Origin of the sequence: Streptomyces galbus, from assembly GCF_005280195.1 — a bacterium.
Classification (GTDB): Bacteria; Actinomycetota; Actinomycetes; order Streptomycetales; family Streptomycetaceae; genus Streptomyces; species Streptomyces galbus.
In genome coordinates, this window is the sequence record NZ_SZPR01000013.1 from 1 (window position 1) to 56,236 (window position 56,236).

General features: G+C 74.2%; 51 protein-coding genes, 1 pseudogene and 1 riboswitch (1 of these 53 cut by a window edge). Of the genes and pseudogenes, 27 read left to right on the forward strand and 25 right to left on the reverse strand.

What is annotated here, in order from left to right:
• Window positions 1-194 precede the first annotated feature (194 nt).
• The 3 genes from E4U92_RS16350 to E4U92_RS16360 all read left to right on the forward strand — a co-directional run bounded on the left by E4U92_RS16350 (window position 195) and on the right by E4U92_RS16360 (window position 3,070).
• Window positions 195-890 carry an SDR family NAD(P)-dependent oxidoreductase gene (locus tag E4U92_RS16350; protein WP_137301152.1) on the forward strand — a complete coding sequence of 232 codons (696 nt, stop codon included), beginning with the start codon at window positions 195-197 and terminating at the stop codon, window positions 888-890.
• On the forward strand, window positions 887-2,056 hold the full coding sequence (locus E4U92_RS16355) for an S-adenosylmethionine:tRNA ribosyltransferase-isomerase (protein ID WP_137301153.1): 1,170 nt from the start codon (window positions 887-889) through the stop codon (window positions 2,054-2,056). The genes E4U92_RS16350 and E4U92_RS16355 overlap by 4 nt, the downstream gene beginning before the upstream one ends.
• 279 nt (window positions 2,057-2,335) lie before the next feature.
• Window positions 2,336-3,070 (forward strand): transglycosylase SLT domain-containing protein, encoded by a 735-nt coding sequence (locus tag E4U92_RS16360; RefSeq protein WP_137301154.1) that lies wholly within the window; start codon window positions 2,336-2,338, stop codon window positions 3,068-3,070.
• An 88-nt stretch (window positions 3,071-3,158) separates the two neighbouring features.
• Here the strand turns inward: E4U92_RS16360 and E4U92_RS16365 are convergent, their stop codons facing one another.
• Window positions 3,159-5,690, reverse strand: a complete 2,532-nt coding sequence (locus E4U92_RS16365; RefSeq protein WP_174863900.1) for an FHA domain-containing protein — start codon at window positions 5,688-5,690, stop codon at window positions 3,159-3,161.
• A 257-nt stretch (window positions 5,691-5,947) separates the two neighbouring features.
• On the opposite strand from E4U92_RS16365, the gene E4U92_RS16370 reads away from it, so the two are divergent.
• Both E4U92_RS16370 and serB read left to right on the forward strand, forming a co-directional pair.
• Entirely contained in the window at window positions 5,948-7,729 is a 1,782-nt protein-coding gene (locus E4U92_RS16370; protein ID WP_137301156.1) for a streptophobe family protein, read from the forward strand.
• A 139-nt stretch (window positions 7,730-7,868) separates the two neighbouring features.
• Window positions 7,869-9,083 carry a phosphoserine phosphatase SerB gene (serB, locus tag E4U92_RS16375; protein ID WP_137301157.1) on the forward strand — a complete coding sequence of 405 codons (1,215 nt, stop codon included), beginning with the start codon at window positions 7,869-7,871 and terminating at the stop codon, window positions 9,081-9,083.
• 93 nt (window positions 9,084-9,176) lie between these two features.
• Here serB and E4U92_RS16380 read toward each other — a convergent pair whose 3' ends face one another.
• The 4 genes from E4U92_RS16380 to E4U92_RS16395 all read right to left on the reverse strand — a co-directional run bounded on the left by E4U92_RS16380 (window position 9,177) and on the right by E4U92_RS16395 (window position 11,648).
• Window positions 9,177-9,695, reverse strand: coding sequence for a SixA phosphatase family protein (locus E4U92_RS16380; RefSeq protein ID WP_137301158.1), 519 nt, complete (start codon window positions 9,693-9,695; stop codon window positions 9,177-9,179).
• A 72-nt stretch (window positions 9,696-9,767) separates the two neighbouring features.
• Entirely contained in the window at window positions 9,768-9,974 is a 207-nt protein-coding gene (locus tag E4U92_RS16385) for a hypothetical protein (RefSeq protein ID WP_137301159.1), read from the reverse strand.
• Window positions 9,975-10,153: 179 nt separating this feature from the next.
• Window positions 10,154-10,270: an SGM_5486 family transporter-associated protein gene (locus E4U92_RS37040; RefSeq protein WP_107055787.1), complete on the reverse strand. Its 117-nt coding sequence runs from the start codon at window positions 10,268-10,270 to the stop codon at window positions 10,154-10,156.
• Between the two features lie 4 nt (window positions 10,271-10,274).
• Complete coding sequence (locus E4U92_RS16395; protein WP_137301160.1) at window positions 10,275-11,648, reverse strand: CynX/NimT family MFS transporter; 1,374 nt, start codon at window positions 11,646-11,648, stop codon at window positions 10,275-10,277.
• Window positions 11,649-11,738: 90 nt separating this feature from the next.
• On the opposite strand from E4U92_RS16395, the gene E4U92_RS16400 reads away from it, so the two are divergent.
• Window positions 11,739-12,425 (forward strand): FadR/GntR family transcriptional regulator, encoded by a 687-nt coding sequence (locus E4U92_RS16400; protein WP_137301161.1) that lies wholly within the window; start codon window positions 11,739-11,741, stop codon window positions 12,423-12,425.
• A gap of 31 nt (window positions 12,426-12,456) precedes the next feature.
• Here E4U92_RS16400 and E4U92_RS16405 read toward each other — a convergent pair whose 3' ends face one another.
• The 3 genes from E4U92_RS16405 to fabG all read right to left on the reverse strand — a co-directional run bounded on the left by E4U92_RS16405 (window position 12,457) and on the right by fabG (window position 14,439).
• Complete coding sequence (locus E4U92_RS16405) at window positions 12,457-12,792, reverse strand: hypothetical protein (protein WP_137301162.1); 336 nt, start codon at window positions 12,790-12,792, stop codon at window positions 12,457-12,459.
• Window positions 12,793-12,961: 169 nt separating this feature from the next.
• Complete coding sequence (gene fabI, locus E4U92_RS16410; RefSeq protein WP_137301163.1) at window positions 12,962-13,729, reverse strand: enoyl-ACP reductase FabI; 768 nt, start codon at window positions 13,727-13,729, stop codon at window positions 12,962-12,964.
• Window positions 13,730-13,734: 5 nt separating this feature from the next.
• Entirely contained in the window at window positions 13,735-14,439 is a 705-nt protein-coding gene (gene fabG, locus E4U92_RS16415; RefSeq protein ID WP_137301164.1) for a 3-oxoacyl-[acyl-carrier-protein] reductase, read from the reverse strand.
• A gap of 281 nt (window positions 14,440-14,720) precedes the next feature.
• On the opposite strand from fabG, the gene E4U92_RS16420 reads away from it, so the two are divergent.
• The 3 genes from E4U92_RS16420 to tyrS all read left to right on the forward strand — a co-directional run bounded on the left by E4U92_RS16420 (window position 14,721) and on the right by tyrS (window position 18,975).
• Entirely contained in the window at window positions 14,721-16,250 is a 1,530-nt protein-coding gene (locus E4U92_RS16420) for a TldD/PmbA family protein (protein ID WP_373311464.1), read from the forward strand.
• A complete protein-coding gene (locus tag E4U92_RS16425) occupies window positions 16,247-17,641 on the forward strand; it encodes a metallopeptidase TldD-related protein (protein WP_137301166.1) in 1,395 nt (464 codons plus the stop codon). Before E4U92_RS16420 ends, E4U92_RS16425 begins: the two co-directional genes overlap by 4 nt.
• A gap of 65 nt (window positions 17,642-17,706) precedes the next feature.
• Window positions 17,707-18,975 (forward strand): tyrosine--tRNA ligase, encoded by a 1,269-nt coding sequence (gene tyrS / locus E4U92_RS16430; RefSeq protein WP_137301167.1) that lies wholly within the window; start codon window positions 17,707-17,709, stop codon window positions 18,973-18,975.
• Between the two features lie 87 nt (window positions 18,976-19,062).
• On the opposite strand, the gene E4U92_RS16435 is transcribed toward tyrS, so the two are convergent.
• On the reverse strand, window positions 19,063-19,344 hold the full coding sequence (locus tag E4U92_RS16435; protein ID WP_137301168.1) for a GlsB/YeaQ/YmgE family stress response membrane protein: 282 nt from the start codon (window positions 19,342-19,344) through the stop codon (window positions 19,063-19,065).
• Between the two features lie 198 nt (window positions 19,345-19,542).
• On the opposite strand from E4U92_RS16435, the gene E4U92_RS16440 reads away from it, so the two are divergent.
• Both E4U92_RS16440 and E4U92_RS16445 read left to right on the forward strand, forming a co-directional pair.
• Window positions 19,543-19,947 carry a DUF3099 domain-containing protein gene (locus E4U92_RS16440; protein WP_137301169.1) on the forward strand — a complete coding sequence of 135 codons (405 nt, stop codon included), beginning with the start codon at window positions 19,543-19,545 and terminating at the stop codon, window positions 19,945-19,947.
• A 249-nt stretch (window positions 19,948-20,196) separates the two neighbouring features.
• Entirely contained in the window at window positions 20,197-20,415 is a 219-nt protein-coding gene (locus E4U92_RS16445; RefSeq protein WP_137301170.1) for a hypothetical protein, read from the forward strand.
• Between the two features lie 3 nt (window positions 20,416-20,418).
• On the opposite strand, the gene moaA is transcribed toward E4U92_RS16445, so the two are convergent.
• From moaA to E4U92_RS16460, 3 genes are all read right to left on the reverse strand, one after another.
• Window positions 20,419-21,408: a GTP 3',8-cyclase MoaA gene (gene moaA, locus E4U92_RS16450; protein ID WP_137301171.1), complete on the reverse strand. Its 990-nt coding sequence runs from the start codon at window positions 21,406-21,408 to the stop codon at window positions 20,419-20,421.
• Between the two features lie 154 nt (window positions 21,409-21,562).
• Entirely contained in the window at window positions 21,563-23,191 is a 1,629-nt protein-coding gene (locus E4U92_RS16455; RefSeq protein WP_137301172.1) for a solute symporter family protein, read from the reverse strand.
• Window positions 23,188-23,544 (reverse strand): DUF485 domain-containing protein, encoded by a 357-nt coding sequence (locus tag E4U92_RS16460; RefSeq protein WP_137301173.1) that lies wholly within the window; start codon window positions 23,542-23,544, stop codon window positions 23,188-23,190. Before E4U92_RS16460 ends, E4U92_RS16455 begins: the two co-directional genes overlap by 4 nt.
• 259 nt (window positions 23,545-23,803) lie before the next feature.
• On the opposite strand from E4U92_RS16460, the gene E4U92_RS16465 reads away from it, so the two are divergent.
• Both E4U92_RS16465 and E4U92_RS16470 read left to right on the forward strand, forming a co-directional pair.
• Window positions 23,804-25,339, forward strand: coding sequence for a S8 family peptidase (locus E4U92_RS16465; protein WP_137301174.1), 1,536 nt, complete (start codon window positions 23,804-23,806; stop codon window positions 25,337-25,339).
• Window positions 25,340-25,430: 91 nt separating this feature from the next.
• Window positions 25,431-26,849: a CoA transferase gene (locus E4U92_RS16470; protein WP_137301175.1), complete on the forward strand. Its 1,419-nt coding sequence runs from the start codon at window positions 25,431-25,433 to the stop codon at window positions 26,847-26,849.
• Between the two features lie 66 nt (window positions 26,850-26,915).
• Here E4U92_RS16470 and E4U92_RS36345 read toward each other — a convergent pair whose 3' ends face one another.
• Together E4U92_RS36345 and E4U92_RS36350 are read right to left on the reverse strand one after the other, a co-directional pair.
• Window positions 26,916-27,959, reverse strand: coding sequence for a zinc-dependent alcohol dehydrogenase family protein (locus tag E4U92_RS36345; RefSeq protein WP_168725138.1), 1,044 nt, complete (start codon window positions 27,957-27,959; stop codon window positions 26,916-26,918).
• Window positions 27,960-28,173: 214 nt separating this feature from the next.
• A pseudogene (locus E4U92_RS36350) lies at window positions 28,174-28,871 on the reverse strand (VIT1/CCC1 transporter family protein).
• 160 nt (window positions 28,872-29,031) lie between these two features.
• On the opposite strand from E4U92_RS36350, the gene E4U92_RS16480 reads away from it, so the two are divergent.
• The 6 genes from E4U92_RS16480 to E4U92_RS16505 all read left to right on the forward strand — a co-directional run bounded on the left by E4U92_RS16480 (window position 29,032) and on the right by E4U92_RS16505 (window position 35,359).
• Entirely contained in the window at window positions 29,032-30,441 is a 1,410-nt protein-coding gene (locus E4U92_RS16480; protein WP_137301177.1) for an NAD(P)/FAD-dependent oxidoreductase, read from the forward strand.
• 122 nt (window positions 30,442-30,563) lie between these two features.
• On the forward strand, window positions 30,564-31,574 hold the full coding sequence (locus E4U92_RS16485) for a DEDDh family exonuclease (RefSeq protein WP_137301178.1): 1,011 nt from the start codon (window positions 30,564-30,566) through the stop codon (window positions 31,572-31,574).
• 86 nt (window positions 31,575-31,660) lie between these two features.
• A complete protein-coding gene (locus E4U92_RS16490; protein WP_079083979.1) occupies window positions 31,661-31,894 on the forward strand; it encodes a hypothetical protein in 234 nt (77 codons plus the stop codon).
• Between the two features lie 47 nt (window positions 31,895-31,941).
• Window positions 31,942-32,733, forward strand: a complete 792-nt coding sequence (locus E4U92_RS16495) for an SURF1 family cytochrome oxidase biogenesis protein (protein WP_137301179.1) — start codon at window positions 31,942-31,944, stop codon at window positions 32,731-32,733.
• Between the two features lie 78 nt (window positions 32,734-32,811).
• Entirely contained in the window at window positions 32,812-34,599 is a 1,788-nt protein-coding gene (locus E4U92_RS16500) for a glycoside hydrolase family 15 protein (RefSeq protein ID WP_137301180.1), read from the forward strand.
• A gap of 4 nt (window positions 34,600-34,603) precedes the next feature.
• A complete protein-coding gene (locus E4U92_RS16505; RefSeq protein ID WP_137301181.1) occupies window positions 34,604-35,359 on the forward strand; it encodes an SDR family oxidoreductase in 756 nt (251 codons plus the stop codon).
• Window positions 35,360-35,385: 26 nt separating this feature from the next.
• Here E4U92_RS16505 and amaP read toward each other — a convergent pair whose 3' ends face one another.
• The 5 genes from amaP to E4U92_RS16530 are packed head-to-tail and all read right to left on the reverse strand — an operon-like array spanning window position 35,386 to window position 37,791.
• On the reverse strand, window positions 35,386-35,964 hold the full coding sequence (amaP, locus tag E4U92_RS16510; RefSeq protein WP_137301182.1) for an alkaline shock response membrane anchor protein AmaP: 579 nt from the start codon (window positions 35,962-35,964) through the stop codon (window positions 35,386-35,388).
• 5 nt (window positions 35,965-35,969) lie between these two features.
• On the reverse strand, window positions 35,970-36,668 hold the full coding sequence (locus tag E4U92_RS16515; protein WP_137301183.1) for a DUF6286 domain-containing protein: 699 nt from the start codon (window positions 36,666-36,668) through the stop codon (window positions 35,970-35,972).
• A complete protein-coding gene (locus E4U92_RS16520; RefSeq protein ID WP_137301184.1) occupies window positions 36,665-37,072 on the reverse strand; it encodes an Asp23/Gls24 family envelope stress response protein in 408 nt (135 codons plus the stop codon). The genes E4U92_RS16515 and E4U92_RS16520 overlap by 4 nt, the downstream gene beginning before the upstream one ends.
• A gap of 4 nt (window positions 37,073-37,076) precedes the next feature.
• Window positions 37,077-37,262 carry a hypothetical protein gene (locus E4U92_RS16525; RefSeq protein ID WP_137301185.1) on the reverse strand — a complete coding sequence of 62 codons (186 nt, stop codon included), beginning with the start codon at window positions 37,260-37,262 and terminating at the stop codon, window positions 37,077-37,079.
• Window positions 37,263-37,305: 43 nt separating this feature from the next.
• Window positions 37,306-37,791, reverse strand: coding sequence for an Asp23/Gls24 family envelope stress response protein (locus E4U92_RS16530; protein WP_174863902.1), 486 nt, complete (start codon window positions 37,789-37,791; stop codon window positions 37,306-37,308).
• Window positions 37,792-37,878: 87 nt separating this feature from the next.
• On the opposite strand from E4U92_RS16530, the gene E4U92_RS16535 reads away from it, so the two are divergent.
• Window positions 37,879-38,667, forward strand: coding sequence for a nucleopolyhedrovirus P10 family protein (locus E4U92_RS16535; protein ID WP_137301186.1), 789 nt, complete (start codon window positions 37,879-37,881; stop codon window positions 38,665-38,667).
• A gap of 48 nt (window positions 38,668-38,715) precedes the next feature.
• Here E4U92_RS16535 and E4U92_RS16540 read toward each other — a convergent pair whose 3' ends face one another.
• From E4U92_RS16540 to E4U92_RS16550, 3 genes are all read right to left on the reverse strand, one after another.
• On the reverse strand, window positions 38,716-39,507 hold the full coding sequence (locus E4U92_RS16540; RefSeq protein ID WP_137301187.1) for an enoyl-CoA hydratase/isomerase family protein: 792 nt from the start codon (window positions 39,505-39,507) through the stop codon (window positions 38,716-38,718).
• A 153-nt stretch (window positions 39,508-39,660) separates the two neighbouring features.
• Complete coding sequence (locus E4U92_RS16545) at window positions 39,661-39,882, reverse strand: helix-turn-helix domain-containing protein (RefSeq protein WP_229862163.1); 222 nt, start codon at window positions 39,880-39,882, stop codon at window positions 39,661-39,663.
• 323 nt (window positions 39,883-40,205) lie between these two features.
• Window positions 40,206-41,804: an ABC-F family ATP-binding cassette domain-containing protein gene (locus E4U92_RS16550; RefSeq protein ID WP_137301189.1), complete on the reverse strand. Its 1,599-nt coding sequence runs from the start codon at window positions 41,802-41,804 to the stop codon at window positions 40,206-40,208.
• A 198-nt stretch (window positions 41,805-42,002) separates the two neighbouring features.
• Between E4U92_RS16550 and E4U92_RS16555 the strand changes: the two genes are divergently transcribed.
• Window positions 42,003-42,416, forward strand: a complete 414-nt coding sequence (locus E4U92_RS16555; RefSeq protein WP_137301190.1) for a VOC family protein — start codon at window positions 42,003-42,005, stop codon at window positions 42,414-42,416.
• A 27-nt stretch (window positions 42,417-42,443) separates the two neighbouring features.
• Here the strand turns inward: E4U92_RS16555 and E4U92_RS16560 are convergent, their stop codons facing one another.
• The 3 genes from E4U92_RS16560 to E4U92_RS16570 form a co-directional block, all read right to left on the reverse strand.
• Window positions 42,444-43,922 (reverse strand): hypothetical protein, encoded by a 1,479-nt coding sequence (locus E4U92_RS16560; protein ID WP_174863904.1) that lies wholly within the window; start codon window positions 43,920-43,922, stop codon window positions 42,444-42,446.
• Window positions 43,923-44,137: 215 nt separating this feature from the next.
• Complete coding sequence (locus E4U92_RS16565) at window positions 44,138-45,271, reverse strand: alpha/beta hydrolase (protein WP_137301191.1); 1,134 nt, start codon at window positions 45,269-45,271, stop codon at window positions 44,138-44,140.
• A gap of 331 nt (window positions 45,272-45,602) precedes the next feature.
• Window positions 45,603-46,289: a class II aldolase/adducin family protein gene (locus tag E4U92_RS16570; RefSeq protein WP_137301192.1), complete on the reverse strand. Its 687-nt coding sequence runs from the start codon at window positions 46,287-46,289 to the stop codon at window positions 45,603-45,605.
• A gap of 226 nt (window positions 46,290-46,515) precedes the next feature.
• Here E4U92_RS16570 and E4U92_RS16575 point away from each other — a divergent pair, with 226 nt between their 5' ends.
• The 6 genes from E4U92_RS16575 to E4U92_RS16600 all read left to right on the forward strand — a co-directional run.
• Window positions 46,516-47,826, forward strand: a complete 1,311-nt coding sequence (locus tag E4U92_RS16575; RefSeq protein WP_137301193.1) for an inorganic phosphate transporter — start codon at window positions 46,516-46,518, stop codon at window positions 47,824-47,826.
• 31 nt (window positions 47,827-47,857) lie between these two features.
• On the forward strand, window positions 47,858-48,079 hold the full coding sequence (locus E4U92_RS16580) for a hypothetical protein (RefSeq protein ID WP_067232427.1): 222 nt from the start codon (window positions 47,858-47,860) through the stop codon (window positions 48,077-48,079).
• A 134-nt stretch (window positions 48,080-48,213) separates the two neighbouring features.
• A riboswitch (cobalamin riboswitch) is annotated at window positions 48,214-48,353 on the forward strand.
• Window positions 48,354-48,454: 101 nt separating this feature from the next.
• A complete protein-coding gene (locus E4U92_RS16585) occupies window positions 48,455-49,399 on the forward strand; it encodes a cobalamin biosynthesis protein (protein ID WP_137301194.1) in 945 nt (314 codons plus the stop codon).
• Window positions 49,396-50,904, forward strand: a complete 1,509-nt coding sequence (locus tag E4U92_RS16590) for a cobyric acid synthase (RefSeq protein ID WP_137301195.1) — start codon at window positions 49,396-49,398, stop codon at window positions 50,902-50,904. The genes E4U92_RS16585 and E4U92_RS16590 overlap by 4 nt, the downstream gene beginning before the upstream one ends.
• A complete protein-coding gene (cobN, locus tag E4U92_RS16595; RefSeq protein WP_174863906.1) occupies window positions 50,901-54,554 on the forward strand; it encodes a cobaltochelatase subunit CobN in 3,654 nt (1,217 codons plus the stop codon). Before E4U92_RS16590 ends, cobN begins: the two co-directional genes overlap by 4 nt.
• Window positions 54,551-56,236 carry the 5' portion of a putative cobaltochelatase gene (locus tag E4U92_RS16600; RefSeq protein ID WP_137301196.1) on the forward strand. 330 nt of this gene lie beyond the right edge of the window, so 1,686 of the gene's 2,016 nt are visible here — the first part of the coding sequence; its start codon is at window positions 54,551-54,553; the stop codon falls past the right edge of the window. Before cobN ends, E4U92_RS16600 begins: the two co-directional genes overlap by 4 nt.

Here is a 56,236-nt window from a genome sequence, read left to right on the forward strand (position 1 = left end):
GTCCCGGGACAACACACCTAGGCCGTGTACGGCGGTCGCCCGGGCGACGGCCTAGGCCGCTGGTCGCGGGCTCGGCGGCGTAGGGCGAAGGGCCCGCGCGGGGCGGGTCCGCGGTCCGACGCGGCGGCGGTCGCGGCGTTCCTACGGTGACGGCACCGCCGAGGTGCGGCGGAACGGACGAGGGGACGGTCGTCATGCCGGTCGCGATCATCACGGGGGCGTCGAAGGGGCTGGGGCGCGCGCTGGCCGAGGGGCTGGCCGCGCGGGGCTGGGACCTGGTGCTGGACGCCAGGACGGCGCGGGAACTGGAGGAGGCGGCGGCGGCCCTCGCCGGGCACGGCACGCGCGTGGCGGCGCTGCCGGGGGACGTGACGGACGCCGCGCACCGCGGGGAGCTGGTGGACGCGGCCCGGCGGCTCGGCGGGCCGGACCTGGTGGTGCACAACGCGAGCGCGCTCGGCGCCGAGCCGCTGGTCCCGCTGGCGCGGCTGCCGCTGGACGGGCTGCGCCGGGCGCTGGAGGTGAACGTGGTGGCGGCGCTGGGGCTGGTGCAGGAGGCGCTGCCGCTGCTGCGGGCGTCCGCGGCCGGCGCGGTCGTCGTGGTGAGCTCGGACGCGGCGGTGGAGGCGTACGGCACGTGGGGCGGGTACGGGGCGTCGAAGGCGGCGGTGGACCACCTGGCGGCCGTGCTGGCCGTGGAGGAGCCGCAACTGCGGGTGTGGGCGGTGGACCCCGGGGACATGGCCACGGACCTGTACGCGGCGGCCGTGCCCGACGACGGCGCGCCACGGCCCGAGCCGGCCGCGGTGGTGCCGGGGTTCCTGCGGCTGCTGGACGAGCGGCCGGCGAGCGGCCGCTACGGCGCGCCGGCTCTGGTGGAGGGGCGATGACGGCGGCGCTGCGGGTGCCCCGGGAACTGTCCGCGCGCGTGCCCGCGGAGCAGCGCGGGCCGGGGCTGGGCCGGGACGACGTGCGGCTGCTGGTGTCGCGCGGGACGCGGGTGACGCACCACGCGTTCCGGGAGTTGCCGCATCTGCTGCGGGCCGGGGACGTGCTGGTGGTGAACACCTCGTGCACGCTGGCCGCCGCCGTGGACGGGTGGGCCGGGGACGCGCGCGTGGTGGTGCACTTCTCCACGCGCGGGGACGACGGGCGGTGGGCCGTCGAGCTGCGGGACCCGGACGGGAGAGGAACCACGCGCGCGCGTGCGGGAGGCCCCGCGGGCACGCGGGTGCGGCTGCCGGGGGCCGTGCTGGTCCTGGAGGAGCCGCTGAGCGGGCGGGGTGAGCGGCTGTGGTGGGCGCGGGTGTCCGTGCCGGACGCCCCCGCGCGGACGCCCGGGCGGGGGTCCGCGCGGACCGCTCCCGCGCGCGGGGCCGTGGCCGACGTCCCGGCGCTGCTGCGGGAGCACGGGCGGCCCATCCGCTACTCCTACACGGAGCGGGACCAGCCGCTGTCGGTGTACCAGACGGTGTTCGCGCTGCCCGCGCCGGACGGTTCGGGCAGCGCGGAGATGCCGAGTGCCGCGCGTCCCTTCACGGCGGGGCTGGTGACGGAGCTGGTGAGCCGGGGCGTGCAGTTCGCGCCGGTCACGCTGCACACGGGGGTGGCGTCGGCGGAGGCGCACGAGCCGCCGTACCCGGAGCGGTTCTCGGTGCCGGAGGCGTCGGCGCGGCTGGTCAACGCGGCGCGGGCCGGGGGCGGCCGGGTGATCGCCGTGGGGACGACCGCGGTGCGGGCGCTTGAGTCGGCGGCCGGCGCGGACGGCGTGGTGCGCGCGCGGGAGGGGTGGACGGACCTCGTGGTGACGCCGCAGCGCGGGGTGCGGGTGGTGGACGGGCTGCTGACCGGGCTGCACGAGCCGGAGGCCTCACACCTGCTGATGCTGCGGGCGGTCGCGGGGCGGGCGGTGGTGGAGCGCAGTTACGAGGAGGCGCTGAACGGGCGCTACCTGTGGCACGAGTTCGGGGACGTCCATCTGCTGCTGCCCGGAAAAGACCTCACGCACGGCATTGCGTCAGCAACTCTTGGTGAGAACGCTGTGTCCGCGGTGTGAGCCCGCACATAGGGCCCACATCACGTACGAAGGACATTAGGAGACATACGGATTCGCCGCGAGCGGGGCAGACGGCATGGTCTGTCCCGTTTTGCCCTTACCTGATCCACTAGCCGGCATCGTAGGTCACACCTTTGCCTGGCGATTTTGCGGCCGCTAAGAATTGCTCTCGTCGCTCAGCGCCGCGGGGTTTTCCCCGCGGCGCTCGTGCCGAAACGCAGCCTTGTCCCCCTCGGCCGCCGAGCGACCTCCGCGCTATTCGAAGAGGTCCATCCCGCCATGCCCAAGAACACCCACAAGATCGCGCTCGCCGGTGTCGCCACGCTCGGCGCCGCCGCCGTCGCCTTCACGGTGGTCCCGGCCGACGCGCAGACGACCACCCGCGAGGCCGCCGCGTCGACCCGTGTGGCGTACAGCTCCGAGCAGCTCGCCGGCGTCAAGGCCGACATCACCGACCAGCTCGCCGGCAGCAGCGTGAAGATCGACGCCATCGAGGCGAAGAAGAAGGCCGCCGCGGCCGCCGCCAAGAAGGCCGCAGCAGCGAAGAAGGCCGCCGCCGCGAAGAAGGCGGCCGCCGCGGCCGCCAAGAAGGCAGCGGCGAAGAAGGCCGCCGCCGCCCACAAGGCCAAGGCCAAGGCCGCGAGCCGCTCCGCGAAGCGCCCGCACGTCGAGCAGGTCGCCGCCAAGACGTACAGCAACAACCTCGACGGCTGGATCCGCAAGTCCCTGGACATCATGAAGTCCAAGGGCATCCCGGGCAGCTACAGCGGCCTGCACCGCAACATCATGCGTGAGTCCTCGGGCAACCCGTACGCGATCAACGACTGGGACATCAACGCCATCAACGGCATCCCGTCGAAGGGTCTGCTGCAGGTGATCCCGCCGACGTTCGCCACGTACCACGTGGCCGGCACGTCCTGGAACATCTACGACCCGGTCGCCAACATCACGGCCGCCGCCAACTACGCGGCGCACCGCTACGGCTCGATCGACAACGTGAACAGCGCCTACTGACCGGCGCCCCCGCACACCGAAGGGCGGCCCCCACCTGACCGGGGGCCGCCCTTCGGGGTCGTCCGGGAGCCCGGCTCCCGCATGAGCCCTACTTGCGCATGACCTCGGGCTCGTGGCGGCGCAGGAAGCGGGCCACGAAGAAGCCGCAGACCACGCCGAGGGCGAGCAGGGCGGCCATGTCCAGGCCCCAGGCCCCGGCCGTGTGGTCCCACAGCGGGTCGGTGTCGCCGGCCGTCTCCGGCGGGCTGATCCGGTTGAAGTCCAGCGTGGCGCCCGCGGCGGCGACCGCCCAGCGCGAGGGCATCAGGTACGAGAACTCGTTGACGCCGATCGAGCCGTGCAGGGTGAACAGGCAGCCGGTGAAGACGACCTGGATGATCGCGAACATCACCAGCAGCGGCATCGTCTTCTCCGCGGTCTTCACCAGCGAGGAGATGATCAGGCCGAACATCATCGAGGTGAAGCCCAGCGCCATGATCGGGACGGAGAGTTCGAGCATCGTGGCGCCGCCGAGGACGAGGCCCTTCTCGGGGATCTCCCGGCTGGAGAAGCCGATGACGCCGACCAGCAGGCCCTGCAGCACGGTGATCATGCCGAGCACGAACACCTTCGACATCAGGTACGCCGAGCGCGACAGGCCGGTCGCCCGCTCCCGCTCGTAGATGACCCGTTCCTTGATCAGCTCGCGGACCGAGTTGGCGGCCCCCGCGAAGCAGGCGCCCACCGCGAGGATCAGCAGGACCGTGGTGGCCGTGCCGTTGGGGATGATCCGGCCGGTGTTCGGGTTCGCCGGGTTGGGCAGCAGGCCCTTGTCGGAATCGATCAGCAGGCTCACCGCGCCGAGCACCGCCGGCAGGATCACCATCAGGCCGAGGAAGCCCTTGTCGGACGCGATCACCGAGACGTAGCGGCGCACCAGCGTGAGGAACTGGCTCAGCCAGCCCTGCGGCTTCGGCGGCTTCATCGCCTGCATCGGCGGCACCTGTACGGCCTGCGGCGCGACCGCGTCGAGGTCCGCGGCGTACATCTGGTAGTGCTGCGAGCCCTTCCAGCGGCCCGCCCAGTCGTAGTCCCGGTAGTTCTCGAAGGCGGAGAAGACGTCGGCCCAGGTGTCGTAGCCGAAGAAGTTCAGCGCCTCCTCGGGCGGCCCGAAGTAGGCGACCGCGCCGCCCGGCGCCATCACCAGGAGCTTGTCGCACAGCGCCAGCTCGGCCACGGAGTGGGTCACCACGAGGACCGTGCGGCCGTCGTCGGCGAGGCCACGCAGCAACTGCATGACGTCACGGTCCATGCCCGGGTCGAGGCCGGACGTGGGCTCGTCGAGGAAGATCAGCGACGGCTTGGTCAGCAGCTCCAGGGCCACCGAGACGCGCTTGCGCTGGCCGCCGGAGAGCGAGGTGACCTTCTTGTCCTTGTGGATGTCGAGCTTGAGCTCGCGCAGCACCTCGTCGATGCGGGCGCTGCGCTCGGCGCCCGTGGTGTCGGCCGGGAAGCGCAGCTTGGCCGCGTACTTCAGGGCCTTCTTGACGGTCAGCTCCTTGTGCAGGATGTCGTCCTGCGGGACCAGACCGATGCGCTGGCGCAGCTCGGCGAACTGCTTGTACAGGTTGCGGTTGTCGTAGAGGACCTCGCCCTGGTCGGCGGGCCGGTACCCGGTGAGCGCCTTCAGCAGCGTCGACTTGCCGGAACCGGACGGGCCGATGACCGCGACCAGCGACTTCTCCGGGACGCCGAACGAGACGTCCTTCAGGATCTGCTTCCCGCCGTCGACCGTGACGGTCAGGTGGCGGGCGGAGAAGGAGACCTCACCGGTGTCGACGAACTCCTCGAGCCGGTCGCCCACGATGCGGAACGTCGAGTGGCCGACGCCGACGACGTCCGTCGGGCCGAGCACCTGCGTGCCGCCCTTGGGGATCGGCTGGCCGTTGACGTACGTGCCGTTGTGCGAGCCCAGGTCGCGGATCTCCATGCGGCCGTCGGGCGTCGCGTGGAACTCGGCGTGGTTGCGCGAGACCTGCAGGTCGGAGACGACCAGGTCGTTCTCCAGGGCACGGCCGATGCGCATCACGCGGCCCAGCGAGAACTGGTGGAACGTGGTGGGGCTGCGGTCGCCGTGCACCGGCGGCGCCCCCGCGGCACCACCGGGGACCTTCTGCGCGAACTGCTCCCCCGGACCCGGCTGTTGCGGGATGTGCGAGGCGGGCGGCGCCTGGTGCGGCTGCTGCCAGCCCGGCTGCGGGGCCTGCTGCGGCGGTGCCTGCTGCGCCCAGCCCGGGTTCGCGCCCTGCGCCGCGTACGGCTGCTGCACCTGCGGCGCCGGTACGGCGGCCGCGGCGGTGAGGTTCAGGCGGGGGCCGTCGGTCGCGTTGCCCAGGTGCAACACCGTGCCCGGGCCCAGCTCCAGCCGCTGGACGCGCTGTCCCTGCGCGTACGTGCCGTTGGTGCTGCCGTGGTCCTCGATGACCCAGCCGCGGCCGTCGAAGCTGACCGTGGCGTGACGCCAGGAGACCCTGGCGTCGTCGAAGACGATGTCGCCCTGCGGATCACGTCCGAGGGTGTAGGCCCTGGACGGATCGAGCGTCCAGGTACGTCCGTTTGATTCCAGTACGAGTTCCGGCACTCCATGCCCCACTGAGTTGTCCCCCGATTTGCCCCCGTCGCGGGGAGTCTAGGGATGTCGAACATCGGGGGGAACTATTTCAGGAGTGGCCCTCTGACCGAAAGTCGGGCCTTGCGAACCAAGTCCGCCGTCGCGTCGGCCGTTTCCGTTGACGGGGTGGAAACCTGCCCGGAGAGTGGTAAACGCACGCGAGGGGGACACGGGCGGCCGTACCGCACCGGAGTGCGCCGCCCCGCGTCGCGGATCGGGGGGTCTGCATGGGTGCCGGGACGGATGCCGGGACGGCCGGGAACGCGCGCCGCCCCCGGGGTGTGCCGTGGGGGGACGTGGTGCTGTCCGCGATCGCCGCGGTGAGCTGGGCGTTGATCGGGATGGCGGGCACGGCGGCGCTGGGGCTGCACCTGCTGGAGGCCGACGCGGAGGGCTCGTCGGGCCCGATGACGGCGGCCGTGGTGGCGCTGGGGGCCGGGGGTTCGGTGACGCCGTCGGGGGACGTGTCCGCGTTCGGGCTGTCCGACGCGCGCACGGCCACGGCCATCGAGATCACGCCACTCGGGGTCGGCCTGGTCGGGGCACTGCTGCTGTCGTGGTTCTTCCTGCGGTCCCTGCGCGCGGCCGGTGCGGTGATCACGCCGGTCGAACTCCTGGCCCGCGCGGGCGCGGTGGTCGCGTTGTTCGTGGCGGTGCTCGGCGGACTGGCGTGGGCGGGGCACGACGTCGTCACGCTCGACGGCGGCTCGCTCGGGCTCGACGACCTGCCCGGCGGGAGCGGGCGGACCGGGGTGACCCTCCCCGGCGTCGGGGACATCGGGGGCCTGCTGCCGGACCGGCTCGGCGATCTGGTGGACGCGAAGGCGGCCGTCGGCTTCACGGTGGACACCGCGCCGACGCTGCTCGGCGGGCTGGGCTGGTCGGCCGGGGTGCTGCTGATGGCCCTGCTGGCCTCGCGCCGCACACCACTGCCGCGCGGCTGGGAGGCCGTGCACCGGGTGGTGCGGCCGGCGGTGTCCGCCCTGGTCACCGTCGGGCTGACGGCGGTCCTGGCCGGTCTCGCCGCGGCGGCCTGGGCGGCGGTCGGCGACGCGCACCCGAAGCGGATCGCGGGCGCCGCGCTGCTGGGGGCGCCCAACGGGGTGTGGCTCGGGGTCGACGTCGGCCTGCTCGTGCCCTTCGACGGGCGGGCGTCCGGCGCCCTGACGAAGGTGCTGCCCGATCCGCTGGACGACCTGCTGGGTGCGGGCGGGGACCGGCCGGTGACGCTGGCCCGGCTGGCCGAACTGGACGGCCGTGTGTGGCTGTTGGGGGTCGCGGCGGCCCTGATGATGCTGCTGGCGGGGGTGTTGGTGGGGGTACGGACACCGGTGGGGGGTGCCGGCCTGGGTGCGCGGGGAGTTGGCGCGGGGGCCGGGCCTGGCGGTGACGGCGGCCCCGTCCGGGTCGGCGGTTTCGTGGGGCGCTGCGCGCTGCGGCTCGGGGTCGCCACGGCCGTGGCGCTTCCGCTGCTGGCCTGGCTGACGGAGGTGTCGGCGGACGCGTCGCTGTCGGTGCTGGGCTTCGACGCCTTCGGTGCGGGGATCGAGCTGCGGGGGCGCCTCGGCATGGCACTGGTCTGCGGGGCGCTGTGGGGCGCGGGTGCGGGGGCGGCCGGGGGCTGGCTGGCGTGGGTGTGCGGGGCGGCGGGGGTGCGGGCGGTGCCCGTGGAGGCGGGGACGGGTGGGGTGCGGCGGGAGGCGGCCGTCTCCCCGGGTGCGGGCGCGGGTCCCTACGCGCCGGGTGCGCCGTACCGGCCGCCGAACCCGGGGACGAATCCGTACCTGCGGCTTCCGGAGGAGGTGCGGGAACCACGGGGCCGCGAGCCGGAGCCGGAGGATGCCGTGCCACCGCCCGCCGGGGACACGTCGGGTGCGCCGACGGTCGCGGGGCCCCTCGGGCCGCCGCCGGCGAGGAAGAACCGGGCCCGGTGGGGCGACGGTCCGCCACCGCCGCCCCCTCCCCCGCCGGTGGGCCCGCCGAAGCGGCCGAAGGGGCCGAGGGGGTAGCGGGCGGCGAGGGACGGTGCCCCGTCGGCCGGACCACGTCCGTCGTTCTGTGGCCACCTCCCCGTCGCCCACTGTTGCGTGTCCGCCAGGCGGACCTGGGCGGCGGGGGGCACCGGGTGCCGGATACGGTGGTCACACCATGAGCGCTTCGCAGACTCCGCCCGCCGACGTTCCGACTCTGCTCGTCAAGATCTTCGGCAAGGACCGGCCGGGCATCACGGCCGGCCTCTTCGACACCCTCGCGGCCTACTCCGTGGACGTCGTCGACATCGAGCAGGTCGTCACCCGTGGCCGCATGGTGCTGTGCGCGCTGGTCACCGAGCCGACGCGCGGCCTGGAGGGCGACCTGCGGTCGACCGTGCACAGCTGGGCCGAGTCGATGAAGATGCAGGCGGAGATCATCTCCGGCACCGGTGACAACCGTCCGCGCGGTCTGGGCCGCTCCCTGGTCACCGTGCTGGGCCACCCGCTCACCGCCGAGGCCACCGCCGCCGTCGCCGCGCGGATCGCGAAGGCCGGCGGCAACATCGACCGTATCTTCCGGCTCGCCAAGTACCCGGTCACGGCCGTCGAGTTCGCCGTGTCCGGTGTGGAGACCGGGCCCCTGCGCACCGCGCTGGTCACGGACGCCGCCGCGGTCGGCGTGGACGTCGCGGTCGTCGCGGCCGGTCTGCACCGGCGGGCCCAGCGGCTCGTGGTGATGGACGTCGACTCGACGCTGATCCAGGACGAGGTCATCGAGCTCTTCGCGGCGCACGCCGGCTGCGAGGACAAGGTCGCCGAGGTCACGGCGGCCGCGATGCGCGGCGAGCTGGACTTCGAGCAGTCGCTGCACGCGCGCGTGGCGCTGCTGGAGGGGCTGGACGCGTCGGTGGTGGAGAAGGTCCGCGCCGAGGTGCGGCTGACCCCGGGCGCCCGCACGCTGATCCGCACCCTCAAGCGCCTGGGCTACCAGGTGGGCGTCGTCTCCGGTGGGTTCACCCAGGTCACCGACGACCTCAAGGAGCGGCTGGGCCTCGACTTCGCCCAGGCCAACACCCTGGAGATCGTCGACGGGCGGCTGACCGGCCGGGTGACGGGCGAGATCGTGGACCGCGCGGGCAAGGCGCGGCTGCTGCGCCGCTTCGCCGCGGAGGCGGGCGTGCCGCTGTCGCAGACCGTGGCCGTCGGCGACGGCGCCAACGATCTGGACATGCTGAACGCGGCCGGCCTGGGCGTCGCCTTCAACGCCAAGCCCGTGGTGCGCGAGGCGGCGCACGCCGCGGTGAACGTGCCGTTCCTCGACACCGTGCTGTACCTGCTGGGCATCACCCGCGAAGAGGTCGAGGCGGCGGACACCCACGACGAGCAGTGACGGCGCGCGGCTGACGGGCCGCGCCCGACGGGTCGCCGCCCGCGGCCCGGCCGGCCCGGGCACCCCGTCGGCCGGCCGGATCCGCCCGGCGGGTCAGTCGCTCGGGGCCCAGTAGTCGCGCAGGGTCGCCACCCGGGGTTCCAGGGACTTCCAGGGGCCCTCGAAGGACAGGACGGCGAAGGCGGCGGCCGGGAAGCCCCGGCGGTCCATCCGCCCGCCGGCGTCGGCGTCGGCGGAGCCCGCGAGGATCTCGGCGAGGCCGTGCACCCCCGGGTTGTGGCCGACCAGCAGGAGGTTGCCCACGTCGTCCGGGGTCTCGTTGAGCAGGGCGATCAGCTCGCCCGGCGAGGCCTCGTAGATCCGCTCCTCGTAGATGGTCTTCGGCCGGTGCGGGAACTCGTGCACGGCCAGTTTCCAGGTCTCCCGGGTCCGGGTCGCGGTGGAGCACAGCGCCAGGTCGACGGCGACGCCCGTGTCGAGCAGTCTGCGGCCGGCCTCGGCCGCGTCCTTGCGGCCGCGGTCCGCGAGCGGTCGCTCGTGGTCGGTCACCTGGGGCCAGTCGGCTTTCGCATGCCGGAAGAGGACGATCGTGCGGGGTTCTGCGGCGCTCATGACTCCCAGCTTCGCACGAAACACGCCACCGGGCTCAGGGAGTTGACCGGCGGCATCACCGGCACGGGCCGACTAGCGCGCGAGCAGGTCCCGGACCCGCTCCAGGACGTGGGCGAGGACGGGGTCGCCGGTGGCCGCCTGGGCGTCGGCCGGGTTGAGTATCAGTGCGAGCAGGGTGATGAAGGCGAGGGTCGGCAGGGCCAGGGCCCACCAGGGCAGCCGGGTGCCGACGCCGCCCGTGGTCGCCGGGTGGGGCCGGGTGTGCGTAGGGGCCGACATGGGTGCCTCCGCGGGTCGCCGATCGTCTCCGAGTGGGTGCGGACCGCCGTCCGCGGCCACATCTCGACGCTACGGAACCTGCGGGCCGCGTCCCATCCGGTGATCCACCCACTTGACCCTGACCCTGGCCCCCTAGGGGACAGGGGGGCTAGCACCACCCCGACGGGCGGGGCGACGGCTCAGGGCGAGGCGATCGTCGCGATGACGGCGATGATCACGAAGATGGCGAGGAACGAGCCGAAGACGATCAGCATTTTCTTCTGGCCGTTCTGGGGGTTCGGATCGAGCACGGGCATGCGGTCAGTGTCCCACCCCGTGGGCCCGGTCCGTCCCCCGGGGGCGGCGTGCCGCCGCCTCGTCCTCGATGGTGCGGTCGCGGCCCGCGAGGACGCCGACGACGATCTGCGGCACCATCAGGGCCGCCATCAGCGCGAGAGGCACGCCCCAGCCGCCGGTGGCCTGGTAGAGCACGCCCACCAGGAGCGGGCCGGGGATGGAGATCAGGTAACCGGTGCTCTGCGCGAAGGCCGAGAGCTGGACCACGCCCGCGCCCGTGCGGGCCCGCATCCCGACCATGGTGAGGGCGAGCGGGAAGGCGCAGTTGGAGACGCCGAGCAGCAGCGCCCACGCCCAGGCGCCCGCGGCCGGTGCGAGGTACATGCCGGCGTAGCCGACGAGGCCGCAGACGCCGAGCACGACGACGATCGGGCCCTGCCGGGGCAGCCGGGCGGCCACGCGCGGGATGAGGAAGGCGAGCGGCACGCCCATCACCATGGTCACCGCGAGCAGCAGCCCGGCGGTGCCGGCGGCGACGCCCGCGTCCCGGAAGATCTGCGCCATCCAGCCCATCGTGATGTAGGCGGCGGTGGCCTGGAGCCCGAAGAACACCGCGAGCGCCCAGGCGGTGCGGCTGCGCGTGATGCGCAGCGGCGCCGACGGCTCCACCCGCGCGGAGCGGGAGCGTCCCTCCGTCGCTGCCTGCCGCTCCTGCCGCTCCGGTCCGGCGGGTTCCGCGCCCCGGTCGCGGACGAGCAGCAGCCAGGGCAGGACGGCGACGCCGGCCAGTCCCGCCCACACGGCGAGCCCGGTCTGCCAGCTCCCGCCCAGGGACTCGGTCATCGGCACGGTGGCCGCGGCGGCCAGGGAGGTGCCGAGGGCCAGGGCCATCGAGTACAGCCCGGTCATGGAGCCGACCCGGTCGGGGAAGTGGCGCTTGACGATGACCGGCATCAGCACGTTGCTCACCGCGATGCCCATGAGGGCCAGGGCGCTGGCGGCCAGGAAGCCCGCCGTACCGCCCGCGTAGGGGCGCAGGAGCAGGCCGGCGGTGATGGCGGCCATCCCGGCGCACACCACGGCGCCCGCGCCGAAGCGGCGGGCGAGGCGGGGCGCGGTGATGCCGAACACGGCGAAGCACAGGGGCGGCACGGAGGTGAGCAGCCCGGCCACGCTGCCGCTCATGCCGAGTCCGTCACGGACCTCTTCCATGAGGGCGCCGAGGCTGGTGATGGCGGGGCGCAGGTTGAGGGCGGCCAGGACGATGCCGACGACCACCAGCCGGGTGCGCCACGCGCGCGAGGCCGGCGGGCGGTGCGCGTCGGCGGGCGGGGCGCCGGCGGGTGCCGGGGCGGGGTGCGGGGCGGATGTCGTCGTCCGGGTCTCCTCGGGTGCCATGCCGCCATCATAGAATCATGGGATGATTGGTTGTCCACTCTCCGTCGGCCCGGGTGGCCCCGTCCCGGCCCGCTCGTGCGAAGGTGTGCCATGCCTCTGAGCCATCCCCGCCGCTCGGCGCTCTCCGAGCAGGTCATCTCCGCGCTGCGCACCCAGATCACCTCGGGCGAGTGGCCGGTCGGATCGCGCATCCCGACCGAGCCGGAGCTGGTCGAGCAGCTCGGGGTCGCCCGCAACACGGTCCGCGAGGCGGTCCGGGCCCTCGCCCACAACGGCCTGCTGGACATCCGGCAGGGGTCGGGCACGTACGTGGTCGCGACCAGCGAGCTGGCGGGTGTGATGCACCGCCGGTTCGCCGACGCCGATCCCCGCCACATCGCCGAGCTGCGCTCCACGCTGGAGTCGAGCGCCGCCCGGCTGGCCGCCGAGCGGCGCACCGAGAAGGACCTCAAGCAGCTCGACGCGCTGCTGCTGCGGCGCGAGGAGGCGTGGGAGTCGGGCGACGCGGAGGCGTTCGTCGCGGCGGACGCGACGTTCCACCTGGCGGTGGTGGCGGCCTCCCACAACGACGTCATGACGGCGATGTACGCCGACCTGGGCGAGGTGCTGCGGGACTGGCTGCGCGAGGACGTCGGCGGCGAGCTGACCCCGGAGACGCACATGGACCACACGCGGCTGGTCGACGCCGTCCGCGCGGGCGACGCGGAGGCGGCGGCGGAGGAGGCCGCGAGCTACCCCTTCCTGTGCCGCCCGGGACGCTTCACCGCCACCGGCTGACCAGGGCCGCGGTCCCGCCCTGCGCCGCCGCTCAGACCCTCTCGTGGCTGACCCAGGCCCTGCCGACCTCCATCCAGCAGCGGCCGGTCAGCCGCACGGTCTCGGCGGGGCCCGCCTCGACGGGGGCGCCGTCGGTGTCCAGGTCCCACCAGCGGGCGCACTCGACGTGCAGCCGGACGCGGTCCGTGTCGGCATAGGGGTTGTGGCAGTCGGCGACCACGTGGGAGCCGTCCACGCGCGTGCGGCACTCCGCCCCGAACGGTGCGGCGGAGGCGTCCACGCGTGCGTGGGAGACCGCGTCGTACGGCGCGCACAGCACGAGGGCGGCGGCGACGGTCACTGGGGCCAGGCTTCGGTGCAGGCGCACAAGGGGACCTCCTCGGACCGTACGGCGGCGGGGCGGTGCGGGGCGGGCGGTGCGTCCTCCCAGCGTGCCGTGTCACCCGTACGGACCGCCCGGCCGACTGGGCCGAACGGGCGACGCCCCGCCCCCGCGCGCTGCGGGGACGGGGCGTCGGGACCGGTGAGGGAACCGGTCAGGCGCCGATGGCGTGCAGGCCGCCGTCGACGTGGATGATCTCGCCGGTGGTCTTCGGGAACCAGTCGCTCAGCAGGGCGACGATGCCCCGGCCGGCCGGCTCCGGGTCCTTCAGGTCCCACTCCAGCGGGGAGCGGCTGTCCCACACGGAGGCCAGGTCCGAGAAGCCCGGGATGGACTTGGCGGCCATGGAGCCGATCGGGCCCGCCGAGATCAGGTTGCAGCGGATGTTCTGCTTGCCCAGGTCGCGGGCCAGGTAGCGGCTGGTGGCCTCCAGGGCGGCCTTGGCCGGGCCCATCCAGTCGTACTGCGGCCAGGCGTACTGGGCGTCGAAGGTGAGGCCGACGACCGAGCCGCCGTTCTGCATCAGCGGCAGGCAGGCCATGGTCAGCGACTTCAGGGAGAACGCCGAGACGTGCATGGCGGTGGCCACCGACTCGAACGGGGTGTTGAGGAAGTTGCCGCCGAGGGCGTCCTGCGGGGCGAAGCCGACGGAGTGCACGACGCCGTCGAGGCCGCCGAGCTCCTCGCCGACCACGTCGGCCAGCCGGCCGAGGTGCTCGGTGTTGGTCACGTCCAGCTCGATGACCTTGGTGGGCTCGGGCAGCTTCCGGGCGATGCGCTCGGTCAGCGTGGGCCGCGGGAACGCGGTCAGGATGATCTCGGCACCCTGCTCCTGGGCCAGCTTAGCGGCGTGGAAGGCGATGGAGGACTCCATCAGCACACCGGTGATCAGGACGCGCTTGCCCTCGAGAATTCCGCTCATGGTGATCAGTGACCCATTCCCAGTCCGCCGTCAACGGGGATGACGGCTCCAGTGATGTACGAAGCGTCGTCCGAGGCGAGGAACCGCACCGTCGCGGCGATCTCCTGCGGCTGCGCGTACCGTCCGAGGGGCACCCCCGCGAGGATGCCGGCGCGCTGCTCGTCGCTGAGCGCCTTGGTCATGTCGGTGTCCACGAAGCCGGGTGCGACGACGTTGAAGGTGATGTTGCGCGAGCCCAGCTCACGGGCCAGGGAACGCGCGAAGCCGACCAGGGCGGCCTTGGAGGCGGCGTAGTTGGCCTGGCCGGGCGAGCCGAGCAGACCCACCACGGACGAGACCAGGACGACCCGCCCCTTCTTGGCGCGCAGCATGCCGCGGTTGGCGCGCTTGACCACGCGGAAGGTACCGGTGAGGTTGGTGTCGATGACCGAGGTGAAGTCCTCCTCGGACATGCGCATCAGGAGCTGGTCCTTGGTGATGCCCGCGTTGGCGATCAGGACCTCGACGGCGCCGTGCTGCTCCTCGATCTCCTTGTAGGCCTGCTCCACCTGCTCGGGGTCGGTGATGTCGCACTTGACCGCCAGGAAGCCCTCCGGGGGCTCGCCCGAGCGGTACGTGATCGCGACCTTGTCGCCGGCGTCGGCGAACGCGCGGGCGATGGCGAGGCCGATGCCCCGGTTGCCTCCGGTGACGAGAACCGAGCGGCTCAACGGATCACCCTTTCGATAGGGGTCTGACACACCCGCCCGGACACGTGGCTGACAGGCGGCTTCACCTGAAACCTATCGGTCCGCCCGCGCCCGCGGACATTGGGGCACCGACAGTGGCGCAGGGGTCGTGCTGTGGGGTCCCTACAGAAAGTTTGCGGAACGGCACCGGAAACGTGTGGTCCGCGGGGCGGTCGGCGCGACATGATCGGAGGCTGACGGCCGCGGTGTCACGATCACCGTCCTCCCCCGCACGTTCCCAGTGGTCACGTCGGCAGAAAGAGATGCAGGTGCCTCATACCATCGACGAAGCCTTCACAGCGCTCCCCCTACGCGCCCTGGCCGACGCCGCGCTCGCCCGCGCGCGTGCGCTGGGGGCCGAGCACGCGGACTTCCGGTTCGAGCGGGTGCGCAGCGCGTCCTGGCGGCTGCGCGACGCCCGGCCCGCGGGGTCGTCGGACACGACCGACCTCGGGTACGCGGTGCGGGTCGTGCACGGCGGGACGTGGGGGTTCGCCTCGGGCGTGGACCTGACCATGGACGCGGCCGCGCGGGTCGCCGGGCAGGCCGTGGCGATGGCGAGGCTGTCCGCGCAGGTGATCCGGGCGGCCGGTGCGGACGAGCTGGTCGAGCTGGCCGACGAGCCGGTGCACGCCGACCGGACCTGGGTGTCGTCGTACGAGACCGATCCGTTCGCCGTGCCCGACGCGGAGAAGACCGCGCTGCTCGCCGACTGGAGCAACCGGCTGCTGGCTGCCCGCGGGGTGGACCACGTGGACGCCTCGCTGCTCACCGTCCACGAGAACAAGTTCTACGCCGACACGGCGGGCACGGTGACCACCCAGCAGCGCGTGCGGGTCCACCCGCAGCTGACCGCCGTGTCGGTGGACGAGTCCAGCGGCGAGTTCGACTCCATGCGCACCCTGGCGCCGCCGGCGGGGCGCGGCTGGGAGTACCTCACCGGGACCGGCTGGGACTGGGACACCGAGCTGGAGCAGATCCCCGAGCTGCTGGCCGAGAAGATGCGCGCGCCGAGCGTCGAGCCGGGCCTGTACGACCTGGTCGTGGACCCGTCCAACCTGTGGCTGACCATCCACGAATCGATCGGGCACGCCACCGAGCTGGACCGGGCGCTCGGCTACGAGGCGGCCTACGCGGGCACCTCGTTCGCCACCTTCGACCGGCTCGGCTCGCTGCGGTACGGCTCGGAGCTGATGAACGTGACCGGTGACCGCACCGCCGAGCACGGCCTGGCCACCGTCGGCTACGACGACGAGGGCGTCGAGGCGCAGTCCTGGGACCTGGTGAAGGAGGGCACCCTGGTCGGCTACCAGCTCGACCGGCGGATCGCCCGGCTGACCGGGTTCGAGCGGTCCAACGGGTGCGCGTACGCCGACTCCCCCGCCCACGTGCCGGTGCAGCGCATGGCGAACGTGTCGCTGCGGCCGGACCCGGCCGGGATGTCGACCGAGGACCTGATCGGGGGCGTCGACCGCGGCATCTACGTGGTGGGCGACCGGTCCTGGTCGATCGACATGCAGCGCTACAACTTCCAGTTCACCGGCCAGCGCTTCTTCCGGATCGAGAACGGGCGGCTGACCGGGCAGCTCCGGGACGTGGCCTACCAGGCGACGACCACCGACTTCTGGGGCTCCATGGCGGCCGTCGGCGGCCCGCAGACGTACGTGCTCGGCGGCGCCTTCAACTGCGGCAAGGCCCAGCCGGGGCAGGTCGCCGCGGTGTCGCACGGCTGCCCGTCCGCCCTGTTCAAGGGCGTCAACATTCTGAACACCACGCAGGAGGCCGGTCGATGAGCGCCCCCACCCCCGAGCCGCACGAGATCGTCGAGCGGGCCCTGGAGCTGTCGCGGGCCGACGGCTGTGTCGTCATCGCCGACGAGGGGTCCACGGCCAACCTGCGCTGGGCCGGCAACGCGCTCACCACGAACGGCGTGACGCGCGGGCGGACGCTGACCGTCGTCGCGACCGTCGACGGCCGCGAGGGCACCGCCTCGGGCGTGGTGTCGCGCTCCGCCGTGACGGTGGACGAGCTGGAGTCGCTGGTGCGGGCCGCCGAGGCCGCCGCGCGCGGCGCCGGTTTCGCCGAGGACGCGCAGCCGCTGATCGGCGGGGTGCCGCAGGCGCCGGAGTTCACCGAGCCGCCCGCGGAGACGTCCTCCGCGGTGTTCGCCGACTTCGCGCCCGCGCTGGGCGAGGCGTTCGCCCGCGCGCGTGCGGGCGGGCGCGAGCTGTACGGCTTCGCCAACCACGAGATGGTCTCGACCTACCTGGGCACCTCGACCGGGCTGCGGCTGCGGCACGACCAGCCCACGGGCACGCTGGAGCTCAACGCCAAGTCGCCGGACCGCACGCGCTCGGCGTGGGCGGGGCGCTCCACGCGCGACTTCAAGGACGTCGACCCGGCCGCGCTGGACGCCGAGCTCGCCGTCCGCCTGGGCTGGGCGGAGCGGCGCGTGGACCTGCCCGCCGGGCGGTACGAGACGCTGCTGCCGCCGACGGCCGTGGCGGACCTGCTGATCTACCAGATGTGGTCGGCGTCGGGCCGGGACGCGGTCGAGGGGCGCACGGTGTTCTCCCGGCCCGGCGGCGGGACCCGGCTCGGCGAGAAGCTGACCGAGCTGCCGCTGACGCTGCGCAGCGACCCGTACGCGCCGGGGCTGGAGTCGGCGCCGTTCGTCGTCGCGCACTCCTCCGGCGGGGACCAGTCGGTGTTCGACAACGGGCTGCCCGTGCCGGCCACCGAGTGGATCGCGGACGGCGCCCTGCGGAACCTGGTCACCAGCCGGTTCGCCGCCGCGCTGACGGGGCTGCCGCTGGCGCCCTCGCTGGGCAACCTGATCCTCGACGGCGGCGACGACCGCTCGCTGGAGGAGATGGTCGCGGCCACCGAGCGGGGCCTGCTGCTGACCTGCCTGTGGTACATCCGCGAGGTCGACCCGGCCACGCTGCTGCTGACGGGGCTCACCCGCGACGGGGTGTACCTCGTCGAGAACGGCGAGGTCACCGGTGAGGTGAACAACTTCCGGTTCAACGAGTCGCCGGTGGACCTGCTGGGGCGGGCGACCGAGGCCGGGCGCACCGAGAAGACGCTGCCGCGCGAGTGGAGCGACTGGTTCACCCGGGCCGCGATGCCCGCGCTGCGGGTGCCCGATTTCAATATGAGCTCTGTCAGCCGGGGCGTATAACCTCGTAGGCGTTCACCGACGGGCGGCGGTCGCCGCCCGGGACCATCCAAGGAGACACGAGAACCGTGACGGACATCGTCGACGAGCTGAAGTGGCGGGGCCTGTTCGCCCTGTCCACCGACGAGGACGCCTTGCGCAAGGCGCTCGCGGACGGTCCCGTCACGTTCTATTGCGGCTTCGACCCGACCGCGCCCTCCCTGCACGTCGGACACCTGGTGCAGGTGCTCACCGTGCGCCGCCTCCAGCAGGCCGGGCACCGGCCGCTGGCGCTGGTGGGCGGCGCGACGGGTCTGATCGGCGACCCCCGCCCGACGGCGGAGCGCACGCTGAACGACCCGGAGACGGTGGCCGGCTGGGTCGGCCGGCTGCGCTCCCAGATCGAGCCGTTCCTGTCCTTCGAGGGCGAGAACGCCGCCGTGATGGTGAACAACCTCGACTGGACCGCGGGGCTGTCCGCGATCGAGTTCCTGCGGGACGTCGGCAAGCACTTCCGTGTCAACAAGATGCTGACGAAGGACTCCGTGGCCCGCCGCCTGGAGTCCGACCAGGGCATCAGCTACACGGAGTTCAGCTACCAGATCCTGCAGGGCATGGACTTCCTCCAGCTCTACCGGCGCTACGGCTGCACGCTCCAGCAGGGCGGCAGCGACCAGTGGGGCAACCTCACGGCCGGCCTGGACCTGATCCACCGCCTGGAGCCGGACGCGAGCGTGCACGCGCTGGCCACGCCGCTGATGACGAAGGCCGACGGCACCAAGTTCGGCAAGACCGAGGGCGGCGCGGTCTGGCTGGACCCGGAGATGACGACGCCGTACGCGTTCTACCAGTTCTGGCTGAACGTGGACGACCGGGACATCTCGCGGTACGCGCGCATCCTGTCCTTCCGCTCCCGCGAGGAGCTGGAGGAGCTGGAGCGGCAGACCGAGGAGCGTCCGCAGGCCCGGGCCGCGCAGCGCGCGCTGGCCGAGGAGCTGACGACGCTGGTGCACGGCGCCGACCAGACCGCCGCGGTGATCGCCGCGTCGAGGGCGCTGTTCGGCCAGGGCGAGCTGGCGGAGCTGGACGAGCGGACGCTGGCCGCGGCGCTGTCGGAGGTGCCGCACGTCAAGGTCGCCGAGCCGGCGCCCGTGGTGGACCTGCTCGCGGAGGTGGGCCTGGTCGCCAGCAAGTCCGCGGCGCGGCGGACCGTGAAGGAGGGCGGGGCCTACGTGAACAACGTGAAGGTCACCGCCGAGGACGCGGTGCCGTCGGCCGGGGACCTGCTGTACGGCCGGTGGCTGGTGCTGCGGCGCGGCAAGAAGAACCTGGCGGCCGTCGAGGTCACCGGGGCGTAGATCACCGGTACCGCTGTCGCAAGGGCGCGGGGCGGGTGCGGGCTCAGGGCCGCGCACCCGCCCCGCGCCGCTGACGGGCGCCGGCGCTCAGGCCCGTTGCTGCTTGCGCTTGCCCAGCGTGGCCATGTACGCCATGTCGCCCAGGCCGACGATGATGACCGCCGCGATGAGCTGGAAGATGTGGCGGCTCCAGTCGATGCCGGGGGTCGCCTCGACACCGAACGCGCGGGCGATGGCGTTGCCCACGATCGCGCCCAGCATGCCGAAGATCGTGGTCAGCCACAGCGGACTGTGCTGCTTGCCGGGGATGATCGCCTTGGCGATGAGGCCCAGTACGAATCCCACGATGATCGCCCACAACCAGCCCATGGCTGCCTCCTCGTCGGCTCAGGGGTGAGCAGTGCCCCCAGTCTGGTTCCGCGGGCCGTACGCCGCATGCCGGGTACCGCCGTACGCGGGACGGCGCAGCCGGCTCGCCCGGCGGGGAGGCGACCCGGTCTCGAAGGCGGCCCAGCCCGGGCGTACCGTGGAGGGGCAGGGCGCGACGCGGGCGGATGGTGGAATGTGATGCGGAAGCAGGGTGGCGGGACCGGCGTCCAGGTGTTCCGGATCACCGGGGCCCGGCAGGGGCTGCAGGAGGACGTGCGCGGACGGCAGCGGCGGTACGTCATCTCGATGACGGTCCGTACGCTGGCGGTGATCCTCGCGGCGTCGCTGTGGAACGTCGAACGGCACGTGGCGCTGGTGGCGTTGGTGCTGGGTGCGGTCCTGCCGTACATCGCGGTGGTGATCGCGAACGCCGGACGGGAGAACGCGCCGGGGATGCCCACGACGTTCGTGCCCACGCCGCTGCCGCTGGGTGCGCCGCGCGCGCTGCCGGGGTCGTCGGCCGGGACCGTGCCCGGGGGTGCGCGTCCGCAGCCGGGATCCGTCCCGGAGGACGGGACGGGTGAGCCGGCCGAGCGGCCCTGAGCCGGACGCGTGCGAAGCTCAAGAAAAGCTCAGATCCAATCATGTGGTTGAGGTCCCCCGGGGACGGTCGGCCGTGACATACTGCGTACGCGCTCCGCATCCCCCGTCGGAGCGACGGACCGACGCCGGGCAGCTCCCCCCGTGGCTGCTCGGCGTCGCCTTTGTGTGCGGGGATGTTCGGAAGTGATCATGTGGGCGGGGAGTGCGAGTGGGCGGGACGCAGGGCGTGCGCAGGGGCGGAGCGAAGCGGTGAGTGACGAGACCCCGGTCTGTTCCGCCAAGGGCTGCCGCACCGCCGCGGTGTGGGTGCTGGCCTGGAACAACCCGAAGATCCACACCCCGGAGCGCCGCAAGACGTGGCTGGCGTGCGAGGAGCACCGCGAGCACCTGTCGCAGTTCCTCGGGGTGCGGGGCTTCCTCAAGGACGTGGTGCGGTTCGAGGACTGGCGGGAGCCGGAGACCTCCTGAGGCTCAGCCGCCGATCGCCGACATCGGGCGGTCGGGCTGGACGAACGACGGGTCGTCGAGGCCGGCGCCCGCCTTCTTGCCCCACATCGCCAGCCGCCACAGGCGGGCTATCTCCTCGTCGGGGGCGCCGGAGCGGAGCGCCGCGCGCAGGTCCGTCTCCTCGCGGGCGAACAGGCAGGTGCGGACCTGGCCGTCGGCCGTGAGGCGGGTGCGGTCGCAGGCCGCGCAGAACGGGCGGGTGACGGAGGCGATGACCCCGACGACGTGCGGGCCGCCGTCCACCAGCCAGCGTTCCGCCGGCGCCGAGCCGCGCTTCTCCTCGCCCTCGGGGGTGAGGGTGAAGCGGGTGCGCAGGGAGGCGAGGATGTCGCCGGCGGTGACCATGCCGTCGCGCTTCCAGCCGTGCTGGGCGTCCAGCGGCATCTGCTCGATGAAGCGCAGCTCGTAGTCGTGGTCGATCGCCCAGGCGAGCAGGTCGGGGGCCTCGTCGTCGTTCAGTCCGGGCATCAGGACCGCGTTGACCTTGACCGGGGTCAGGCCCGCCTCGCGGGCGGCCTCCAGGCCGGCGAGGACGTCCTGGTGGCGGTCGCGGCGGGTGAGGGTCTTGAAGACGTCGGGGCGCAGGGTGTCCAGCGAGACGTTGACCCGGTCCAGGCCGGCCGCCTTCAGGGCCGTCGCCGTGCGGCGCAGGCCGATGCCGTTGGTCGTCAGGGACATCCGGGGGCGGGGCGTCAGGGCGGCCACCCGCTCGACGATGCCGACCAGGCCGGGCCGCAGCAGGGGTTCGCCGCCGGTGAAGCGGACCTCCTCGATGCCGAGGGTGCGCACGGCGACGTCGATGAGGCGGACGATCTCGTCGTCGGTGAGGAGGTCGGGCTTGGCCAGCCACTGCAGGCCCTCCTCGGGCATGCAGTACGTGCAGCGCAGGTTGCACCGGTCGGTCAGCGAGACCCTCAGGTCGGTGGCCACCCGGCCGTAGGTGTCGATGAGCACGTGGGCCCCCTCCCTCGTCGCGAACGTCGTCTTCCGGCACCTGCGAGCCTACGTGACGGCACCGACAACGACAGTTCCCGATCCCACAGGTACGACACGGCCGCGTCGTAGGGACCTACGACGCGGCCGCGCGCGGAAGTTCCGCCGGGTGCGCTCAGTGGGCGCCGGTCCCGGTCAGGGAGCGGACCTCCAGTTCGGCGTACTTGCCGGTGTCGGGCTCCTCCTTGGACAGCAGGGTGCCGACGATGCCCAGCAGGAAGCCGACGGGGATGGAGATGATGCCGGGGTTCTCCAGCGGGAACCAGTGGAAGTCGACGTCCGGGAACATCGAGGTCGGCTTGCCGGAGACGACCGGGGAGAACAGCACCAGGCCGACCGCGGTGACCAGGCCGCCGTAGATCGACCACAGGGCCCCGGAGGTGGTGAACCGCTTCCAGAACAGGCTGTAGAGGATCGTCGGCAGGTTGGCGGAGGCGGCGACCGCGAAGGCGAGGGCGACGAGGCCGGCCACGTTCAGGTCGCGGGCCAGGGCGCCCAGCAGGATCGAGACCGCGCCGATGCCGACGGTCGCCCAGCGGGCCGCGCCGATCTCCTGCTTCTCGGTGGCCCGGCCCTTCTTGATGACGTTCGCGTAGATGTCGTGGGCGAACGACGAGGACGAGGCGAGCGTGAGGCCCGCGACGACCGCGAGGATCGTGGCGAAGGCGACCGCGGAGATGGTGGCCAGCAGGACGGCGCCCCAGTTGGAGTCGACGCCGCCGAGGTGCAGGGCGAGCAGCGGGGCGGCCGTGTTGCCCGCCTTGTTGGACGCGATGATCTCGTCCGGCTTGATCAGGGCGGCGGCGCCGAAGCCGAGCGCGAGGGTCATCAGGTAGAAGGCGCCGATCAGGCCGATGGCCCAGATGACCGACTTCCGGGCGGCCTTGGCGGTGGGCACCGTGTAGAAGCGGATCAGGATGTGCGGCAGGCCCGCGGTGCCCAGGACCAGGGCGATGCCCAGGGAGATGAAGTCCAGCTTGGTGGTGCCGGTGGCGCCGTACTTCAGGCCGGGCTCCAGGAAGGCGGCGCCCTTGCCGCTGTTGTCGGCGGCCGAGCCGAGCAGGTCCGAGACGTTGAAGTCGAACTTCAGCAGGACCAGGAAGGTCAGCAGCAGCGCGCCCGCGATGAGCAGCACCGCCTTGACCATCTGGACCCAGGTGGTGCCCTTCATGCCGCCGATGGTGACGTACACGATCATCAGCACGCCGACCAGCGCCACGATGCCGATCTTGCCGCCGTCGCTGGTGATGCCGAGCAGCAGCGAGACGAGCACGCCCGCGCCGGCCATCTGCGCGAGCAGGTAGAAGATCGACACGACGATGGTGGAGGTGCCGGCCGCCGTGCGCACGGGGCGCTGGCGCATGCGGTACGCCAGGACGTCGCCCATGGTGTACCGGCCGGAGTTGCGCAGCGGCTCGGCGACCAGGAGCAGTGCGACGAGCCAGGCGACCAGGAAGCCGATGGAGTACAGGAACCCGTCGTAGCCGAAGAGGGCGATGGCGCCGGCGATGCCGAGGAAGGACGCGGCGGACATGTAGTCGCCGGAGACGGCGAGTCCGTTCTGGAAGCCGGTGAACTGCCGTCCGCCGGCGTAGAAGTCGGCGGCGTCCTTGGTCTGGCGGCCGGCCCACACGGTGATGACGAGGGTCGCGAGGACGAACACGGCGAACAGGCTGATGATCAGCCCCCGGTGCTCACTGGCCTCTCCGGCGGCGAGCAGGGTGTGCTGCTGTGCGGGGCTCATGCGCCGCCCTCCATCCGGGACTTGATGGCCTCGGCCTGCGGGTCGAGCCGGGCGGCGGCGCGGCGCGCGTACCACCAGGCGATGAGGAAGGTCGTGAGGAACTGTGCGAGGCCCAGCACGAGGGCCACGTTGACGTTGCCGGCCACCTTGGTGCCCATGAAGTCGCCGGCGTAGTTGGACAGCAGGACGTACAGCAGGTACCAGGCGATGAAGGCGAACGTCAGCGGAAAGGCGAACGAGCGGTGCGTGCGGCGCAGTTCACCGAACTCCGCGCTCTCCTGCACCGCGACGAACTCCTCGGCGGAGGGGAGTTGGGCTGGGGTTCTCGAGGGGGGCGGTGTCTCGGTGGCCACGGAGTCTCCTCGTGTTGCGGCTGGGCTGGAATCCGGGGGCTCGACGGTCCTCGGGCTCCCTGTTCAACGTCACGGCGCCGCGGATGGACCGGTTCAACGCGTCCGGGTTCTTTCGCAAGTGCGTGCACGAGATCGCCGTAAGTCATTGCTGGCCAGCGACCGCGGGAGATAGCTTCGGTGCCTGCACCACCCGTCATGTACCTGCCCGAGCACACCTGCGTCTCGGGCCGGTTTCGTTTCAGGATGATGTGGAGACCCCATGGCTCATCTGCCTTCCAGACGCCGACTCGCCCTCGCGGTGCCGGTCGTGCTGTCCCTGACCGCCTCCCTCGGCTTCCTGCCGGCGGCGGCCTCGGCGGCCCCGGCCACGACCTCCGCCACGCAGGCGGCGGACGCCGGAACGCTGGCGTACGTCGTCAACACCAAGGTGGACCACCGCACGATCGAGTCGGTGAAGAAGGCGATCGCCGCGGCCGACGGCACCGTCGTCGCCACGTACGACAAGATCGGCGTGATCGTCGTGCACTCCGCCAACCCCTCCTTCGGCGCGCAGATACGCGCGGTGCGCGGGGTGCAGTCGGCGGGTGCCACGCGGACCTCGCCGCTGAGCCCCGCGGGGACCACGGACGAGGGCGCGGCGCAGCCCCTGTCGAAGGCCGAGGCCGCGAAGGCCGCCGCCGCGTCGGCCGCGGCGGGCCAGAGCGAGCCGCTCGAGGCCGACCAGTGGGACCTGCGCGCGATAGGCGCCGACAAGGCGGCCGAGATCAACCCCGGCAGCAGCAAGGTCACCGTCGCGGTGATCGACACCGGTGTGGACGACACCCACCCGGACCTCGCGCCGAACTTCTCGGCGTCCCAGTCGGCCAACTGCGTCGGCGGTGTCGCGGACACCACCCCGGGCGCCTGGCGGCCCTACAACCCGACCGAGGACTACCACGGCACGCACGTCGCCGGTGAGATAGCCGCGGCCCGCAACGGCATCGGCGTGGCCGGTGTCGCGCCCGGCGTGAAGGTCGCCGGCATCAAGGTCAGCGACCCGACGAACGGCCTGTTCTACCCGGAGAACGTGGTCTGCGCGTTCGTGTTCGCCGCCGACCACGGCGTGGAGATCACGAACAACAGCTACTACGTGGACCCGTGGCTGTACAACTGCATGGACGACCCGGACCAGCGGGCCATCGTCGACGCGGTCAACCGGGCCCAGCTCTACGCCCAGCGCAAGGGCACGCTCAACCTGGCGTCCGCGGGCAACTCCGCCGACGACCTGGACTCCGACGCGATCGTGGACGACAGCAGCCCCGACGACGCGACGCCGGTGACCCGCACGATCGACCCGCACGAGTGCTTCGACGTGCCGACCCAGCTGCCGGGCGTGGTCACGGTGAGCGCGACGGGCGTCAAGAACGACAAGTCGTACTACTCGTCGTACGGCTACGGCGTGATCGACGTGGCCGCGCCGGGCGGTGACCGGCTGTACCAGATCCCGACGGACACCCCGTCGGCCAACGGCCGCATCCTGTCCACGATGCCGGGCGGCGGGTACGGCTGGCTCCAGGGCACCTCGATGGCCTCGCCGCACGCGGCGGGCGTCGCGGCGCTGCTGAAGTCCAAGCACCCGTGGGCGACCCCGGCGCAGCTCCAGGCGCTGCTGAAGGCGCAGGCGGTCAACCCGGGCTGCCCCGCGTCGTACGACCAGGACGGCAACGGCACGCAGGACGCGACCTGCGTGGGCAACAAGCGCGTCAACGGCTTCTACGGCTGGGGCATCGTCAACGCGCTGCGGGCCGTCAAGTAATCGGTCCAGCGGAGGGGCGGGGCCGGACGGGAGACCGTCCGGCCCCTTCTGCCGTCCATATTGATTCAATCAATCATGCATAGTGGCAGTCATGACAGTCGTGCCTGACATCGGGACCGTCTGGAGGGAGCTGGGCGGTGACCCGGCGCTCCTCGCGCGCGTGTCCACGGTCGTGCGGCCGGGCGCCCTGCCCGCGCGGCTGCCCGTGCGGGAGCTGGCGCGCGCCTGTGTCGGCGCGTGCGCGCTCGCCGCGGCGGAGCTCGGGGCCCGCCGGGCCGGACGCGCCGACGTGCCCCGGGTGACGGTCGACGACGGTGCCGTGGCCACGGCGTTCACCGGTGAGCGGCACCTGCTCGTCGACGGACGCGCGCCGCAGACCTTCGCCCCGCTGTCGCGGTTCTGGCGGACCGCCGACGGCTGGGTGCGCACCCACGCCAACTACCCCCACCACCGCGCCCGGTTGCTGAGTGCCCTGGGCGTCCCCGGCGATCCGGCGGCCGTGGAGTCCGCCCTGCGGGAGCGTTCCGCCCGGGAGGCGGAGGAGACCGTGTACGCCGCCGGCGGGCTGGCCGTGGCGCTGCGCACGCCCGCGGAGTGGGCCGCGCACGGCCAGGCGGCGGTCCTCGCCGGCCGGCCGCTCGTCGAGCGCGTCCGCCTGGACACCGCACGCGCGCGTGCGCTGCCGTCCCTCGACGGCACCGTCCTGCTGCCCGCCGCCGGACTGCGCGTGCTGGACCTGACCCGGGTCCTGGCCGGCCCGGTGGCCACCCGGACCCTCGCGCTGCTCGGCGCGGACGTGCTGCGCCTGGACGCGCCGCACCTGCCCGAACTGCCCGACCAGCACGCCGACACCGGGTTCGGGAAGCGGTCGGCGACGCTGGACCTCGCGGCCGACCGCGACCGGTTCGAGGAGCTGCTCGCGGCGGCCGACGTCGTCGTGACGGGCTACCGGCCCGGCGCGCTGGACCGCTTCGGCCTCTCCCCCGAGGCGCTGGCCGAGCGCAGACCGGGGCTGGTGGTGGCGCAGGTGTCGGCGTGGGGCGCGTACGGGCCGTGGGGCGGGCGGCGCGGCTTCGACAGCCTGGTGCAGGTCGCCACCGGCATCGCGGCCGTCGAGGGCTCACCGCAGCGCCCGGGCGCCCTGCCGGCCCAGGCCCTCGACCACGGCACGGGGTACCTGCTGGCGGCCGCCGTCCTGCGGGCGCTGACCGAGCAGGCGTACGGCGACGCGGCGGGCCGGGGGCGGCTCGTCCGGCTGGCGCTGGCCCGGACCGGGGCGTGGCTGCAGGACGCGCGCCGCCCCGAGGACGGCACGGCGCAGGACGGCACGGCACGGGAGGGTGCCGGGGCCGCAGCGGTCCCGTACGACGGCCCCGCGCCGTGGCTCGCCGAGACCGGCAGCCCGGTGGGACGGCTGAGGCACGCCCGCCCGGCCGTGTCGTTCGCGGACGGACCGCGCGACTGGGCGCGTCCGCCGGGCCCCTGGGGCGCGGACGCGGCGCGCTGGTGAGCCGGTCGCGCACCGGGGCGGGCGGCCGGTGACGGTCGTCGCGGGCCGCCCACGCGGGCGGCCGGGTCAGTTGGTGACGAGCACCTTGAGGGCGGTGCGCTCGTCCATCGCCTTGTAGCCGTCCGGCACGCCCTCGATGCCGACGGTCAGGTCGAACACCGGGGACGGGTCGATCGTGCCGTCCAGCACGTCGGGCAGCAGGTCCGGGATGTAGGCGCGGACCGGGGCGACCCCGCCGCGCAGGGCGACGTTGCGGTCGAACAGGACGCTCAGGTCCACGCCGGTGCTGCTGCCGTGCGGCACGCCGACGAACCCCACCGCGCCGCCGTCCCGGGCGACGCCGATCGCCGTGCGCATGGACTGCTCGGTGCCGACGGCCTCGACGACGGCGTGGGCGCCCTGGCCGCGGGTCAGCTCGCGGACGGCCTCGACGGCCGCGTCACCGCGCTCGGCGACGACGTCGGTGGCGCCGAAACGGCGCGCGATGCCGGTGCGGACCTCGTGCCGGCCGAGCGCGATGATCCGCTCGGCGCCCAGCCGCTTGGCGGCCAGCACCGCGCACAGGCCCACCGCGCCGTCCCCGACGACGGCGACCGTGGCACCGGGGCGGACGCCCGCGCCGAGCGCGGCGTGGTGGCCGGTGCCCAGGACGTCGGAGAGGGTCAGCAGCGCGGACAGCAGGTGGTCGTCGGAGGCCGCGTCCTTGGGGAGCTGCACGAGGGTGCCGTCGGCGAAGGGCACGCGCACGGCCTCGCCCTGGCCGCCGTCGTAGCCGACGGAGCCCCAGAAGCCGCCGTGTGCGCAGGACGTCGTCAGGCCCTCGCGGCAGTAGTCGCAGACGCCGTCGGACCACATGAAGGGCGCGACCACCAGGTCTCCGCGCCGGACCGTGCCCACCTCGGAGCCGGTCTCCTCGACCACGCCGAGGAACTCGTGCCCGATCCGCTGGCCCGGCTGCCGGGCCGCCTCGCCGCGGTACGCCCACAGGTCGCTGCCGCAGATGCAGGCGCGCAGCACCCGGACCACGGCGTCGGTCGGAAGCTGCACGACGGGCTCGGGCACGTCCTCCACGCGCATGTCGTACGGGGCGTGGATGGTGGTGGCGCGCATGGGCGGGGATCCTTCTCGTGCGGGGTCGGTGCGGGGTCGGCCGACGGGGAACGGCTGCGCCCTCGGGGTGGGAGGGCGCACTTCACCGTACGCCGCGCCCGGCGCGGGCCGCGCGGCGAGGGTGAGCCCGGCAGGACCGCGGGACCGGACGGCAGCGGGGCGGCAGCGGGGAGGGCCGCGCCGGGCGGGCGGGACGCCCGCCCACCGGGCCGTGTCAGACGCCGGCCGCGCCCAGCAGCGTGCCGACGGCGTAGGTGACCCCCATCGCGAGCGCACCGCCCACGACGTTGCGCACCAGCGCGCGGCCCGGGGCGCGGCGCCGAGCCGGGCGCTCGACCAGCCGGTGAGGACGAGGGCGGCCAGGACCGACCCGACCGTGACCCCGAGCCGCCACCCGGCGGGCGGCAGCACGATCGCGAGCAGCGGCAGCAGCGCGCCCACGGTGAACGCGAGGAAGCTCGCCCAGGCCGCGTGCCAGGGGTTGGTCAGGTCGTCGGGGTCGATGCCGAGCTCCACGCGTGCGTGGGCGCGCAGGGCGTCGCGCGCGGTGAGCTGTTCCGCGGCCTCGCGGGCCACCTCGCGGCTGAGCCCGCGCTCCTGGAGGAGGTCGGCCAGCTCCTCCAGCTCCGCCTCGGGCTGGTCGCGCAGCTCCCGCCTCTCCAGGGCGAGGGCGGCCTTCTCGGAGTCCCGCTGGGTGGACACGGACACGTACTCGCCCGCCGCCATCGACATCGAGCCGGCGAGCAGTCCGGCCAGCCCCGCCGTCAGCAGCGCCGCGCGGTCGTCGGTCGCGCCGGCCACGCCGACCACCAGGCCCGCCGTGGAGACGATGCCGTCGTTGGCACCGAGGACGGCCGCGCGCAGCCAGTTCAGGCGGGCGCCGAGGGTGCCGCCGTGGGCCTCGTCGTGCATGGGTGCGTTCACACGGGGAGGATGCCACCCCCGGTGCCGGGGCGCCCGCACCGACTCCTGACGCCCGGTCCGGGCGCGCCAACGCCGGCTCAGCCGTTGAGAGTTGGCAGAACCGGACGTAGGCTTCCGGTCGCTCGCACCGAGGAAGCGTGATCACCCCATGCCCGACAGAGCCACCACCCGCCGGCCCACCGCCGTCGTCCTGGGCGCGAGCGCGGCCGGCCTGTTCGCCGCGGCCGCGCTCACCGAGTTCGCCGACGTCACGGTCGTCGAACGCGACCTGCTGCCCACGGGTCCCGGGCCCCGGCGGGGCGTCCCGCAGTCCCGCCACGCGCACATGGTGTGGAGCGGCGGCGTCAAGGCGTTCGAGGAGCTGCTGCCGGGCGTCGTCGACGCGAGCCTCGCGCGCGGGGCGCGACTCGCGCACATCATGGGCGACATGGTCTCCCGGGCCCCCAACGAGGTCTGGTTCCGCCGCTTCACGACGACCCACCACCGCAACCTGGTCTGCTCCCGCGAGCTGCTCGACCAGGTCCTGCGCGACCGGGTGCTGGCCGACCCGCGCGTGACGCTCCGTCAGGGGACCACCGCGCTGGCACTGGAGGGCGACGCGGGACGGGTCACCGGTGTACGCGTGCGGGCGGGCGGCGAGGAGGGCGTCCTGGGCGCGGACCTGGTCGTCGACGCCTCCGGGCGGGGCTCGCGCGCCCCCCGGTGGCTGTCCGCCCTCGGGCTGCCGGAGGTGACCGAGCGCGAGGTCGACGCCGGGGTCGTCTACGCCACCCGGCTCTACCGTGCCCCCGAGGCCACCCGGCACCTCGCCTTCCCGATCGTCAACGTGCAGGCCAACCCGGCGAAGGCGCCGGGCCGGGGCGGCATCGTGCTGCCGGTCGAGGACGACCGCTGGATCGTCACCCTGGCCGGCACCCGCGGCGGCCGGCCCGGCGACGACCCCGGCGCCTTCGCCGACTTCGCCCTCGCGCTCGGCGACCCGGTGATCGGCGAGCTGATCAAGGACGCCGAACCGCTCGGCGGCGTCACCACCACCCGGGCCACCGGCAACCGCCGCCGCTACTACGAGAAGGCCCCGCGCTGGCCGGACGGGTTCGTCGTCCTCGGCGACGCCGTCGCGGGCTACAACCCGGTCTACGGGCACGGCCTCACCGTCGCCGCGCAGTGCGCCCTCGCCGTGCGCGCCGTCCTGGGCGCCGCCGACGTCACCGCGCCGGGCACCGCCCGGCGGATCCAGCGCGCCGCGGCCCGGCCGGTCGCCGCCGCCTGGGACCTGGCGGTGGGTCAGGACGCCTTCTACCCCGGGGCGAGCGACACCCCGCCCACCGCGATGGAACGTTTCCTCGCCCGGTTCGTCGACCGGGCCGTGGAGACGGGCGCCCGCAGCCCCCGGGCCCTCGGCGCGCTGCTCGACGTGATGGGCCTGGAGAAGCCCGCGACCCGGCTGTTCTCGCCCGACCTGCTGCTCCCGATGCTGCTCGGCCCGAGGCGGCCGCACCTGACGGGCCCGCCGCTGACCGAGGCCGAGCGCCGGGCGGCGACGCCCGGGACGCCCTGACGGGGGCTCAGCTCCGCCGCAGGCCAGGGGGCGTGGCGTCCCCCGTGCGCGGGCCTTCGCGCGCCCCCGCGCGCCGGAGGCGGGGGTCCGGCTGTCGGTCCCGGCCCGTATCCTCAGTGACCATGCTCGAAGACCGCACCGCAGTGTCCTCCCCCACCGAGTGGCCGGCCGCGTATCCCCAGGGGTACGCGGTCGTTGACGTGGAGACCACCGGCCTGGCCCGCGACGACCGGATCATCTCGGCGGCCGTGTACCGGCTGGACGCGCGCGGCGAGGTCGAGGACCACTGGTACACCACGGTCAACCCGGAGCGGGACCCGGGGCCGGTGTGGATCCACGGCCTGACGAGCGAGGCGCTGGAGGGCGCGCCCCTCTTCCAGGACATCGCCGGGGAGTTCGCGGCCCGGCTCGCGGGCCGGGTGCTCGTCGCGCACAACGCCGTCTTCGACTGGCAGATGATCGCCCGGGAGTACGCGCGCGCCCGCTCCGAGGCCCCGGTGAAGCACCGGCTGTGCACCATCGCGCTCTCCAAGGAGCTGCGGCTGCCGCTGCCCAACCACAAACTGGAGACGCTCGCCGCGCACTTCGGCGTCGTCCAGCAGCGGGCCCACCACGCCCTGGACGACGCGCGCGTGCTGGCGGAGGCGTTCCGGCCGAGCCTGCGGGCCGCCGCGGCGGGCGGCCTGCGCCTGCCGCTGCACGAGTGCCGGCCGCTGACGGAGTGGCAGGACCGCCCCGCGCCGCTCATCGGCCGTCAGGCGGGCGGGAGTCACGGCGGGGGGTACGGCGGCTACGGCGGTCAGCGCGGCGGGGGGTGGCGCCCGTCCCGCAAGAGGCCCGCGTGCCCCTATCCCAACCCCGGCCGCTACGAAGTAGGCAAACCGCTCAAACAGGGCATGCGGGTCGCCTTCTCGGGTGACACGTCGGTCGAGCGCGACCTGCTGGAGGACCGGGCCACCGAGGCCGGGCTCCACGTGGCGACCAGCCTGTCCCGGCTGACCAGCCTGCTCGTCACCAACGACCCCGACTCGGGCACCTCCAAGGTGGTCAAGGCCCGGCAGTACGGCACCCCGATCGTGGACGAGGCCGCCTTCGGCCAGCTCCTCGGCGACGTGGAACCGGCCGACGCGTGACCGCCCCGGGTCCCTCCGGGTGATTGCCGCGCGACTCGCCCCGCGTCCGCTCGCCCGGCCCGCGGGGACGGCCCACCCTGTGGCGCATGGCGAGATGCGAAGTATGCGGCAATGACTACGGCATGACCTTCGAGGTGCACGCGCAGGGCGCGGTCCACGTCTTCGACTGCTTCTCCTGCGCGATCCACCGCATGGCCCCGATCTGCGAGCACTGCCGGGTCCAGATCATCGGGCAGGGCGTCGAGGTCGACGGCCACTGGTACTGCGGCGCCCACTGCGCCCGGGCGGAGGGGAGGGCGGGGATCGTCGACCGCGTCTGAGGCCCCCTGCGCGCACCACCCCACGGTCCGAGTTGTACGGTCGTGGGGTGTACCGCTTCCTGTTGTCCCGGCAGTGGGTGATCCTCACGCTGGTCGCCCTGCTGCTCATCCCCACGATGATCAGGCTGGGCGTGTGGCAGATGCACCGCTACGACGAGCGGTCCGCGCGCAACCAGCTCGTGTCCGACGCGCTCGACGCCGATCCGGTCCCGGTGGAGCGGCTGACCTCGCCCGGGCACACCGTCACCACCGACCAGCGGTACCGCACGGTGACCGCCACCGGCCACTTCGACACCGCGCGTGAGGAAGTCGTACGGCGCCGGGTCAACAGCGACGAGCAGGTCGGCTTCCACGTCCTGACCCCGTTCGTCCTGACGGACGGCAGCGTCGTCCTGGTCAACCGGGGCTGGATCCCCGCCGACGCGCCCAGCCAGACCGCGTTCCCGAAGGTCCCGGCGCCCCCCGGCGGCCAGGTGACCGTCACGGGGCGGCTGATGCCCGACGAGACGACCGCGGCCAGCGGCATCAAGGACCTCAAGGGGCTGCCGGCCCGGCAGGTCATGCTGATCAACAGCGAGCAGGAGGCCCGCCGCCTCGGCGCCCGGGTGCTCGGCGGCTACCTCGCCCAGACGGCCCCGGAGCCCCGCGGAGGCACCCCGGAGCTGGTCGGCAAGCCCGGCATGGAGAACGCCGCCCTGAACTACGCCTACGCCATACAGTGGTGGCTCTTCGCCGCGTGCGTCCCCGTCGGCTGGGTGATCCTGGCCCGCCGCGAGGCGCGCGACCGGGGCGAGGCGGCGCGCACCTCCCAGGAGGAGAGCGAGCCGGCACCGGTGTGAGCCGGGCCCCGCGCCCCCGTCACTCCCCCGGGCGCACCCCCTGATTGCCCCCTCGGCCCGCCGGGAACCCGGTCCTGCGTGCAACCCCGCATCGAGGACTACGCCCTGATCGGTGACGAGCAGACCGCCGCCCTGGTCGGCCTGGACGGCTCCGTGGACTGGCTCTGCCTGCCGCGCTTCGACTCCGGCGCCTGTTTCGCCCGGCTCCTCGGCGACGAGGACAACGGCCACTGGCGCATCGCCCCCAAGGGCGCCCGCGGCCGCTGCACCCGCCGCGCCTACCGCCCCGACACCCTCGTCCTGGACACCGAGTGGGACACCGACGAGGGCACGGTCCGGGTCACCGACCTGATGCCCCAGCGCGACGTCGCGCCCGACCTCGTCCGGATCGTCGAGGGCGTCCGCGGCCGGGTCACCGTGCGCAGCACCCTGCGGCTGCGCTTCGACTACGGCGCGGTCGTCCCCTGGATGCGCCGGGCCGACGGGCACCGCGTCGCCATCGCCGGCCCCGACGCGGTGTGGCTGCGCACCGAGCCGCACGTGCGCACCTGGGGCGAGGACTTCGGCACCCACTCGGAGTTCACGGTGGCCGAGGGCGAGCGGGTGGCGTTCGTCCTGACCTGGCACCCCTCGCACCACCCGCGCCCGCCGCTGGTCGACCCGTTCGAGGTGCTGCGCACCAGCGTGGAGGACTGGCGGGCCTGGGCGGCCCGGTGCACGTACGACGGCCCGTACCGGGACGCGGTCGTCCGCTCCCTGATCACCCTGAAGGCGCTGACGTACCGCCCCACGGGCGGGATCGTCGCCGCGGCCACCACCTCGCTGCCCGAGCAGCTGGGCGGGGTGCGCAACTGGGACTACCGCTTCTGCTGGCTGCGCGACTCCACCCTCACCCTGGGCGCCCTGCTGGCCGCCGGGTACCACGAGGAGGCCGAGGCCTGGCGGAACTGGCTGCTGCGCGCGGTCGCCGGCGACCCGGCCGACCTGCAGATCATGTACGGCCTCGCGGGTGAGCGCCGGCTGCCCGAGACGGAGCTGCCCTGGCTGTCCGGCTTCGCGGGCTCGGCCCCGGTCCGCGTCGGCAACGCGGCCGTGGACCAGCTCCAGCTCGACGTGTACGGCGAGGTCATGGACTCGCTCTCGCTGGGCCGCAAGGCGGGCCTGTCGCCCCGGCCGCACGTGTGGTCGCTGCAGTGCGTGCTGATGCGCTGGCTGGACGAGAACTGGCGGCAGCCGGACGAGGGCCTGTGGGAGGTGCGCGGCGGCCGCCGGCCGTTCGTGCACTCCAAGGTGATGGTGTGGGTGGCCGCCGACCGGGCGGTGCGCGCCCTGGAGGAGCACCCCGAACTGCGCGGCGACCCCGACCGCTGGCGGGCGCTGCGCGACGAGGTGCACCGGGAGGTGTGCGACAAGGGCTACGACCCCGAGCGGAACACCTTCACGCAGTCCTACGGCTCCCGCGACCTGGACGCCGCCCTGCTGCTCATCCCCCGCCTCGGCTTCCTGCCGCCCGACGACCCGCGCGTCGTCGGCACCGTGGACGCGATCCGCGACGAGCTGGGGCACGGCGGACTGGTGCGCCGCTACACCACCGACGGCCCCGCGGTCGACGGTCTGCCGGGCGACGAGGGCACGTTCCTGGTGTGCTCGTTCTGGCTGGCGGACGCCCTGCACCTGACGGGCCGGACGAAGGAGGCCCGGGAGTTGTTCGAGCGGCTGGCGGGGCTGGCCAACGACGTGGGCCTGCTGTCCGAGGAGTACGACCCCGTCGCCGGCCGCCACCTCGGCAACTTCCCGCAGGCGTTCAGCCACATCGGACTGGTGAACACCGCCCTTACGCTGTTCGGGGGCGAGGAGGCAGGATAGGTCCATGGATCTTGGACTGAAGGACCGGGTGTACGTCGTCACCGGAGCGACCCGCGGCCTCGGCAACGCCGTGGCGCGTGAGCTGGTCGCCGACGGCGCGAAGGTCGTCGTGACCGGGCGGGACGAGCAGCGCACGGCCGAGGCGGCGGCCGCACTGGGGCCGAACGCCGTCGGCGTCGCCGTGGACAACGCCGACCCGGGGGCGCCGCAGCGGCTGGTCGCGGCCGCACGGGACGCCTTCGGGGCGTTCCACGGGGTGCTCGTCAGCGTGGGCGGACCGCCGCCCGGGTTCGTCGCCGACGCCACCGACGAGCAGTGGCAGGCGTCGTTCGAGTCGGTGTTCCTCGGCGCGGTGCGGCTCGCCCGCGCGGCGGCCGCCGAGCTGGACGCCGGGGGTGTCATCGGGTTCGTGCTGTCGGGGTCCGTGCACGAGCCGATCCCCGGGCTGACGATCTCCAACGGGCTGCGCCCCGGGCTCGCCGGGTTCGCGAAGTCGCTCGCGGACGAGCTGGGCCCCCGGGGCATCCGGGTGGTGGGGCTGCTGCCCGCGCGGATCGACACCGACCGGGTGCGGGAGCTGGACGGCCTGTCCGCCGACCCCGCGGCCACCCGGGCCGCCAACGAGTCGCGCATCCCGCTGCGCCGGTACGGCACGCCGGAGGAGTTCGGGCGGACGGCGGCGTTCCTGCTGTCGCCGGCCGCCTCCTACCTGACGGGCATCATGGTGCCGGTGGACGGCGGGATGCGGCACGGGTTCTGACAACCGCGGGGCGGGACGGGGCGCCGTCAGGTGACCCGTTCCGCCTTGTGGCTGACCGTGCGCAGGCGGACCTCCGCCGGGAGCGCGGGCAGCGCCGCCGCCTCGCGCGCGTGGGCGAGGGGCCCGTCCGCGAGCTCCCGCAGCGCGGTACCGGGGTCGACGTGCGGCTCCATGCGCAGTCTGAGGCGCGCCTGGGGTGCCGTCCGGCGGCCCTTCAGGTGGGCGCGGGCGTGGGCCACGCCCTCCAGTCCGCCGGCGTCGGCGGCGAGCGCGTGCTCCAGGGCGCGTCCGCGCAGCGTCGCACCCGCGCCGTCGCCCGTGTCGACCAGGACCTCGCGCAGCCTGCGACGGCTCAGGACCGCCGCCAGCCACCACAGCGCGAGCAGCACCAGGACCGCCAGGGCGGCGATCACGACCGGCCACCACCAGCCCTCGCCGCGCCAGCGGGTGCGCTCGGCGGTGGACAGCAGGACGTCGTGCCGGCCCTGGTGGAGCCACCAGGAGGGCGGCTTCACACCCAGGCCGACGGCGAGCACCGCGCCGCCCACGGCCAGCAGGACCAGCCCGACCAGGGCCAGCAGGACGCGGTTGACCGTCCTCTGCACCGTCCTCACCCCTTCTTCCCGGGCCGCCGCACGCGCACCGACAGCGACGGCGGACGGGACAGGCCCAGTCCGGCGACCGCCTCGGTGAGCACGGTGTCCAGGTCCTCGTGCACGTCGTCCAGTTCACGGAAGTGCGCGAGCGCGCGCACGTCGGCCCTGCGGCGGTGGACCCGGACCCGCGCCGACTGCACGCCGGCCACCTCCATGGCCCGGTCGCGCAGCACCTGCGCGGCGGTGTCCCGGTCCAGGCCGGCGCGCAGGTCCGGGTGGACGGGGCGCATGGGCAGCAGGGAGCGCAGTCCCGGGGTGAGGGCGAGGAGCAGCAGCCACAGGCCGAGGGCCGCGGCGACGCCCGCGCCGACCAGCACCCAGGTGTCGTCCAGGGGGCGTTCGGCGAGCTGCCGGGCCAGGGTGCGCCGCCAGGACAGGGCGTCCCGGTGGGCGCGCACGGCGGCGATGTCGTAGAGGAAGGCCCCCGCGACGACGAAGAGGGCGACGGCCACGATGCCCGCCGGGACGCGGCGTGCCGACCAGAAGCGGTGGGCCCGGGCCGGGAGCGCCTCGGTCGAGGCCACAGGTGCTGCCGGGTCCTCACCGCCGGTCCCGGGGGCGGGCCGGCGCTCCTTCTCCAGGACCGGCAGGCGCCGCGTGGTGTCGCCGTCCCCGGACGCGCGGGGCTCGCGGGGTTCGCGGGGTGTGCTCATCGCGTCCTCCCCGCGGAGCCGTCCGTCGCCGTCAGGTGCAGGCGCTCCACCTGCACGGCGACCTCCGGGACCTCCATCGACACGCCCGCGCGGACCCGTTCGGCCACGTGCCGGCGCACCGCGTGACAGCGGGCGCCGATGTCGCACGGGTAGTCGAGTTCCAGGTGCACGCTCACGTGGGCGGCACGGCTGGGGGCGGTGCCGCCGGCGCCGGGGTGCGCGTGGGGGCGCACCACGACGGTGGCGTGCGGGGGCGCGGCGTCCGGCGGCAGCGCACCGACCGCCTCGCGTGCCGCCTGGGAGGCGATCTTGGCGACGACCCGGTCGGCGATCCGGGTCGCGCCGCGCTCGGCCGCCGGGACGACGCTCCCGCGCCGGCCGGGCGCGACGGTCCCTTCGCTCACCGCGTCACCGCCGTCGGTCCTCGCGGGTGCGGAAGAAGTCGCCGAACTCCAGGTCCCCTTCCAGGAACCGGCCGACGACGAACCCGACGGCGCCGAGCGCCGCCACCAGCAGGAAGGCCCCGAAGCCGCCGAAGTACCCGGCGAAGCCCAGCGCCATGCCGGCGATCATGCCGACCACGGCCATGCTCAACGTGCTCTCCCCTCAGCCGTACGGCTGTCCGGCCGTCGGCGGGTCACTGGATCCGGGGCTCCGGCTCGTCGTCCTCTTCCTCGGGCAGCTTGACGTCGCTCACGGCGATGTTGACCTCGACGACCTCGAGGCCGGTCATGCGCTCGACGGCCGCGACGACGTTCTCCCGCACGTCGCGGGCGACGTCCGCGATCGCGACGCCGTAGTCCACCACGATCTCCAGGTCGAGCGCGGTCTGCACCTCGCCGACCTCGGCCTTCACCCCGCGGGTCACGGACTTCGAGCCGCCGGGCACCCGGTCGCGCACGGCGCCGAAGGTGCGGCTGATGCCGCTGCCCATGGCGTGCACGCCGACGACGTCGCGTGCCGCGAGGCCGGCGATCTTCTCCACCACCCCGTCCGCGATGGTCGTCCGGCCCCGCCCGGCGGGGTCACCTCCGCCGCGCCTCGGGGTCTTGCGAACCTGTGCCGGCGTGTCCACGCCGTCGTCGGGGGTCTGCGTCCGGTTCCGCTCCGTCATCTCGGTCATCGCCGTACGTCCCTTTCGGTGGTCGTCCTCCACCCACCGTAAGCGCGGTTGCCCGACCGCGCTCCAGGGATGCGGCAGGCTGGAGGAATGACGACGGCGGACGGTTGGACGCGGGCGGTACGTGCGCAGGTGCGACTGGGCAGGCTGCTGCCCCTGGGCGGGCCGCGGGACGGCGCGTGGATCACGGAGGACGCGGTGACGACGGTGCTGCGGGCGGCGGGGCGGGACGTGCCCGGGGTCCTGCTGGGCAAGGTCCGGGTCGGCCCGGCCGACGCGGCGGACGCGGGAGGTGCCGAGGCCGGCGCCGGGCAGGGCGCCCACGGGCCCGCCGTGCCGGTTCCGCCGAGCGGGCTGCTGCCGGGGCCGCTGCGGGTCTCGGCGGAGTGCGCGGCGGGTCCGGCGGAGCCGTTGCCGACGGCGGCGGCACGGCTGCGGGCGGCGCTGGCCGCGGCCGCGGCCGAGCGGCTGGGCCTGACGGTGGCCGAGGTGGACGTGCGCGTGACGACGCTGCTCGACGAGGACCCGGCACCCGGGCCGGAGCCCGGACCCCGGCCCGCGCAGGAGCGCGGGACGGCGCGGCTCGACGTGCCTGACGGCGGTGACGAGGCGCGCGTGGCGCTCGCCGCGCTCGACATTCCCGGGGTGTCCGGGCTGACCGGTCACCTCGGCGGGCTCGGCCGGGCCGTCCATCTGGAGTACCCCCGTCCGGGTGAGACCCGGGAGGCGGCGGCCCTGCCGCGTCGTCACGCGCGCGTCGAGGTCACCCTGCACCCGGGCCACCGGGCCGTGGACGTGGCGCGGCAGGTCAGGGCGGCGGTGAGCGAGGCACTCACCGACCGTCCGACCGTGGCCGTGGTGATCACGGCGATCGGGTGAACGCGCGGTGAGCCGACCGGCTCTCCCCGGGCCCCCGGACCTCTCGGGTCACTCGCCGAGGCCCGCCAGGTCGCGCAGGCGGCGGGACTGGGCGGCGCGTTCGGCCGCGCGCTGCTCGTCGTAGGTGCGCTCCGCGGCGCCCTGGAGCAGCGCCTTGGTCTCGATCACCGCGTCGCGCGGGGCGGCGAGGATCGCGGACGCCAGTTCGCCGACGGTCGCGTCGAGCTGGTCGACGGGCACGGCGATGTTCGCCAGCCCGGTGCTCACCGCCTCCGCCGCCTGCACGAACCGTCCGGTCAGGCACATCTCCACCGCACGGCCGTACCCGACGAGGGAGACCAGCGGGTGGGTGCCCGTCAGGTCGGGGACGAGGCCCAGTCCGGTCTCGCGCATCGCGAACTGCACGTCGTCGGCGACGACACGCAGGTCACAGGCGAGGGCGAGCTGGAAGCCCGCACCGATGGCGTGCCCCTGGACGGCGGCGATCGACACGAGGTCGCTGCGCCGCCACCAGGTGAAGCCCTCCTGGAACCGCGCGATGGCGGCGTCGAGTTCGGCGTCGCCACTGCGCGCGAGGTCGATGAAGGACGGCTCGCCCTCGATGCCCTCGGGCGTGAACATCTGCCGGTCGAGGCCGGCGGAGAAGGACTTGCCCTCGCCGCGCAGCACGACGACCCGCACGGCGCCCGGCAGCAGCCGGCCGGCCTCGGCCAGCGCACGCCACATCGCGGGGCTCTGGGCGTTGCGCTTGGCCGGGTTGGCCAGCGTCACCGTGGCGAGCGCGTCGTCGACGGTGAGCCGTACGCCGTCCTGGTCGAGGAGCAGGTCGGACGAAGCCATGCGGTGCCTCCGGTGGGTGCGGTCAGTCAGCGGTCAGCTAAGTGACTGCACAGTAACCACCCGGCCGGGCGGGGGTGTCCCCAGGGCCCCTGCGGAGTCAGGGGGGTCCGGCCGACCGGGTGGCCACCAGCGGAGCCGATGGGCCGCCCGGGCTCAGGACGAGGGGGTCTTCTTGCCCCGGGTCGCCCCGCCACGCCCACGGAGCGTGACGCCCGACTCGCTGAGCATCCGGTGGACGAAGCCATACGAGCGGCCGGTCTCCTCGGCCAGTGCTCGGATGCTCGCACCGGAGTCGTACTTCTTCTTCAGGTCTGCCGCGAGCTTGTCGCGCGCGGCGCCGGTCACCCGGCTGCCCTTCTTCAGAGTCTCGGCCACCCGTGCCTCCTCATGGGAAGTGCGCTCTGGTCTCCTCATGATCACCCCTCCGGGGCGTGATGGCCACCCATTCGGCAAGGTCGGTACGACATGGTTGTGACGACAGGAGTGCGTCCCCACGAACGGAATATGTGATTCCACACACAGCCGTCCGCAGGACCGAACGCCAGTCCAGGCGAATCAGCAGGTCAGAGACGCACGACGGCCGGTCGCCCCGGAAGAGGGGGACCGGCCGGAAAATGCGTGTACGACACACCTCGATACGAGGAGATCTCACACAGATGAGGGATCACCGATGGGCCGAATGATCCACCCGGCGTGGATCACGCCAGCGCGACCAGGTCGGCGTAGTCCGAGCCCCACAGGTCCTCGACGCCGTCGGGCAGCAGGATGATCCGCTCGGGCTGGAGCGCCTCGACGGCGCCCTCGTCGTGGGTGACGAGGACGACGGCGCCCTTGTAGGTGCGCAGCGCGCCGAGGATCTCCTCGCGGCTGGCCGGGTCGAGGTTGTTGGTGGGCTCGTCGAGCAGCAGCACGTTCGCCGAGGAGACGACCAGGGTAGCCAGGGCCAGCCGGGTCTTCTCGCCGCCGGAGAGCACCCCGGCCGGCTTGTCGACGTCGTCACCGGAGAACAGGAACGAGCCGAGCACCTTGCGGACCTCCACCAGGTCCATGTCGGGGGCGGCGGAGCGCATGTTCTCCAGCACCGTGCGGTCCGCGTCCAGGGTCTCGTGCTCCTGGGCGTAGTAGCCGAGCTTGAGGCCGTGGCCGGGGACGACCATGCCGGTGTCCGGCTGCTCCACGCCGCCCAGCAGCCGCAGCAGCGTGGTCTTGCCGGCGCCGTTGAGGCCGAGGATGACGACCCGGGAGCCCTTGTCGATGGCGAGGTCGACGTCGGTGAAGATCTCCAGCGAGCCGTACGACTTGGACAGGCCCTCGGCCATCAGCGGGGTCTTGCCGCAGGGGGCGGGCTCGGGGAAGCGGAGCTTGGCCACCTTGTCCTGCATGCGGACGTCGTCGAGACCGGCGAGCAGCTTGTCGGCGCGGCGGGCCATGTTCTGCGCGGCGACCGTCTTGGTGGCCTTGGCGCGCATCTTGTCGGCCTGCGAGTGCAGGGCGGCGGCCTTCTTCTCGGCGTTGGCCCGCTCCCGCCGGCGGCGCTTCTCGTCGGCCTCGCGCTGCTGCTGGTAGAGCTTCCAGCCCATGTTGTAGACGTCGATCTGGGAGCGGTTGGCGTCCAGGTAGAACACCTTGTTGACGACCGTCTCGACCAGGTCGACGTCGTGGGAGATCACGATGAAGCCGCCGCGGTAGGTCTTGAGGTAGTCGCGCAGCCAGATGATCGAGTCCGCGTCGAGGTGGTTGGTCGGCTCGTCGAGCAGCAGGGTGTCCGCGTCGGAGAACAGGATGCGGGCCAGCTCGATACGGCGGCGCTGACCGCCGGAGAGCGTGTGCAGGGGCTGGCCGAGCACCCGGTCGGGCAGGTTCAGCGCGGCGGCGATGGTGGCGGCCTCGGCCTCGGCGGCGTACCCGCCCTTGGTGAGGAACTCCGTCTCCTGGCGCTCGTACTGCTTCATCGCCTTGTCGCGGGTGGCGCCCTGGCCGGTGGCGATGCGCTGTTCGTTCTCGCGCATCTTGCGCAGCAGGACGTCCAGGCCGCGCGCGGAGAGAATGCGGTCGCGGGCGAGCACGTCGAGGTCGCCGGTGCGGGGGTCCTGCGGGAGGTAGCCGACCTCGCCGGAGCGGGTGATGGTGCCGGCGGCGGGGAGGGCCTCGCCCGCCAGGCACTTGGTGAGGGTGGTCTTGCCGGCGCCGTTGCGGCCGACCAGGCCGATGCGGTCGCCCTTGGCGACACGGAAGGTGGCGTTCTCGATGAGGACGCGGGCGCCGGCGCGCAGCTCGATACCGGTGGCGGAGATCACGGACAGACTCCTGGGCGGGGAAGGGGCGGGACGGACGGCTGAGGACGATCCCGTCGTCTAATGCGCGAGGAGAATGGCCATGGGCCCCAGTCTAACGGGGGCATGCAACGGCTTTTCCCGGACGGGACGGACGGACCACCGCGGATCACAGGGGACCACGAGGACGATCACGAAGACGATCACGAGGGAGTGACCGCCATGACAGGCACGAACGGCACCCGGCCCAGCATCTGCCCGACCCTGCTGTACGCCGACGCCAAGGCGGCGATCCGGCAGCTCACGGAGGCGCTGGGGTTCACCGAGCTGTCGGTGTACGAGGGCGAGGACGGCACGGTGCTGCACGCCGAGCTGGTGCAGGGCAACGGCGTGGTGATGCTCGGCTCCAAGGGCCGCGGCGGCGTCTTCGACGCGGCGATGAAGAACGCGGGCACCACCGGTGTCTACGTCGTGGTGGACGACGTGGACGGGCACCACGCGCACGCGGTGGAGCACGGCGTGGACGTCCTGATGCCCCCGACCGACCAGGAGTACGGCTCCCGGGACTACATGGCCCGGGACCTCGAGGGCAACGTGTGGAGCTTCGGCACGTACGCCCCCGAGATACCGGCCTGACGGCGCGGTCCCGGCGCCTGCGCCCTCCTAGTGGCCGCCGGTGTGCACCTGGAAGGCGGCGCGGCGGACGGCCTTGGCGAGCGCCGGGTCCGGGTGGGCGGCGGCGAGCGCGACCAGCACCTGCACGGTGCGCGGGTGCCCGACCGCCCGCACCTCCTTCAGCAGCGCGGGCACGGTCGGCTGGAGCGCCGACTCCAGGTGGCGCACCAGCATCGGGGCCTCGCCGTGGTCGGCGACGGCCGCCGCGGTGTCGACCCACAGCCAGGTGGCCTCCTCGCGGGTGAGCACCTCGTGGGCGTCCTCGGGGTCCACGCCGTCGTGCTCGGCGAGCCACAGCAGGGCGTACGGCCGCAGCGCGGGCTCGTCGACGACCGCGCGGACGTCGGGCTCGGCCGGGGCGCCGACCACGCGCAGCGCCTCGAAGGCCAGGCCGCGCAGCAGGGCGTCCTCGCCACGGGCGGCGGCCAGCAGTTCGGTGACGGCGCTGCCGACGGGGCGGGCGGCGAGCCAGGCGCGGTACTCGGCGCGGGCCGCGTTGGGGCGGAGCTGGGCGCAGCCGCGCAGCATGTCCTCGGCGGACTGCTCGATGTTGCCGGCGGGGCTCTGCGCGGCCACGCAGATCTGCTCCAGCTTGACCCACACCGCCCAGCTCCCGAGCGGGGTGAGCGTGGCCTGACCGTCGCCGTAGGTGAGGGCGCCGACGGAGGCGAGGGCGTGCAGGGCCCAGTCGAGCAGCGGGGCCAGCTCGGCGGCCTGTGCGGGGTCGGCCGGCTCGGCCTCGCTCTCGGCGGGGCCCGCGGCGGCGGCCAGGGCGGGGCGCGCGGGGGCGTTCCCGGCGGCGGAGGCCGCGTCGGGGGTGGTGTCGGCGTCGTAGACGACCTCGCAGCGCTCGGTGCGCAGTTCGGTGACGCGCTGGCGCAGCAGGTCCAGGAGCTGGTCGACGGGGACGGGCCCGGCGGAGAGCTGGAGGAAGGAGAGCACCTGGGGCATGGCCGAGACGACCTCGGCGACGGTGGCGGGCTCCTGGTCCCCCGGTTCTGGGGTGGCCAGCGACCAGGCGTCGAACAGGGCGACCCAGCCGCGCAGCACGGCGCTGTCGTCGCGGTCCCAGGCGCGCAGCCGCCAGCCGGGGCGGGCGCTGGCGCCGTGCACCTCGATCAGTCCGGCGAGGCGGGCGGTGTCCCAGTCGGCCCGGACCCGGTCGGGGGTCAGACCGAGGTCGCGGGCGGCCCGTTCGGCGGTCGCGTCGGCCAGCGTGGCCTTGCCGTCGGCGGTCGCCGCGTCGCTGCCGGGGCCGAGGGCCGCGTCGGCCCAGCGGGCGACCCGGGCGGCGGGGGCCAGTCCGGAGCGTGCCATTCTGGCCAGCTCCGCGGGGGCGGGGGTGCCCTCCGGCGGGCGGGGCGCGGGGCGGCGCGGGCGCCGCTGGTTCACAGCTGAGGGGGCGGCGGCCAGGGGTCGGGGGCGGACGAGTCGAAGCCTGGAGTCGCGCGGGATACGGGACGTCACGGGTGCAGTCTTCCGGTTGACGGTCCGAAAACCCAAACGGAACGTCACGGGGGGCTATGGGACTGGCCAAGGGGTGGTGCCGGGACGGGAGGTGACGGGGATGTTTCGGCCAGTCGTACGGCGGTAAACGGAACCGTGGCGCCCGGTCTGCCGGAGCGGGGCCGGCGCGGGTGCGGGGCGGCCGCCGGGGGCTGGTGCGGGCGGCCGCCGGGGGCTCACATCAGGGGGGTGAGGAAGCGGCGCAGGACCTCCTCGTAGGCGCCCGGGTCGGCGTTCCACATCGCGGCGTGCGGGGCGTCCCGGACGGTGTGCAGGGAGACGAGGTCGGGGCGGCGGGCGGCGAGGCGGCGGGAGAGCCGCCACGGGGCGACCGTGTCGCCGGGGCCGTGCACGATCAGGGTCGGCACGGCCAGCCGGGCGGGGTCGAACGCGGCCCGGCCGCCGTCGGGGCCGAGGCCCAGTCCGGCGCGGCCCTGGGCGGCCCGCACGGCCAGCGGCAGCAGGGCGCCCGGGGCGTGGCGGGCGGCGGCCAGGGCGCGCAGGGCGGTCTGCCAGTCGAGGACCGGGGAGTCCAGCACCAGGCCGCTGATCCGGTCGCGCAGCCCGGAGCGGTCGGCGGCGTGCAGGGCCATGGTGGCGCCGGTGGACCAGCCGAGCAGGACGACGCGGTCGGCGCCGTGCCGCACGGCGTAGCGGATCGCGGCGTCCAGGTCGCGCCACTCGGTCTCGCCGAAGTGGTTCAGGCCGTCCGGGGAGCGGGGGGCGCCCAGGTCGCCGCGGTGGGCGAGGGCGAGCACCGGGAAGTGGCGGCGCGCCAGGAAGCCCATGAGGTTCAGGGCGTGTTCGCGGGTGGTGCCCAGGCCGTGCACGGCGATCACCCAGGTACGGCGGTCGCCGGGCAGGAACCAGGCGGGCAGCGCGCCGAGTTCGCCCGGGACGTCGACGTCGGCGTGGTCCAGGCCGAGGGCTCCGCGCGGGTCGCCGACGTAGAGGTTCGGGGTGAGCCAGACCGCGTCGCCGGGGCTGAGGGTGCCGTGGGTGACGCGTTCGAGCCGGCGCACGACCGTGTCGGCGGAGTGGGCCGCCCGGTCGAGGACCGGTCCGACGACCGCGTGGGAGCCGTCGCCGGCCAGGCCGTAGGTGCCCGGGCGCAGGCTGGCGAGGTGGCGGGTGAGGACGACCTGGCCGGCCGCGGTGCCGTGCACGGTGAGCCGGGGCTCGGTCGGCAGGGGGCGGCCCGGGGGTGCCTTCAGGGCGGCGTCGCTGGCGAGGCGGCCGGCGGCGACGCTCGCGGCACCGGCGGCCAGGGCTGCGGTGACGGCGACGGCCGTCGCTTTGACAGGGCGCACGGGTCCAGTGTCCAGGTCCCGTGCGCGTACGGCCAGCGGTGGACCACGACGGGTGACGGGCCCTGCCGGGTTCGGGCGAGGCCGGGAGTGGGATTGCGGTCGCGTCGGCGGGTGCGGGTGCGTGGGGGCCGTTCGCGCAGTTCCCCGCGCCCCTCGGAGGCGGGGACAGTGGGCCGGGAGCCTGGTGCGGCCGCGTCCCGGGGGGATGGGGTGCGCTCGCGTCGGCGGGTGCGGGTGCGTGGGGGCCGTTCGCGCAGTTCCCCGCGCCCCTCGGAGGCGGGGACAGTGGGCCGGGTGCGTGGCTCGGCCGTGTCCCCGCCTCCCTTTGGCCTCAGCCCCGTTGGCCGTAGCCGCGGAGCTTTTCCGTGACCTCGGCGAGTTGGGCGGGGGTCAGGAGGGTGGGGGTCAGGTGGGGGACGGAGGACGCCGTCAGCCAGACGCGGCACATCCACTCCAGCTGGGCGGTGCGGTCGTAGGCCTGGTCGAGGTCGGTGCCGTGGGTGAGGGTGCCGTGGTTCCGCAGGAGGCAGCCGGAGCGGCCGTCGAGGGCGCGCAGGGCGTTCGCGGCCAGTTCGGCGCTGCCGTACGTGGCGTAGGGCGCGACCCGGACGGGGCCGCCGAGCGCGGCCGCCATGTAGTGGACCAGCGGCAGCTCGTCCACGAGCGTGGAGACGGCCGTGGCGTGCACGGCGTGGGTGTGGACGACCGCCCTCGCGTCGGTCGCCTCGTATACGGCGAGGTGCAGCGGCAGCTCGCTGGTCGGGACGAGGGTGCCGAGCACCTGGCGGCCGTCGAGGTCGACGCCGGTCACGTCGTCCGGGGTGAGCCGGTCGTAGGGAACCCCGGAGGGGGTGACCAGGACAGTGCCGCCGACGCGTACCGAGACGTTGCCGGAGGTGCCGACGACCAGTCCGTCGGCGACGGTGCGGCGGGCCGTCGCGACCAGCGCCTCCCAGGCGGCGACGACGTCACCGCCCTGATCGCCGTGGTCCGTCCCCGCGCCCCGCTGTTCGCTCATGCCCCGATCCTCCCAGGCGGCCGTGCGGTCCGGCCGCCCGCCTGTGACGGGAATCTCCTCGTCGGTCCGCCGGGCCCGCCGCGCCCGCTCCCCCGGGCCCCGCCACGGGCGACGCGGTCCGGAAACCGGACAGACGGACACCACTGCGCCCACCCCAGTTCATCTTCCGTTCACCCACGTTGCCTACGGTCAACCGACCGATGACTTCGAACGATTGCCTGGGTAAATGGAAAGCTTCTCGCTGATCCTCGCGATTGTGGTGGTAACCGCACTCGCGTTCGATTTCACGAACGGTTTCCACGACACCGCCAACGCGATGGCCACGACCATCTCGACCGGCGCGCTCAAGCCCAAGGTCGCGGTGGCCATGTCCGCCGTGCTCAACCTTGTCGGCGCATTCCTCTCGGTGGAGGTCGCCAACACGATCTCCAAAGGTCTCGTCGACGAGACCGGCATCCGTCCCGAGGTCATCTTCGCCGCCCTGGTCGGCGCGATCCTCTGGAACCTCCTGACCTGGCTGGTGGGCCTGCCCTCCAGCTCCTCCCACGCCCTGATGGGCGGCCTGGTCGGCGCCACCATCGCCTCGGCCGGCTTCGGCGCGGTCCACGGCGACGTGCTCGTCACCAAGGTGCTGATCCCCGCGGTCGCCGCCCCGATCGTGGCCGGTGTGGCCGCGGCCGTCGCGACCCGCCTGTCCTACCGGGCGGGCCGCAGCGCCGACGGCAAGGCGGCCGAGAAGGGCTACCGCGCGGGCCAGATCGCCTCCGCCGGCCTGGTCTCCCTCGCCCACGGCACCAACGACGCCCAGAAGACGATGGGCATCATCACCCTCGCGCTGGTCGCCGGCGGCGCCGTCGCCCCCGACTCCGACCCTCCCACCTGGGTCATCCTGTCCGCGGGCCTGGCCATCGCGCTCGGCACCTACATCGGCGGCTGGCGCATCATCCGCACCATGGGCAAGGGCCTGACCGACCTGGCGCCGCAGCAGGGCTTCGCCGCCCAGACCAGCGCCGCCACCGCCATCCTGGCCTCCTCCCACCTGGGCTTCTCGCTGTCCACCACGCACGTCGTCTCCGGCTCGGTGATGGGCGCGGGCCTCGGCCGCAAGGGCGGCGTCGTGCGCTGGTCCACCGCGACCCGGATGTTCGTCGCCTGGGGCCTGACGCTGCCGGCCGCCGCACTGGTCGGCGCGCTCGCCGAGTCGGTCACCGACCTCGGCGACTGGGGCACGGCCGTCGTGGCCGTCTTCCTGATCGCCTCCAGCGCGGCCATCTGGAAGGTCTCCCGCCGCCAGGTGGTCGACCACACCAACGTCAACGACACCGAGGAGCCCGCCGGCGTGGTCACCGCCGCGATGGCCGCCGTCACCCCGCCGCCGGCGGGCCTCCCGGCCACCGACGAGCCGTCGGCGGTCATCCCCTCCCCGGCCGTGGCCTCCCCGGCCCTGCCCGCTCCGGTCGTGGCCGCCCCCGTCGGGGCCACGGCGAGCGCCGCGGCCGTCGCCCCGGAACCGGCCGCCCCGCCGGCCGCCGTCTGAGCCCGCCCCGGCACGAAGGAAGAGAAGCAGCATGAAGATCGACTGGGCAGCCCTGGGCTCCGTCTTCGGCGTCAGCCTCGTGGTCACCGTGGGCCTCGTCGCCCTGTTCACCCTCGGCGTGGCGGGCCTCTCCGCCCGCGAGCGGGCCCAGGCCCGGGGCGGCTCGGCCGCCCTCGCGGTCACCGGCGCGTACGCCTGCTTCGCGGCGTGCGCGGCGGCGGTGGCGTACGGCATCAGCCTGATCGTCGCCTGAGTCCGACCGTCCCGTCGTCGCAGTACCACCCGCGCGGGGTGCCTCCGGGCACCCCGCGTCGCTGTGACCCCGCAGGCCCCTTGCGTGTGGGCCTCCACACACTCCTCCGCCCCAGGTCAACGGCAAGTTGACGGCCGTTCGGGGGGCGTGGTGGACTGCCGGGGCCATGTACGGCGGCAAGGAGAGGAAGCCGGTGCGAATCCGGCGCGGTCCCGCCACTGTCACCGGGGTGCCAACCCCGGGAGCCAGGAACTCTCACCGCCGGTCTCGTCGAACCAGGGCGTGGACACCCTGAGTGAGGACATACCGCCATGCTCGGCTGCCATGTGAGGACCACCACCCGGCCCGCCCCCGCGCGCACGGCCGGCTGAGCCGATGGGTGCCGATCGCTCGTACGCGTACGGCGCCGCCGCCGGCCTCCTCGGTGACCTGCTCCTCGGCGACCCGCGCCGCGGGCACCCGGTCGCTGCGTTCGGACGCGCGGCCGCGGCCGTGGAGCGGCTCCTGTGGCGCGACCACCGCGGCTGGGGCGCCCTGCACACCGCCGTGTGCGCCGGAGGCGCCGTCGCCCTCGGAGCCGTCGCCGAACGGGCCGTGCGCCGCTCCCCCGCCGCCTCCGCCGCGCTGACCGCCGCCGCGACCTGGGCGGTCGTCGGGGGCACCTCGCTCGCCCGCGAGGCCGACACCATCGGGCGGGCCCTGCGGCACGGGGACGTCGACGCGGCCCGCGCGCGGCTGCCCCACCTGTGCGGCCGCGACCCGCAGGCGCTGGACGCCGACGGGATCGCCCGGGCCGTCGTGGAGTCCGTCGCCGAGAACACCTCCGACGCCGTGGTCGGCGCCCTGGTGTGGGGCGCCGTCGGCGGGGTGCCGGGGCTGCTCGGCTTCCGCGCCGTGAACACCCTGGACGCGATGGTCGGGCACCGGTCGCCGCGCTTCCTGCGCTACGGCTGGGCCTCCGCCCGCCTCGACGACGTCGCCGGCTGGCCGGGCGCCCGGCTGACCGCCGTGCTCGCCGCGCTCGCCGGACCCGACCCGCGCGCGGCGGTGCGCGCCTGGCGCGCCGACGCCGGCCGCCACCCCAGCCCCAACGCCGGCCCCGTGGAGGCCTCGTTCGCGGGCGCGCTCGGGGTGCGCCTGGGCGGGACGCTCTCCTACGGCGGCCGGGTCGAGCACCGGCCCGTGCTCAACGGGGCCGCCGGGCGCCCCGTCGCCGTCACCGACATCGACCGGGCCGTACGGCTGTCCCGGCGCGTCGGCCTGCTCGCGCTCGGCGTCACCGCCGGGGCGCGCCTGCTGTGGAAGGGACGTGGGAAGTGAACGGGGGGCTCCTGGTCGCCGGTACGACCTCCGACGCCGGCAAGAGCGTCGTCACCGCCGGGATCTGCCGGTGGCTGGTGCGCCGGGGTGTGAAGGTTGCGCCGTTCAAGGCGCAGAACATGTCGCTGAACTCGTTCGTGACGCGCGAGGGCGCCGAGATCGGGCGGGCGCAGGCGATGCAGGCGCAGGCGTGCCGGATCGAGCCGACCGCGCAGATGAACCCGGTGCTGCTCAAGCCCGGGGGCGAACAGAGCAGCCAGGTCGTGCTGTTGGGCAAGCCGGTGGGCGAACTGAGCGCGCGCGGCTACCACGGCGGACGCCAGCAGCGGCTGCTCGGCACCGTGCTGGACTGCCTGGCCGAGTTGCGGGGCACGTATGACGCGGTGATCTGTGAGGGGGCGGGCAGTCCGGCCGAGATCAACCTGCGGCGCACCGACATCGTCAACATGGGGATCGCGCGGGGCGCGCGGCTGCCGGTGCTGGTGGTCGGCGACATCGACCGCGGCGGCGTCTTCGCCTCCTTCTTCGGCACCGTGGCCCTGCTCGCACCCGAGGACCAGGAGCTGGTCGCCGGGTTCCTGGTGAACAAGTTCCGCGGCGACGTGTCGCTGCTGGAGCCGGGGCTGGAGATGCTGCACGGCCTCACCGGGCGGCGCACCTACGGCGTGCTGCCGTTCCGGCACGGGCTCGGCATCGACGAGGAGGACGGACTGAGGGTGTCCCTGCGCGGCACCGTGCGCGAGTCGACGGTCAGCCCGCCCGTCGGCGAGGACGTGCTGCGGGTCGCCGTGTGCGCGATCCCGCTGATGTCGAACTTCACCGACGTGGACGCCCTGGCCGCCGAACCGGGCGTCGTGGTGCGGTTCGTGGACCGGCCCGAGGAGCTGGCCGACGCCGACCTGGTGATCGTCCCGGGCACCCGCGGCACCGTGCGGGCGCTGGCCTGGCTGCGCGAACGCGGCCTGGCCGACGCCCTGGTGCGCCGGGCCGCCGAGGGACGCCCCGTTCTCGGCATCTGCGGCGGCTTCCAGATCCTCGGCGAACACATCGAGGACGAGGTCGAGTCGCGGGCCGGCGCGGTGGACGGGCTCGGCGTGCTGCCCGTGCGGGTGCGGTTCGCCCGCGAGAAGACCCTCACCCGGCCGGCCGGGCAGGCCCTCGGCGAGCCGGTCGAGGGGTACGAGATCCACCACGGCGTCGCCGACGTGCGGGGCGGGGAGCCCTTCCTGGACGGCTGCCGCGTCGGCCACACCTGGGGCACGCACTGGCACGGCTCGCTGGAGTCGGACGACTTCCGGCGGGCGTTCCTGCGCGAGGTGGCCGCCGCCGCGGGCCGCCGCTTCGTGCCGGCCCCCGACACCTCGTTCGCCGCGCTGCGCGAGGAGCAACTCGACCGGCTCGGCGACCTGATCGAACAGCACGCGGACACGGACGCGCTGTGGCGGCTCATCGAGTCGGGCGCGCCGCAAGGACTGCCTTTCATTCCACCGGGAGCGCCCGCATGAGCACAGTGTTGTTGTTGTCGACCGCCGACACCGATCTGCTGGCGGCCCGGGCCTCCGGCGCCGACTACCGCATCGGCAACCCCACCCGCGTCGACGTCGCCGGGGAGCTGCCGGACCTGCTGCGCGGCGCGGACCTCGCCGTCGTACGGCTGCTCGGCGGCAAGCGCGCCTGGGAGGACGGGCTGGCCGCGCTGAAGGCGTCCGGTGTGCCGACCGTGCTGCTGGGCGGCGAGGCCGTGCCCGACGCGGAGCTGATGGCCGAGTCCAGCGTGCCCGCCGGTGTGGTCGCCGAGGCGCTGAAGTACCTGGTCGAGGGCGGCCCGGCGAACCTGCTGGAGCTGTCCCGGTTCCTCTCCGACACCGTGCTGCTCACCGGCGAGGGCTTCGCCGAGCCGCACCGGATGCCGGCCTACGGCGTGCACGGCGGGTACGAACTGCGCGACGGACGCCCCACCGTGGGCGTGCTGTTCTACCGGGCGCACGAACTGAGCGGCAACACCGCCTTCGTGGACACCCTGTGCGAGGCGATCGAGGGGCACGGGGCCAACGCCCTGCCGGTGTACTGCGGTTCGCTGCGCGGCGCGGACGCCGGGCTGTACGAGCTGCTGGGCCGGGCCGACGCGCTGGTGGCCACCGTCCTCGCGGCAGGCGGCACGCACGCCTCGCAGGCGTCGGCGGGCGGCGACGAGGAGTCCTGGGACGTCGGCGCGCTCGCCGAGCTGAACGTCCCCGTGCTGCAGGGCCTGTGCCTCACCTCCTCGCGCAGCGCCTGGGAGGAGTCCGACGCGGCCCTCGCCCCCATGGACGCCGCGATGCAGGTGGCGATCCCCGAGTTCGACGGCCGGCTCGTCACGGTGCCGTTCTCCTTCAAGGAGCAGGGCCCGGACGAGGTCCCGGTGTACGTGGCCGACCCCGAGCGGGCGTCGCGCGTCGCCGGGATCGCCGTGCGCCACGCGCGCCTGCGGCACAAGCCGAACGCCGAGAAGAAGATCGCGCTGGTCTTCACCGCCTACCCCACCAAGCACTCCCGGGTCGGCAACGCGGTCGGCCTGGACACGCCCGCCTCGGCGGTGCGGGTGCTGGACGCGCTGCGCGACGCGGGCTATTCGCTCACCGAGTACCCCGACGGCGGGGACGAGTTGATCCACCGGCTGATCGAGGCCGGCGGCCACGACGTGGAGTGGCTGACCGAGGACCAGCTCGCCGCGGCGCCCGCCCGGGTGCCGCTCGCGGACTACCGGGAGTGGTTCGGCCGGCTCGACCCGGAGCTGCGCGACGCGATGGCCGAGGCGTGGGGCGAGCCGCCGGGCTCCCTGTACGTCGACGGCGACGACATCGTGCTGGCCTCCCTGCAGTTCGGGAACGTCGTCGTGATGATCCAGCCGCCGCGCGGCTTCGGCGAGAACCCCATCGCCATCTACCACGACCCCGACATGCCGCCCTCGCACCACTACCTGGCCGCCTACCGCTGGCTGGACAACAGCTTCGGCGCCGACGCGATCGTGCACATGGGCAAGCACGGCACGATGGAGTGGCTGCCCGGCAAGGGCCTCGGGCTGAGCGCCGGGTGCGCCCCGGACGCCGTGCTCGGCGACCTGCCGCTGGTCTACCCGTTCATCGTGAACGACCCCGGTGAGGGCACCCAGGCCAAGCGGCGCGGGCACGCCACGGTCGTCGACCACCTGGTCCCGCCCATGGCCCGCGCCGACACCTACGGCGACCTCGCCAAGCTGGAGCAACTCCTCGACGAGTACGCCCTGGTGAGCGACCTCGACCCGACGAAGGCGCCGGCCGTGCGGGCGCAGATCTGGACGCTGGTGAAGGCGGCCGAGCTGCACCACGACCTGCACGTCGACGAACAGCCGGACGACGAGGCGTTCGACGAGTTCGTCATGCACATCGACGGCTACCTGTGCGAGATCAAGGACGTCCAGATCCGCGACGGCCTGCACATCCTCGGCGGCGGTCCGGTCGGCGAGCCCCGGGTGAACCTGGTCCTGGCCGTGCTGCGCGCCTCGCAGGTGTGGGGCGGGCAGGCGAACGCGCTGCCGGGACTGCGGGCCTCGCTGGCCGCCCACTTCGGGCTGGACGAGAAGGAGCTGCTGGCCGAGCCGGGTGCCCCGGCGAAGGTGCCGGTGGAGCTGACCGACCTGGTGGAGGGGCCGGCGCGCAGCGCGTCCGACGCGGTCGACCTGCTGGAGCAGCTGTGCCGGCGGCTCGCGGAGGGCTTGGAGGAGCGCGGCTGGGACGTCTCCCGCGTCCGGGGACTCGTCGCGGACGTGGTCGGCACCGAACTGCCCGACGCCGTCGCCGTGCTGGAGTTCGCGTGCACCGAGGTCGTGCCGCGCCTGGCCCGCACGACCGACGAGATCGGGCACATCCTGCGGGCCCTGGACGGCGGTTACGTGCCCGCGGGCCCCTCCGGCTCGCCCACCCGCGGTCTGGTCAACGTGCTGCCGACGGGCCGCAACTTCTACTCCGTCGACCCCAAGGCCATCCCCTCGCGCCTGAGCTGGGAGGTCGGGCAGTCCCTGGCGGACTCCCTGGTCGCCCGGTACCTCCAGGACACCGGGGAGTACCCGAAGTCCGTCGGGCTCACCGTCTGGGGCACCTCCGCGATGCGCACCCAGGGCGACGACATCGCCGAGATCCTGGCGCTGCTGGGCTGCCGCCCGGTGTGGGACGACGCCTCGCGCCGGGTGACCGGCTTCGAGGTGGTGCCCCTCGCCGAGCTGGGCCGGCCGCGCATCGACGTGACGGTCCGTATCTCCGGCTTCTTCCGGGACGCCTTCCCGCACGTCGTCGGGCTGATCGACGACGCGGTGCGGGCCGTCGCCGAGCTGGACGAGCCCGCCGACCGCAACTTCGTCAAGGCGCACGCCGACGAGGACACCGCCGCGCACGGCGACCGGCGCCGGGCCACGGCCCGCGTCTTCGGCTCCAAGCCCGGCGCGTACGGCGCCGGTCTGCTGCCGCTGATCGACGCCCGCAACTGGCGCTCCGACGCCGACCTCGCCGAGGTGTACGCGGTGTGGGGCGGCTACGCCTACGGGCGCGGGCTCGACGGGCGGGCGGCGCGCGGGGACATGGAGACCGCGTTCAAGCGGATCGCGGTGGCGGCGAAGAACGTCGACACCCGCGAGCACGACCTGGTCGACGCGGACGACTACTTCCAGTACCACGGCGGCATGGTCGCCATGGTCCGGCACCTGACCGGCGCCAACCCCGAGGCGTACGTGGGTGATTCGGCCACCCCGGACCAGGTCAGGACGCGCACGCTGGGCGAGGAGACGCACCGCGTGTTCCGCGCCCGCGTGGTCAACCCGCGCTGGATGGCGGCGATGCGCCGGCACGGCTACAAGGGCGCCTTCGAGATGGCGGCGACCGTGGACTACCTGTTCGGCTACGACGCCACGGCGGGCGTGGTCGACGACTGGATGTACGAGAAGCTCAGCGCCGAGTACGTCTTCGACCCGGAGAACCGGGACTTCATGAAGAAGTCCAACCCGTGGGCGCTGCGCGGGATCACCGAGCGGCTGCTGGAGGCGGCGGACCGGGGCCTGTGGGCCGAGCCGGACGCGGACACGCTGGAGCGGCTGCGGGCCACCTACCTGGAGCTCGAAGGCGACCTGGAGGGCGACGACCAGTGACCACCCCCTTCCCCTTCACCGCCGTCGTCGGTCAGGACGACCTGCGGCTCGCGCTGCTGCTGAACGCCGTCTCGCCCGCCGTCGGCGGGGTGCTCGTGCGCGGCGAGAAGGGCACCGCGAAGTCCACCGCCGTGCGCGCCCTGTCGGCGCTGCTGCCCGAGGTGGCCGTGGTGCCCGGCTGCCGGTTCTCCTGCGACCCGGCGTCCCCCGACCCCTCGTGCCCCGACGGGCCGCACGAGCCGGGGCCGGGCGCGCACCGGCCCGCCCGCATGGTCGAACTCCCCGTCGGCGCCTCCGAGGACCGGCTGGTCGGCGCGCTCGACATCGAGCGGGCGCTCGCCGAGGGCGTCAAGGCGTTCGAGCCGGGCCTGCTGGCCGACGCGCACCGCGGCATCCTGTACGTCGACGAGGTCAACCTGCTCCACGACCACCTGGTCGACCTGCTCCTGGACGCGGCGGCGATGGGCGCCTCGTACGTGGAGCGCGAGGGCGTCTCGGTGCGGCACGCGGCACGGTTCCTGCTCGTCGGCACGATGAACCCCGAAGAGGGCGAGCTGCGGCCGCAGTTGCTCGACCGGTTCGGGCTGACCGTGGAGGTCGCCGCCTCCCGCGAACCCGACCAGCGGGTGGAGGTGGTCCGGCGCCGGCTCGCGTACGACGACGACCCGGCCGGCTTCGCCGCGCGCTGGGCCGGCGAGGAGGCCGCCGTACGGCAGCGGATCGTGGCGGCGCGGGAGCTGCTGCCGCAGGTGCGGCTGGGCGACGGGGCGCTGCGGCAGATCGCGGCGACCTGCGCGGCGTTCGAGGTGGACGGCATGCGCGCGGACATCGTGATGGCGCGCACCGCGACCGCGCTGGCCGCGTGGGCCGGGCGGACCGACGTGCTCGCCGAGGACGTGCGGCAGGCGGCGCTGCTGGCGCTGCCGCACCGGCGCCGCCGCAACCCCTTCGACGCGCCCGGCCTGGACGAGGACAAGCTGGACCGGACGCTGGAGGAGTTCTCCGGCGAGTCCCCCGACGACGACCCCGACCCCGACCCCGATCCCGACGGCCCGGGCGGCGGCGGGGGCGGTCCGGCGCCCGACGCGGGTCCGCAGGGCGGCGGCGACACCGGGGCGCGCCCCGAGGACGGCGACGGCGGCGAGCCGCAGCCGTCCGGCGCGGGCGCGGGCGAGCAGCCGGCGGCACGCGCCGCGGAGCCGTTCCGCACCAAGGCGCTGAGCGTGCCCGGCATCGGCGAGGGCGCCGCCGGGCGGCGCTCGCGGGCGCGGACCGAGCACGGGCGCACCACCGGGGCCCGGCGGCCGCGGGGCGCGCTGACCAAGCTGCACCTGGCCGCCACCGTGCAGGCCGCGGCCCCGCACCAGCGGGCGCGCGGCCGGTCCGGGCCGGGTCTGGTGATCCGCCGGGACGACCTGCGGCAGGCGGCCCGGGAGGGGCGCGAGGGCAACCTCGTGCTGTTCGTGGTGGACGCCTCCGGGTCGATGGCGGCGCGCCGGCGGATGAGCGCCGTCAAGGGCGCCGTGCTGTCGCTGCTCCTGGACGCCTACCAGCGGCGCGACAAGGTCGGACTGGTGACCTTCCGGGGCTCCGCCGCCGACGTGGCGCTGCCGCCGACCTCGTCGGTCGACGCGGCCGCGGCGCGCCTGGAGACGCTGCCGACCGGGGGCCGCACGCCGCTG

Excerpts from the sequence above, each read along its gene's own strand:
- E4U92_RS16370 (WP_137301156.1), top strand. The coding sequence starts at position 5,948 with ATGGGTGCCGGGACGGATGCCGGGACGGCCGGGAACGCGCGCCGCCCC.
- E4U92_RS16385 (WP_137301159.1), bottom strand. The coding sequence starts at position 9,974 with ATGTCGGCCCCTACGCACACCCGGCCCCACCCGGCGACCACGGGCGGC.
- E4U92_RS16555 (WP_137301190.1), top strand. The coding sequence starts at position 42,003 with ATGACAGGCACGAACGGCACCCGGCCCAGCATCTGCCCGACCCTGCTG.
- E4U92_RS16535 (WP_137301186.1), top strand. The coding sequence starts at position 37,879 with ATGACGACGGCGGACGGTTGGACGCGGGCGGTACGTGCGCAGGTGCGA.
- E4U92_RS16350 (WP_137301152.1), top strand. The coding sequence starts at position 195 with ATGCCGGTCGCGATCATCACGGGGGCGTCGAAGGGGCTGGGGCGCGCG.
- E4U92_RS16575 (WP_137301193.1), top strand. The coding sequence starts at position 46,516 with ATGGAAAGCTTCTCGCTGATCCTCGCGATTGTGGTGGTAACCGCACTC.
- cobN (WP_174863906.1), top strand. The coding sequence starts at position 50,901 with ATGAGCACAGTGTTGTTGTTGTCGACCGCCGACACCGATCTGCTGGCG.
- E4U92_RS16480 (WP_137301177.1), top strand. The coding sequence starts at position 29,032 with ATGCCCGACAGAGCCACCACCCGCCGGCCCACCGCCGTCGTCCTGGGC.
- E4U92_RS16400 (WP_137301161.1), top strand. The coding sequence starts at position 11,739 with ATGCCTCTGAGCCATCCCCGCCGCTCGGCGCTCTCCGAGCAGGTCATC.
- E4U92_RS16505 (WP_137301181.1), top strand. The coding sequence starts at position 34,604 with ATGGATCTTGGACTGAAGGACCGGGTGTACGTCGTCACCGGAGCGACC.
- E4U92_RS16490 (WP_079083979.1), top strand. The coding sequence starts at position 31,661 with ATGGCGAGATGCGAAGTATGCGGCAATGACTACGGCATGACCTTCGAG.
- E4U92_RS16465 (WP_137301174.1), top strand. The coding sequence starts at position 23,804 with ATGGCTCATCTGCCTTCCAGACGCCGACTCGCCCTCGCGGTGCCGGTC.
- E4U92_RS16515 (WP_137301183.1), bottom strand. The coding sequence starts at position 36,668 with ATGAGCACACCCCGCGAACCCCGCGAGCCCCGCGCGTCCGGGGACGGC.
- E4U92_RS16380 (WP_137301158.1), bottom strand. The coding sequence starts at position 9,695 with ATGAGCGCCGCAGAACCCCGCACGATCGTCCTCTTCCGGCATGCGAAA.
- E4U92_RS16470 (WP_137301175.1), top strand. The coding sequence starts at position 25,431 with ATGACAGTCGTGCCTGACATCGGGACCGTCTGGAGGGAGCTGGGCGGT.
- E4U92_RS37040 (WP_107055787.1), bottom strand. The coding sequence starts at position 10,270 with ATGCCCGTGCTCGATCCGAACCCCCAGAACGGCCAGAAGAAAATGCTG.
- E4U92_RS16485 (WP_137301178.1), top strand. The coding sequence starts at position 30,564 with ATGCTCGAAGACCGCACCGCAGTGTCCTCCCCCACCGAGTGGCCGGCC.
- E4U92_RS16440 (WP_137301169.1), top strand. The coding sequence starts at position 19,543 with ATGCGGAAGCAGGGTGGCGGGACCGGCGTCCAGGTGTTCCGGATCACC.
- E4U92_RS16585 (WP_137301194.1), top strand. The coding sequence starts at position 48,455 with ATGGGTGCCGATCGCTCGTACGCGTACGGCGCCGCCGCCGGCCTCCTC.
- E4U92_RS16435 (WP_137301168.1), bottom strand. The coding sequence starts at position 19,344 with ATGGGCTGGTTGTGGGCGATCATCGTGGGATTCGTACTGGGCCTCATC.
- E4U92_RS16355 (WP_137301153.1), top strand. The coding sequence starts at position 887 with ATGACGGCGGCGCTGCGGGTGCCCCGGGAACTGTCCGCGCGCGTGCCC.
- serB (WP_137301157.1), top strand. The coding sequence starts at position 7,869 with ATGAGCGCTTCGCAGACTCCGCCCGCCGACGTTCCGACTCTGCTCGTC.
- E4U92_RS16530 (WP_174863902.1), bottom strand. The coding sequence starts at position 37,791 with ATGACCGAGATGACGGAGCGGAACCGGACGCAGACCCCCGACGACGGC.
- E4U92_RS36345 (WP_168725138.1), bottom strand. The coding sequence starts at position 27,959 with ATGCGCGCCACCACCATCCACGCCCCGTACGACATGCGCGTGGAGGAC.
- E4U92_RS16540 (WP_137301187.1), bottom strand. The coding sequence starts at position 39,507 with ATGGCTTCGTCCGACCTGCTCCTCGACCAGGACGGCGTACGGCTCACC.
- E4U92_RS16420 (WP_373311464.1), top strand. The coding sequence starts at position 14,721 with ATGCAGGTGCCTCATACCATCGACGAAGCCTTCACAGCGCTCCCCCTA.
- fabI (WP_137301163.1), bottom strand. The coding sequence starts at position 13,729 with ATGAGCGGAATTCTCGAGGGCAAGCGCGTCCTGATCACCGGTGTGCTG.
- E4U92_RS16580 (WP_067232427.1), top strand. The coding sequence starts at position 47,858 with ATGAAGATCGACTGGGCAGCCCTGGGCTCCGTCTTCGGCGTCAGCCTC.
- E4U92_RS16455 (WP_137301172.1), bottom strand. The coding sequence starts at position 23,191 with ATGAGCCCCGCACAGCAGCACACCCTGCTCGCCGCCGGAGAGGCCAGT.
- E4U92_RS16570 (WP_137301192.1), bottom strand. The coding sequence starts at position 46,289 with ATGAGCGAACAGCGGGGCGCGGGGACGGACCACGGCGATCAGGGCGGT.
- E4U92_RS16395 (WP_137301160.1), bottom strand. The coding sequence starts at position 11,648 with ATGGCACCCGAGGAGACCCGGACGACGACATCCGCCCCGCACCCCGCC.
- E4U92_RS16360 (WP_137301154.1), top strand. The coding sequence starts at position 2,336 with ATGCCCAAGAACACCCACAAGATCGCGCTCGCCGGTGTCGCCACGCTC.
- E4U92_RS16425 (WP_137301166.1), top strand. The coding sequence starts at position 16,247 with ATGAGCGCCCCCACCCCCGAGCCGCACGAGATCGTCGAGCGGGCCCTG.